The following is a 56,622-nucleotide window of genomic DNA, read 5'->3' on the forward strand; positions in this document are numbered from 1 at the left end:
GACGGCGATCAGCGCCATCCAGCGGCGGTGGTGCAGCGCCCAGGCGATCACGCGGCCGTAGCGGTCGGACTGGTGGTCGAACCAGACGTTGAACCTCGCCAGGTATTTTTCGATGCCGCGCTTCGGCGCATGGTGGTGGCCCGGCGGGTCGCCCCAGTAGGCCGACAGCATCGGGTCGAGCGTGAACGAGATGCCCAGCGAGACGATCACCGAGCACGCGACGGTCAGCGCGAACGGCCGGAACCATTCACCGGAAATGCCCGGCATGAATGCGACCGGGATGAACACGGCCATGATCGAGAACGTCGTCGAGGCGACGGCCATGCCGATCTCGGCCGTGCCCTCGAGCGCGGCGGTACGGCGGTCGGAACCCATCTCCATGTGGCGCACGATGTTTTCGCGCACCACGATGGCGTCGTCGATCAGCACGCCGATCGCCAGCGACAGGCCGAGCAGCGTCATGAAGTTCAGCGTGAAGCCGCACAGCCACACGGCGATGAACGCGGCCAGCACCGACGTCGGCAGCGACAGCGCCGTGATCAGCGTGGAACGCCAGGAATTCAGGAACGCGTACACGACGAAGATGGTCAGGATGGCGCCGAACACGAGCGATTCGATCACGTTGTTCAGGCTGCGCTGGGCATCGTCGCCGCCGTCGCGCGTCACTTCCAGCTTGGTGCCTTTCGGCAGCTCCTTGTTGATCTCCTCGACCATCGCGCGCACCCTCTTCGCGATGCCCACCGTCGACGCTTCGCGCGAACGGATGATCGAGATGCCGACGTTGGACCTGCCGCTGCGCATCGAATAGCTGTCGATGTCGGCGAAGCCGTCCTTCACGTCGGCGACCTGGTTCAGGCGCACGATCGTGTCGCCGTTGCGCTTGACGACGATCTGCGAAAAGTCTTCCGGATGCTCGATACGGCCGACGAGGCGGATGCCCTTCTCGTCCAGCTCGCTACGCACCTTGCCCACCGGCGCGTTCGTGTTCTGGCGCGACAGCGCGTTCGTCACGTCGCTGACCGACACGTTGTACTCGCGCAGCTTTTGCGCGTGCAGCAGCACGGACAGCTGGCGCTTGAGCGAGCCGTTCACGGTCACGTTGGCGACGCCGTCGATGGCGCGCAGGCGGTCCGCCAGCTGGTCCTCGGCCAGGCGCGAGATCTCGGCGTGCGTCTGGGTGCTGGACGACAGCGCCAGGTTCATGATCGGCTGGGCCGACGGGTCCACGCGCTGCAGGATGGGTTCGCGCATCTCGACCGGCAGCTTGTAGCGCACCGACGCGATGGCGTTGCGCACGTCGTCCGACGCTTCGATCAGGTTGCGCTTGAAGTCGAACTGCAGCACGATCGTCGCGCTGCCTTCGTTCGCATACGAATTGATCTCGGTGACGCCGGTGATCGCCTGCATCGGCTTCTCGAGGCGCTCGAGCAGTTCGCGCTCGCTCGTCTCGGGGGACGCGCCCGGATACGGGATATTGACCACGATGATCGGGATATCGACGTCCGGGTTCTGGTTCACGCGCAGCTTGCTGAGCGCGAGCAGGCCCATGCACATCATGCCGATCACCAGCACGAGCGTGGCAATCGGCTTCTTGACACTGAAATTGGAAAGGAACATTGCGGATTCCCCGGTTTATTTGGCCGGCGCCGGGTTGCTGGCGGCGCTGGCCACCCTGGCGGTCGACAGCTCGACCTTCTGGCCGTCCTTCAGGCTGGAGTTCGGGTGGCGCAGCACGGTGTCGCCGGCGGCCAGGCCGTTCTTGACCTCGAAGCCGCCGGTGCGCGGGTCGCGCGGGCCGATCGCGAGGTTGGCCCTGGACAGGGCATTGCCCTTGACCTTCCATGCATACGTCTTGTCGCCGTCACGCACGAGGGCGGACTCCGGCAGCATCAGCGCATCGGTCAGCTCGGCGTCGATATGACCTTCCGCATACAGTCCGGCCACGCGCGGGCGCGTCTCGTTGGCGAAGCCGACGAGCACCTCGACCTGGCGCGTGACGTCGTCCGCGCTCGGGTCGATGCGCTTGACGACGCCGGCGAATTTTTGATCGCCATAACCGTTTACGCGGAACATGACGGGCTGGCCGACCTTGACGGCCGCGATCTTGTCGGACGACACCTGGCCCTCGAAGCGCATGCTGGTCGGATCGATCACCTTCAGCAATTCCTTGCCGATGGCGGCCGTGTCGCCCGGCGATACCTTGCGATCCGACACGATGCCGTCAAACGGCGCGCGCACGACCGTGCGGGTCACCTGCTGCTGGGCGGCGACGAGGCGCGCGCGCGCGGCCGAGACGTCGCTCTGGGCATTGTTGCGGCGCACTTCGGCGTCATCCAGGGCCTGGGCGGACGTCATGCCGGACTGGCGCAGCGTCTTCAGGCGCTCGAGGGCGCGCTGCGACTGGTCGAACGCCTGGGACGAGGCGCGCAGGGCTTCCTGGGCCGACATCAGGCTGTCGCGGATCGAGGTCTCGTCGAGCTTGACGAGGACGTCGCCGCGCTTGACCGGATCGCCATTCTCTTTCAGCACTTGCAGCACGATGGCGGACACTTCCGCGCGCAGATCGGCCTTGCGTTCCGGCTGGATCGAGCCCGTGATCACGGGGCCGTTCGCGAGCGCGCTGCTTTGAACGGTCAACATATCCTCGGGCGCGACGAGCAGCTGGACGGCCTTGCCATCCTTCTGCTTGCCGTCCGCCTGCGCGGTGGCGGCGCCGGCCTTGGCAGGGTCCTTGTCATGTTTGCCGCACGCACTGAGTGCGGAAGCAATAGCAAGGAAGATTATAGTTTTGCGCAACATTTCTTGGTTCCCCCGAGATGGACTCGTTACCTGTATAAAAATTAGAATGGCAAAGGCCAGCGGGCAGTATCAATGAGGCCGCCATCACCGTCAATTGACGGTTCGGCAAAGCGCGGATTTGATGGGATGAACTGCAGATAGGCGGGATGAAATGCGTTTGGCCGAGTATGAATCGTACGACAAAACGGACGGGCGGACGTCCGGGTGGACGGTGGTAAGTGTACAACTTGGGCTCCCGCCTGCGCGGGAGCGACGGTACTTCACTTGGGCCCCTGCCTGCGCGGGAGCGACGGTACTTCACTTGGGCCCCTGCCTGCGCGGGAGCGACGGTGCTTGATGATGCGGATAAACGTAGATCCGTCGTCCCCGCGCAGGCGGGGACCCAATTTCCGCTGTTATTTAGCGAACAGGTGATACACCAGGTTGCCCATCAGGACCCCGGTGACGATCCCGCCGCCGATCTCGACCAGCGTATGCCCCATCCGCTCGCGCAATGTCTTGTGTTCGCCGGCCCCCGCCGCCAGCCGGTTGATCGCAGCGGCCTGGCGGCCGACGTGCTGGCGCAGGCTGTTGGCGTCGATCATCACGATGAAGCACAGGGTGACGGCCACGCCGAACGCCGGGTGGCCGATGCCCTCGCGCAGCGCGATCAGGGTCGCCATGCTCGTGACGGTGGCGCTATGGTTGCTGGGAAACCCGCCATTGCCCACCAGGTTGAACGCCCAGCGCCGCTGGCGCGCGCTGTTGATGAGGAATTTGATCGGACCGACCACCAGCCAGGTCAGCACCGGGGTGACCAGATAAGAAAAATCCATGCGAGATCCATTCAGACTGAAATACGGGGAGGCATGACGCCGGGCCGCATTATGGCAGATGCAATGTCGCGTGAGCAATTCGACGCTTCGTTCCTCTGCTTGTCAAGACGACATCCGATGCGCCCGTCAGAGTGGGAACCGGAGTAATATGCGCGCTGTGGTATTTCAGTCAATGTGCTTCCAAAGGAGTCGTGCATGCAACATTTCAGGTTGTCGTTCGTGGTCGCCGCCGTCCTGCTCGCGCTGGCCGGCTGGTGGGGCTTTTCCCACGGCGGCACCGCCGGGCTGCTGCAAGGCCTGTGGATCGCAGCGGTGCTGGGCGTGCTCGAGATCTCGCTCTCCTTCGACAACGCGGTCGTCAACGCCTCCGTCCTGCGCAACTGGAACGCGTTCTGGCAAAAGCTGTTCCTCACGGTCGGCATCGTCGTCGCCGTGTTCGGCATGCGCCTGCTGTTTCCCCTGCTGATCGTGTCGGTGGCGACGGGCCTGGGCCTCATCGACGTGTGGCATATGGCGGTCAACAGCCCGGCCGAGTACGCCCGCAACCTGACGTCGCGCCACGCCGAAGTGGCCGCGTTCGGCGGCGCCTTCCTGCTGCTGGTCTTCCTCAACTTCCTGTTCGACGAAGAAAAGGAACTCCACTGGCTGGGCTGGATCGAAGAAAAAGTCGGCAAATACGGCTCGGAAGGCTTCGCTGTCCTGCTCACCCTGCTGGCCGCGTTCGGTTGCATGAGCCTCGTGCCGCAGGAGCGCAAGCTGTCCGTGCTGATCGCGGGCGTCGTCGGCGTGCTCGTGTATGTGGGCGTAAACTGGTTCAGCGGACTGCTGGAGGAAGAAGAATCCGATCCGGCAGTCGGCAAGCTGATCTCGGCGGGCAGCATCGGCGGGTTCATCTACCTGGAAGTGCTGGACGCGTCGTTCAGCTTCGACGGCGTGATCGGCGCATTCGCGATCACGAACGACGTCGTCGTGATCATGCTCGGCCTCGCCATCGGCGCGATGTTCGTACGGTCGTTGACCGTGTTCCTCGTGCACAAGGGCACGCTGGAAGAATTCGTGTTCCTCGAGCACGGCGCGCACTACGCGATCGGCATCCTGGCCCTGATCATGTTCGCCAGCGTCGAGTACGAGATTCCCGAATGGTTCACCGGCCTGTCCGGCGTGGCCTTCATCCTGGTATCGCTGTGGTCGTCGATCCGCTACAAGAAGCGCGAAGCGCTGGAGTCGGCGACCTGATAACCGTAGTTCACATCAACAGAAAGGAAACAAGATGGCGATCAGTTTGCAGAAAGGCGGCAACGTCAACCTGTCCAAGGAGGATCCGAACCTCAAAAAGGTCATCATCGGCCTCGGCTGGGACCCGCGCGCGACCGACGGCGCCACCTTCGACCTCGACGGCAGCGCCTTCCTGCTGCGCGGCGACGGCAAGGTGCGCGGCGATACCGACTTCATCTTCTACAACAACCTCCTGTCCAGCGACGGTGCCGTCAAGCACACGGGCGACAACCGTACCGGCCAGGGCGAAGGCGACGACGAGCGCATCCTCGTCGACCTCACGCGGGTGCCGCCGGAGATCGAAAAGATCGCGTTCTCCGTCACCATCCACGAGGCCGACCAGCGCCACCAGAACTTCGGCCAGGTCGCGCGCGCCTTCATCCGCTGCCTGAACGCGGACGGCGAGCGCGAGATCGCCCGCTACGACCTGTCGGAAGACAGCTCGACGGAGACCGCGATGATCTTCGGCGAACTGTACCGCTACGGCAACGAGTGGAAATTCCGCGCCGTCGGCCAGGGTTACAACGGCGGCCTCGGCCCCCTCGCCCGTTCGTTCGGGGTGAACGCCTGAGTCTGGCCCTAAGTCTGGACTAATTGACAATCCACGCGCTCGTGTCAGAATGGGCGCGCTTCGTTGCGTCCGTTATTCAACCACCGCCTACCACCATGCCCAAGACCCTGCCGCGCCGCGCCATCGCCATCCTCGCCTCCGTCGTCATCGCCGCCGTCGCCCTGTTCGCCGTGTACACGTGGGTCGTGCTGCACTGGTCGTATTCGGAAGGCGAACGGGCCGGCTACCTGCAAAAGCTGTCGCGCAAGGGCTGGCTGTGCAAGACGTGGGAAGGCGAGATCCTGCTGTCGAGCATGCCGGGCGCGATTCCCGAGCGCTTCAACTTTACCGTGCGTGACGAGAACGTCGTGCGCCAGTTGCAGGCCGCCATGGGGCAGCGCGTACAGCTGACGTACGAGCAGCACATCGGCGTACCGACCTCGTGCTTCGGCGAGACGGAATATTTCGTCGACAAGGCCATCATCGGCGGTGCCAATCCGGTGGTGCCCAGCAATATGTGAAGTAGCGCAACAGAAATGTTATACGCAAACATTTCTGTTGCCGCTCCGCCCGCCGTGTCCTACACTCCTGTGAACGAGACAGGAGACAGACCATGCAACCAAACGCCATCCGCAAGATCGTGATCGTGGGAGGCGGCACCGCCGGCTGGATGGCCGCGGCCCCGCTGGCCCAGCGGCTCGGCAAGCGCTGCGAGATCGTGCTGGTGGAATCGCCCGACATCGGCACGATCGGCGTCGGCGAAGCGACCTTGCCCACGATCCGCTTCTACAACAGCGCCCTCGGGCTGGACAACGCCGACTTCATCAAGAAGACCCAGGCGACCTTCAAACTCGGCATCGACTTCCGGGACTGGGGCCACGTCGGCAACCGCTTCTTCCACGGCTTCGGCGACTTCGGCCCGCCCCTCAACGGGGTCGCGCCGCACCACCACTGGCTGCGCCTCGCGCGCACCTTCGACCACATGCCCGCCATGGAAAACTGGTCGATGGCCTCGGTCATGGCGCGCGAGAACAAATTCACGATGCCGGCCGACGCGCAGCCGGGCGTCACGGACGCCTTTTCGTTCGGCTACCAGTTCGACGCGGGCCTGTACGCCGCCTACCTGCGCGATTACGCGATGGCGCGCGGCGCGACACGCGTCGAAGGCACGATCACCGGCGTCGACCAGCATCCGGAGACGGGTTTCGTCACGGCCGTGCGCCTGGCCGACGGCCGCGCCATCGACGGCGACCTGTTCATCGACTGCTCGGGCTTCCGCGGCCTGCTGATCGAAGGCACGCTGAAGGCCGGCTACGACGACTGGAGCGAGCACCTGCCCTGCAACAGCGCCCTCGCCGTCCCATGCGCGCGCGTCGAACCGCTGACGCCCTATACCCGTTCGACGGCCAAGGGCGCGGGCTGGATCTGGCGCATCCCGCTGCAGCACCGCACCGGCAACGGCCACGTGTACAGCAACGCGTTCACGACCGACGAAAAGGCGCGCCAGGACCTGCTCGACGGCCTCGACGGCGCGGCGCTGGACGAGCCGCGCCAGCTGCGCTTCGCCACCGGCAAGCGCAAGAAATCGTGGGTCAAGAACGTCGTGGCGATCGGGCTGTCGGCCGGCTTCGTCGAACCGCTGGAATCGACCAGCATCAGCCTGATCGAAACGGCCGTCGGCACCCTGATCGAACTGTGGCCGGACCGCGATTTCCGTCCCGAGCTGGCGGCCGAATTCAACCGCCTGATCGGCAGCCGCTACGAGTCGATCCGCGACTTCATCATCATGCACTACAAGCTGACGAAGCGTGACGATACCGAATTCTGGCGCTACTGCGCACACATGACCATTCCCGATTCGCTCGCGCACCAGATCGAATTGTTCCGCGAGACGGGCCGCGTCACGATCCTCGACCGCGACAGCTTCGGCGCCCCCTCGTTCATCTCGATGCTGATGGGCCTGGGCGTCGTGCCGGCGCGCTACGATCCGTTCGTGGACGACGTCGACATGCGCCAGCTGCACGGCCACTTCGCCGGGCTGCGCGACCTCATCGCGCAGACGGTGGCGAAGATGCCGGGGCATGGGGCGTATCTGGAGAAGAACGCGAAGGCGTAACCGGTAGCCGCATGAATCGACGTGTTGCGTCGGGGGCGACGTGTTGCTTCGACCGACGTGTTGAAGTAGCGGTTATTTACTCGTGATCGCGGTCGGCCCGTTGCTTGGCCACCGCATCCGCCAGCCGTATCGCCGCCTGCACCTTCGACGGCTGCTGCGCGAACCTGCCCAGCACCTCGCGTGCCATGTCTTCCGATTCGGCGCGCTGCTTGGCCTCGGCCTGGCGCGCCTCGATCTGTTCGCGCAGCGCGGCCAGTTCCGCCACCTGGTCTTCCTGGCGCGCGGATTCCAGTTCCACCAGACGCTTCTTCGCGTCCAGCATTTCCTGCGTGGCGAGCGCCGTCTTGCGCTGCATCTCGGCCGCCAGCTGGGCGTTGGCCAGCAGCGCGCGCTGGGCGTCGCGCTTGTCGAGCGCGGCCTGGGACGCGGCCTGCTCGGCCGCTTCGCGCATCCTGGCCAGCTGCGCGCGTTCCGCTTCGGCGGCGGCGCGGGCCTCGGCGGCGGCAACCGCGGCCCGTTCGGACGCCATGCGCGCCGCGGCCGCTTCGTTGGCGCGCACGTCGGCCGCCGTCTGCTGCTGTTGCGACGACAGCTTTTGCTCCAGCAGCAGCAAGGCGTCGTGGGCGGCGTCCGCGGCGGCACGTTCGGCCGCCAGCAATTCTTCCGTCAGTTGCTGCTGGCGCCGTTCGTGGGTGGCGCGGTCGGCCTGGGCCTCGGCCAGTTCCGCCGCGCGGGCCGCCTGGACGCGCTGGGCGTCGGCGATCGCCTGTTCGTGTTCGGCCTGGCGCGCCGCATGTTCCGCGATGGCGCGCTGCGCATCGATGACGGCCTGGCGCTCGGCGGCCGCACGCGCCTCGTGTCCTGCCTGCGCGGCCAGCAGCGCCGCGTGTTCCTGTTCCGCCGCGGCGCGGCGCGCGTCGAATTCGGCCTGCTGCTGGGCGAGCGCTTCGCGGTGGGCCTGCAGCAGCGCCGCATGTTCCTGTTCCGCGGCGGCGCGGCGCGCGTCGAATTCGGCTTGCTGCTGGGCGAGCGCTTCGCGGTGGGCCTGCAGCAGCGCCGCATGTTCTTGTTCCGCGGCGGCGCGGCGCGCGTCGAATGCGGCCTGCTGTTCGGCCAGCGCATCGCCGTGGGCCTGCAGTTGCGCGGCATGCTCCTGCTCGAAGGTGGCGCGGCGTGCTTCGATGTCGGCGTGCTGGCCGGACAGCAGCTCGCGCTGGGCCTGCAGCCGCGCGGCATGCTGTTCCTCCGCGGCCGCGAAGCGCGCCGCCGTTTCGGCCTGCAGCGCCGCGAGCTCGCGCGCCTGGGCTTCGAGCCGTTCGGCCAGTTGCGCGGCCTGATCCTGTTCGGCCGCGGCACGGGCCTCGGCCGCCGCGGTAAGGGCGTGCTCGGCCTCGATGCGCGCCTGCTGGCGCGCCAGCGCATCCTGCTCGGCCTGCACGCGCGCCTGTTCGGCCTGCGCCAGTTCCTGCGCCTGCGCGGCGCGCTGCTCCGCCAGGCGGGCGGCTTCCTGCTCGTGTCCGGCCTGCGCGGCCTGCGCCGCCAGTTCGCCCTCGAGCGCCGCATTCTGCGCGGCGCGCGCGGCGGCGGCGGTCGCGCTCAGGGCCGCGCGTTCGTCGACCAGTTGGCGCTCGCGCTGCTGGGCCTCGGCATCGCGCTGTGCCGCCTCCTGCGCCATGCGGTCGGCCTCCGCGCGCAGGTTCGCCTGTTCCGCCGCCTCGCGCTCCGCGTCCAGGCGGGCGCGGCTCTGTTCCGCCTCGGCCTCTTCCGCCGCCGCGCGCGCCATCGCCACGTCGCGCAACTTGCGGTCGGCCTCGATGCGGGCTTCCGTCGCGGCCAGGATGCGGGTCTCCGCTTCGCGCCGCGCGGCGGCGGCATCGAGCGACATCTGCTCCATTCGCTCGCGGTGGATGGCCGCGTCGCGCAATTCCTTTTCGGTCTGCATGCGCATGCGCAGCGATTGCGCGGCCGTCCGCTCCGATTCCACCTGGGCCTGCGCGATGGCTTCGCGTTCCTGTTCGATGTGCGCGAGGGCCCGCGCTTCCTCGAGCGCGCGCGCTTCCGCGGACGCGCGCGCGAACGCGGACGCCAGCGCCACCTGGTCCGCCCGTTCGCGCTGCTGCGCCAGTTCCAGCGCTTCGCTTTCCGCCTGCGCCAGCTTCTCGGCCGTCTGGCGCGCGGCACGCTCGGCCCGTTCGCGTTCGCGCGCGAGGATCGCCACGCGGGCGTCGGCGCTGGCGCTGTGGTGCACTTCTTCGCGCGCCGCGTGCACGGCGGCCACGCGCTCGGCCGCCTGCAGGCGCGCCTGCTCGGACTGGATGGCCAGGTCGTCGGCGTCGCGCTGGGCGCGGGCCGCGATCTCGGCGTCGACCTTCGCCTGCTCGGCCGCGCGCTTGCGGGCGTCTTCCTCGGCGCGGACGCGCGCTTCGGACGCGAGGCGGATCTGGGTGTCGGATTCGACGCGCGCGCGCAGCCCGGCCGTCTCCTGGCGGACCGCTTCCAGGCGCTCGGCGGCGGCCTTGGCGGCGGCGCGCAGGGTTTCGATGCGGTCGCGGTTCGCCTCGATCGCTTCTTCCGACGCCTGCGCGTTCGCGAGCGCGGCGGCGGCCGCTTCGGCGTCCATGGCGGCCCGTTCCTCGGCCAGGCTGCGCGCCCGCGCCTCGGCGTGGGCGCGGTTCTCGGCCGCCACCGCCGCCTTCGCCTCCGCCTCGACGCGCGCGATGCCTTCCTTGATCGCACGGTGCTCCAGATGCTCGCGCTGCGGCTCGACCTGCGGCGCCGCGTGATCCTGGGCGGCGGGCATCAGGTCGATCGTGAAATCGGCGTCGTCGTGCTTGGCGGAGGAATCGGTCGGGTCGGCGCGGTCGGTCATGAATGGCTCGCTGGATGGCATGCGGGCCCGGACGAGCCCGCGCTTCGATTATGCGGCATGGCTGCGCGTCGTGTCACGCCGAGCTGAATCGTAAAACGTCGGCAATTCCGGCTTTAGACCGGCCACAACGGCGGCTCGTCCATCAGCGCGACCTGCTCGCGCAGCTCGAGGATGCGGTCTTGCCAGTAGCGCTGGGTATTAAACCAGGGAAAGGCCGCCGGGAACGCGGGATCGTCCCAGCGCATCGCCAGCCACGCCGAGTAATGGATCAGCCGCAGCGTGCGCAGCGCCTCGACGAGGTACAGCTGGCGCGGATCGAATTCGCAGAAATCCTCGTAGCCGGCCAGCACGTCGGAGAGCTGGCGCACCATCTCGTCGCGCTCGCCCGACAGCAGCATCCACAAGTCCTGCACGGCGGGGCCCATGCGGCTGTCGTCGAAGTCGACGAAGTGCGGACCGTCGTCCGTCCACAGCACGTTACCCGTGTGACAGTCGCCGTGCAGGCGCAGCAGCGGGAGCGCGCCGGCCCGGTCGTAGCAGCGCGCGACGCCGTCCAGTGCCTGGTCGAGGACGCTCGTGTACGCGGTCAGCAGTTCGGGCGGAATGAAGCCGTGGCCGATGAGCCAGGCGCGCGGTTCGCGGCCGAACGTGTCGAGGTCCAGCCGCGGGCGTTCGGCGAACGGCCGCGCGGCGCCGAGCGCGTGGATGCGGCCGATGAAGCGGCCGATCCATTCCAGGGTCGCCGGATCGGACAACTCCGGCGCCCTGCCGCCGCGGCTGGGGAAGACGGCGAAGCGGAAGCCGCCGTGCTCGTGCAGGGTGCGGCCGTCGAGGACGTCCGCCGGCACGACGGGCACTTCCTGGTCCGCCAGTTCCTGCACGAACGCATGTTCCTCGAGGATGGCGGCATCGCTCCAGCGGCCGGGCCGGTAGAACTTGACGACGACGGGCGGGCCCTCTTCGCGGCCGACGCGGTACACGCGGTTTTCGTAGCTGTTCAGCGCGAGCAGGCGGCCATCGCCGTACAGCCCGACGCTGTCGACGGCGTCCAGCACCATCAGCGGATCGAGCCGGGAAAACGGATGACTGCGGGGGTTGTCAGACTGATTATCCATCCCGCCATTGTAAGGCGGCCGGCCGGCACGCGCTTTTTTTCGCCGGCCGCGGCGCGGGAGGCGTTACACTGGCGGCTTCAACGCAAGGAAAACGCAACAATGCAACTCGACCAGCCCCTCTCCGAAAAAGAATTCGACGATCTCGACAACTTCCTCCTGTCCGACCGCTGTCCCGACGACGCGATGACGATGGACACGCTGCACGGCTACCTGACCGCCATCGCGATCGGCCCGGAAACCATCATGCCGGCCGAATGGCTGCCGCGCGTGTGGGGCGAGGAAGACGCCGCGCCCAAGTGGAAGAATCCGAAGGAAGAAGAGCGCATCGTCAACCTGATCATGCGCTTCATGAACGAGGTGCTCGTCACGTTCGAGGTCGCGCCCAAGGAATTCGAACCGCTGTACGTCGAGCACGACATCGGCGGAGAGACGCTGATCGACGCCGAGGCCTGGTGCTGGGGTTTCTGGGAAGGCATGGAACTGCGTCCCGGTTCGTGGGGCGAGATCTGGGATTCGGAAGCGGCCCCGCTGATGCGCCCGATCTACCTGCTGGGCGCGGACGAGATCGAGGAAAGCGAGCTGGCGGAAGTCGAGGACCCGAAGAAGGCACACAAGCTGGCGCTGGACATCGAAGCCAACCTGCCGGGCATCCACCGCTTCTGGCTGCCGCGCCGCAAGGCCGCCGTCGAAACGGTGCGCCGCGACGAACCCAAGGTCGGCCGCAACGACGACTGCCCTTGCGGCAGCGGCAAGAAATACAAAAAGTGCTGCGGGGCCAACGAGGCCTGACACCGGGGTCAGAGCCCGAATTTTGGCAATGGCCCAACTGCATGCTCCAACAACCCGACAATTCGGGGTCAGAGCCCGGTTTGGGTTAATGGCTTATCAACAACCCATGAAATCCCGCCGGGTGTCCTGCTTGGCCACGCAATAAATTAATTTCCCAAAATCGGGCTCTGACCCCGGTTCGGCTGTCAGGCCGCTTCGGCCAGGCGGCTTTCGAACAGCGCCGCCAGCAGGTCCGACTGGCTGATCACGCCCAGGAACACGGCGCGCTCGTCCACCACGGGGATGTGGTGGAAGCCCACATTGCTCATCAGCGGCACGAGCGTGGCGATCGGTTCGGCCGCCTCGACCACGGCGACCTTCGTCGACATCAATTCGCCCACCGTCGCCGCCCGCTCCGGGCGCACGCCCAGCACGTGGGCGAACAGGCCGCGCAGGCGCTCGCCCACCGTCTGGTAATCGTCCAGGCCGGCGTGATGCAGGAAATCGCTCTGGCCGATGATGCCGGCCACGCGGCGCGCTTCGTCCAGCACCGGCAGCGCGTGCAGGTTGTGATGGCGCAGCAGGCGCCAGGCTTCGTCGAGCGGCATGGTCGGCGTGGCCGTCACGACGTCCTTCGACATGATCGCGCCGCAATTCACGGTGCCGAAGCGGCGCGCGTAGGCGCGTTGTTCCGTTTGCAGCAGGATCTCTTCCAGGTCGTCGCGGCTGACGTCCAGCACCTGGCCGTAGCGCGCCAGCACGGCGTCCAGGTCCTCGGCCGTGAAGCCCAGGCGCGCCATCGGCGGCAGGTCGCGCGTCGCGTGCGCGGCCTGCTGCGCGGTGCGCAGCGCCGATTTCTGCGTGTGCGGATAGCGCCGCCCGGTCAGGTTGTTGAAGACGAGCGCGGCCAGCACGATCAGGGTCGAATTCAGGCCCACGGGCAGGAACGCGAACCCGAAGCCGGCGGCGTGGATGGCCGGTCCGCCGAGGACCGCCGTCAGCGCCACGGCGCCGCTGGGCGGGTGCAGGCAGCGCAGCACGAACATCACGAAGATCGCGCAGGCGCCGGCCAGCGGCGCCGCCAGCGCCGGATTGGCGACGGCCTTGGCGCAGATGATGCCGACGAGCGCCGAAATCGTATTCCCCCCGATCACCGACCACGGCTGGGCCAGCGGACTGGCCGGCACGCAAAACAACAGCACGGCCGACGCCCCCATCGGCGCGACCAGGGCCAGCGGCCCGATGCCGGAATGCGCCGTCAGCATGTCGCTGAGGATCGCCGTCACGAACAGCCCCACGAGGGCCCCTGCCACCGCGCGCATGCGTTCGCCGCGCGGCACCGTATTCGGTTGTGGTACGAACGACCGCATCCATTCCAGACTCTTATCCAGCATCATTCCCATCGATTACAAAAAACCGCAACGCTTGGCGCTGCCAAAAAATATCACGTTATGATATATTATTTGATTCCCGAAGCCAACGCCCCGATCGCATAACCCCAGTGAAAGACGAGTTACCCCCGCTGTCCAAGACGGATTTCGCCGCATTGTCGGAATTCCGCCACCAGATGCGGCGCTACGAGCGCTTCTCCGAAAATGCCGTGCAGGCGGCCGGCATCACGCCGCTGCAATACCTGCTCCTCCTGCACATCAAGGGGTTTTCCGGACGCGAATGGGCCACCGTCGGCGAGTTGGCCGAGCGCCTGCAGGCCAAGCAGCACGGCGTCGTCGCCCTGGTGACGCGCTGTGAAGCGGGTGCGCTCGTCGTGCGCCGCACGAACGCGGCGGACCGGCGCCGCGTCGAAGTGCACCTGTTGCCGAAAGGCGAAGCACTGCTGACGCAGCTCGCCGCCGTCCACCGCGCCGAACTGCGCGCCCTGCAAGGCGTCTTTACCGTTCCTAATCTTGTATAACAATATGAAACCTGCCACGCATCCTTCCCCCCCGCGGCGCGATTTTTCAGGCGATGCCAACCTGCTGCGCATGACCGTCCTCGCCGCCCTCATCGGCGCACTCAGCACGGGCGCGGCGCATGTCCTGCTGGGACTGATCCGCTTTTTCACCGACCTGTTCTTCTACGGTAAGTTCTCGATCGCCGACATGTCGCCGGCCAACAACACGCTGGGCCTGTGGGTGATCGCCATTCCCGTGATCGGCGGCGTGATCATCGGCCTGATCGCCCGCTACGGCAGCGAGGCCATCCGTGGCCACGGCATTCCCGAAGCGATCGAGGCGATCCTGTTCAAGCGCAGCGCCATGTCGCCCAAGGTCGCCATCCTGAAACCGCTGTCGTCCGGCATCGCGATCGGCAGCGGCGGCCCGTTCGGCGCCGAGGGCCCGATCATCATGACGGGCGGCGCGATCGGCTCGCTGATCGCCCAGCACTTCCACCTGACGGGCGGCGAGCGCAAGTCGCTGCTCGTGGCCGGCGCCGTGGCCGGCATGACGGCCGTGTTCGGCACGCCGGTGGCGGCCGTGCTGATGGCCGTCGAATTGCTGCTGTTCGAACTGCGTCCGCGCAGCCTGCTGCCGGTGGCGACGGCGTGCGCCGTGGCCGGCTTCCTGCGTCCGCTCGTGATCGGCTCCGGCGCGCTGTTCCCGCTGCAGACCGCGGCCGTGAGTCCCGTCGCCCTCGGCTCCTGCCTGGTGGCCGGCCTCGCGTGCGGCGCGCTGGCCTGGCTCATGTCGACGGCGCTGTACCGCGTCGAGGACGGCTTCCACCGCCTCCCGATCCACTGGATGTGGTGGCCGGCGCTGGGCGGCCTCGTCGTCGGCATCGGCGGCTACTTCCAGCCGCGCGCGCTGGGCGTCGGCTACGACGTCATCGGCGACCTGCTGCACAATCACCTGGCAGCGAGCGTCATCGTCGGCCTGCTGGCCGTGAAACTCGTCATCTGGCTGATCGCGCTCGGCTCCGGCACGTCCGGCGGCGTGCTGGCCCCGCTGCTGATGCTGGGCGCCGGCCTCGGCGCCGTGCTCGGCCCCTACCTGCCGGGCGCCGATCCCGCGCTGTGGCCGCTCGTGTTCATGGCCGCGACCCTGGGCGGCATGATGCGTGCGCCCGTGATGGCCGTGGTGTTCGCGTTCGAGCTCACGCACGATGCCAACGCCGTGCTGCCGCTGCTGGCCGCGTCCGCCGTCGCCTACGGCTTCACGGTGCTGACGATGGGCCGCTCGATCCTGACCGAAAAGATCGCCCGCCGCGGCCACCACATCTACCGCGAATACGGCATCGACCCGCTCGAACGCCACAGCGTGGCCGAGGTGATGAGCGCGGAAGTCCACCACATCGACGCCAACGCCACCATCGGCGACGTGCTGGCCACGCACTTCGGTCCGGCCCAGAAGCACCGCGGCTATCCGGTCACGCGCGGCGGCCTCGTCGTCGGCATGGTCGAACGCGACACGCTGGACGGCCATGCGCCGTCGATGCTCGTCGGCGACCTGTTCGGCGTCAATCCGCCGCTCGTCGCGCTGCCAGGCGAGACCTGCCGCGCCGTCGCCACCCGCCTTGCCGTGCACGGCATCGAGCGCCTGCCGGTCGTGGCGCAGGCCGGCCACGCGCAGCTGCTGGGCGTCGTCAGCCGCAGCGACCTGATCAAGGCGACGGCCACGCTGCACGAGGAAGAACACAACCGCAGCGTCCTGCGCACCCTGCCGCTGACGCGCCGCGGCAGCGCGCAGAACGAAACAGCGGACTGAGCAAAGGCAAACCGGAGGCGCGGAGGGCAGGCAGGGCCGAGCGAGATACTGAACAATCATGTACGATAAGCAACCCGCGTTCGCGCGTTTATCGAGGATAAGAACATGATCAAACCGCTCAAGCACACCCTGCTCGCCGCCGCCCTCGCCGCGGCCGCCTTTTCTGCCCAGGCCGCCGCACCGATGGTCAAGACCCCGGCACCCGGCTTCTACCGCGTGATGGTGGGCGACATCGAAGTCACGCCGATCAGCGACGGCACCTTCGACCTGCCGATGGACCAGTACATGCGCGAGAAGCCCGAGGTGACGCGCGCCGTGCTGGCCAAGAACTTCCTCAAGTTGCCGGTGGAAACCTCCGACAACGCCTTCCTGATCAACACCGGCAGCAAGCTGGTGCTGGTCGACACGGGCGCGGGCACCCTGTTCGGCCCGACCGTCGGCAAGTTCGTCAACAATCTCAAGGCGGCCGGCTACAAGCCGGAGCAGATCGACGAGATCTACATCACCCACATGCACGGCGACCACGTCGGCGGCCTCGTCAGCAACGGCCAGCGCGTGTTCCCGAACGCGACCGTGCGCGCAGGCAAGCCCGACGCCGACTACTGGCTGAGCGAAGCCAACATGAACAAGGCTCCGGCCGACAAGAAAGACTTCTTCAAGGGCGCGATGGCCTCGATCAATCCGTACATCAAGGCCGGCAAGTTCAAGGCCATCGAAGCGGACGGCGAACTGGTCCCGGGCGTCTCCGCCATGGCCGAACACGGCCATACGCCGGGTCACACGGCCTATGCGGTGGAAAGCCACGGCCAGAAACTCGTGCTGATCGGCGACCTGATCCACCTGGCGGCCGTCCAGTTCGACAATCCGCAGGTGACCATCGCGTTCGACAGCGACGAGAAGGCGGCCTATGCATCGCGCAAGAAAGTGTTCGACGAGGCCGCGAAGAATGGCTGGATGATCGGCGGCGCGCACCTGCAGTTCCCGGGGCTCGGGCACCTGGCCACGCAGGGTAAGGGGTATCGCTGGATTCCCGTCAACTACACCCAGATGCGTTAACACCCGGATGCGTTAAAAAACCGATCGTCGTTCCCGCGGAGGCGGGAACCCAATGGTGTTCGCGTCACCGCGAACTTGGGCCCCCGCCTGCGCGGGGGCGACGGCTAAGGCGCAGGGGCGACGGCTAAAGCGCGGGGGCGACGGCTACTCTCGCTCGGCCTCGATCCCCGCCAGCAACGCCGCCAGCTCGTCCATGTCGACGGGCTTCACGAGGTGATGGTCGAACCCGGCCTCGAATGCCGCGCGGCGGTCCTGTTCCTGGCCGTAGCCCGTGACGGCCACCAGCACGATGGCGCCGGTCTGGGCGTCGGCGCGCAGGCGGCGCGCGAGTTCGTTGCCGTCCATGTCCGGCAGGCCGATGTCGAGCAGCGCCACATCCGGCCGTTGCTGGCGCGCCCGCTCGAGCGCGCGGTGCGACTCGTGTTCGACGTCGACCAGGTAGCCGCACGCTTCCAGCAGCATGCCCAGCGTGGCCGCGGCGTCGACGTTGTCGTCGACGACGAGCAGGCGCAGCGGACGCCGCGCCTCCCCCGTCCCCGCTTGCGCGCCGGGCGCGGCGGTGGCCGGCGCGGAGCGCGTCGCCGGTGCCATCAGCGGCAACGCCACCTCGAAGGTGCTGCCCAGCCCCAGGCCCGGACTCGTGCACGCGACGCTGCCGCCGTGCAGCTCGACGAGGTTCTTGACGAGGGCCAGGCCGAGGCCCAGGCCGCCCTGGGCGCGATCGACGGAACGCTGCGCCTGCGTGAACAGGTCGAACACATGCCCCGTCAGTTCCGGCTCCATGCCGATGCCCTCGTCGCGCACCGTCAGCAGCAGCCGGCCGCGGGCGCCGGCGACGACCGCCGCCACCTCGATGCGGCGGCCTTCCGGCGTGTACTTGGCCGCGTTGTTGAGCAGGTTGGCCAGCACCTGCACGAGGCGCGCCTTGTCGCCCAGCACGGTCGCATCCGGATCGGCGATGTCGACGGCGAGGTGCTGGCGGCGCGTCTCGAACATGGGCCGCACCTGCTCGATCGCCTCGTCGACGATGGTGCGCGCGGCGACGGGCGCGCGCGCCAGCGTCACGAGCCCGCGCGTGACGCGCGAGACGTCGAGCAGGTCGTCCACGAGGCTCGTCATGTGGCGCACCTGGCGGCCGATGATGGCGCTGCTCTGGCGCACCCGGTTCTCGTCCAGCCGGCCGATGCGCAGCAGGTCGGCCGCGGCGCTGATCGGCGCCAGCGGATTGCGCAGTTCGTGCGCCAGCATCGCGAGGAATTCGTCCTTGCGGCGGTCGGCCGCGCGCAGCTTGTCCTCCGCCGCCTTGCGTTCCGTGACGTCGCGGAAGAACGAGACGAGCCCGCCGTCGGCCGTCGGATAGGCGCGCACCTCGCACCAGATCTCGACGCCGTCCGCCGTGCGCTGGCGGTACTCCGCGGTGCCGGCCACGCGGTCGCGCATCACGCGGCGGTACATGCGCCCGGCCTCGCTGTCGATCGCTTCCGGCCAGACGTCCCAATGGTTGCGCCCGATGATCGCGCCGGCGTCCATGCGGGCGATGCGCAGGCCGGCCGGATTCATCTGCAGGACGGTCCAGTCGCGGTCGAGCAGCAGGAAGCCTTCCGCGATCGTGTCGAGGATCGTGCGGCCGCGGTCGCGCTCTTCGCGCAGCGTCGTCTGCACGCGCGCCAGGTCGACGGCCGCCCGGATGCGCTCGGCCGTGCCGCGCGCCAGCGCCACCTCGGCGTCGGTCCAGGCATGCGGCCGGTCCAGGCCCAGCACGAGGAAGGCCTGCAGGCGCCCGTCCCTGCGCAGCGGCACGGCCAGGCAGGCGTGGATGTCCAGCGCGAGATACGTACCCTGGCGCGCGGCCGCGCGCGGGTCGGTGCGGACGTCGGTCAACAGCACGGTCTCGCCGGTGCGGCCGGCGCGGCCGAGCTCGGGGCCGAACGCGTCGAGGGCAAACGTGTGGCCGCTCACGGACGCGAGGCCGGGACGGTGCCAGTCGCGCGCCACGGACAGCGTGTCCAGGCCGTCGCCGACCTCGCCGTACAGCACGCGCGCCATGCCGAGCTCCAGTCCCAGCAGGACGCAGCCCGTGCGGATGGCGTCGTCGCCGGAGGCGAGCGGACGCAGCGCGTCCGCCACCGTCAGTTCAAACGCGGCGCGGCGCTCGGCCTGCACGCGGCCGGTCGTCTCGATGACGGTGCAATACAGGCCGGCCACGCGGCCGCTGCCGTCGTGCAGCGGGGAGTACGAAAACGTGAACCAGGTCTGCTCGCGAAAGCCCTTGCGCTCCATCGTGAGCGGCAGGTCTTCAAAATACGCGGATTTGTTGGACAGCGCGCGGTCGACGATCGGCACGAGGTCGGGCCAGATCTCGGACCAGGCCTGCTGGAACGGCGCGTCGAACGCGGCCGGGTGCTTGTCGCCGAGGATGGGAACGTAGGCGTCGTTGTACAGGAAGCGCAGGTCGGGTCCCCAGGCGACGAACATCGGGAACGCGGAGCTGACGGCCATCGACACGGCGGTGGCCAGTTCGGGCGGCCAGCCTTCCGGCGGGCCGAGCGGCGACGTGGTCCAGTCGTGCTCCCGCAGGAGACGCCGGACTTCGCTCTCTCCGCCAAGGCCGGCGGTGGTACGCAGAATGTCAGCCATGGGCAATTCTCGCATACCTTGCGGCGGAACCCATGCACGATTGCAACTTCGTGTCGAAGCCCGCCGAACCGCTTTACAGTTTGATGAAATGCTCGCGGTAGTAGCGCAGTTCCTCGATGGATTCGATGATGTCGGCCAGCGCCGTGTGCTTCTGCGCCTTCTTGAAACCCGAGGCCAGCTCCGGCTTCCAGCGGCGGCACAATTCCTTGAGCGTCGAGACGTCCAGGTTGCGGTAGTGGAAGAAGGCTTCCAGCTTCGGCATGCCGCGCGCCATGAAGCGGCGGTCCTGGCAGATCGAGTTGCCGCACATCGGCGATTTCTTCGCCGGCACCCACTGCCTCAAGAAGGCGATCAATTGCTCCTCGGCCTGGGCTTCGGTGATCGTCGACGCCTTGACGCGGTCGATCAGGCCCGAGCGGCCGTGCGTGCCCTTGTTCCAGGCATCCATCTTGTCCAGCGTCGTATCGCTCTGGTGGACGGCGATCACGGGACCTTCGGCCAGCACGTTCAGGTTGGCGTCCGTGACGACGGCGGCCACTTCGATGATGCGGTCGTTGTCAGGATCGAGGCCGGTCATTTCCATGTCGATCCAGACGAGGTTGAATTCGTTCGGGCGCGGGGTCGCTGCTTCGGTAGGGGTGGCTTGTGACATAATTCTCTCTTTGCTTAATCGCTTTTAATCAGCGGGGTCAGAGTTTAATTTGGCGAGGTCAGAGCACAACCGTGAAAACCGTGCGCTGACCCCGCTGATCAAAATTCGTGCTCTGACCCCGAAAAATAGGATTTTCTCACAGGCACCGCATGCTTTCATCCGCGTTTTCGGTTTTGTTCGTCGTCTTTCTCCTGCTGACCCTCGGCCTGCGCTACTGGCTGGCCCGCCGGCACATCCGTCACGTGCTGCGGCACCGCAGCCAGGTGCCGGCCGAATTCGCCGCAAGGATTCCCCTGTCCGCGCACCAGAAGGCGGCCGACTACACGATCGCCAAGACGCGCTTCGGCCTCGTCGGCGCCATCTGGAACACGCTCGTGCTGACCGGCTTCACCTTGCTGGGCGGGCTGCAGGCCCTGTCGACGGCGCTGCTGCACGCGCTTGGCCCCGGCATGGCGCACCAGGTCCTGCTGATCGTCGCATTCGCCGTGGTCTCCGGCGCGCTCGACCTGCCGTTCTCGTATTACCGCCAGTTCGTGCTCGAGGAACGCTTCGGCTTCAACAAGATGACGCTCAAGCTGTGGATCGCCGACGCCGTCAAGGGCGCGCTGGTGGGCGCCGTCATCGGCCTGCCGCTGCTGTGGGTGGTCCTGACCCTGATGGACAGGACGGGCGCCCTGTGGTGGCTGTACGCCTGGCTCGTGTGGAGCGGCTTCCAGCTGTTGATGATGGTGTTGTACCCGACCGTCATCGCGCCGCTGTTCAACAAGTTCACGCCGCTCACGGACGACAAGCTGAAGGACCGCATCGAGGGCCTGATGACGCGCGTCGGCTTCGCCGCGAAGGGCCTGTTCGTGATGGACGGCAGCAAGCGCTCCGCCCACGGCAACGCCTATTTTTCCGGCTTCGGTGCAAATAAACGCATCGTCTTCTTCGACACGCTGCTGGCGCGCCTGGCACCGGAAGAGATCGAGGCCGTGCTGGCGCACGAACTGGGCCACTTCAAGCTGAAGCACATCGTCAAGCGCATCGCCGTGCTGTTCGCGCTGTCGCTCGCCTTCCTCGCCCTGCTGGGCTGGCTGAAGACGCAGGTGTGGTTCTACACGGGCCTGGGCGTGATGCCGCTGCTGGGCCAGCCGAACGACGCGATGGCCCTGCTGCTGTTCGCGCTCGTGCTTCCGGTGTTCACCTTCCCCTTCTCGCCGCTGACGTCGATCACGTCGCGCAAGCACGAGTTCGAAGCGGACGCCTTCGCCGCGAGCCACAGCGATGCGCGCGACCTCGTCTCCGCCCTCGTCAAGATGTACGAGGACAATGCGTCGACCCTGACGCCGGACCCGATCCACTCCGCGTTCTACGATTCGCACCCGCCGGCCTCGGTGCGCATCCGCCAGCTGCGCCTGGCGGGGGCGCCATGAAGCTCGCCGACCGCCACTGCGCGCACGACGCGCCTGCCCTGGATGATGCCGCCCTCCCCGCGCTGCTGGCCGACGTGCCGGATTGGCGCGTGAACAGGGCCGGTGCCGATGTGCGCATCGAGCGCGAATTCGTGTTCCGCGATTTTCACGCGACGATGGAATTCGTGAACGCCCTCGCCTTCATGATCCACCGCGAAGATCATCACCCTGACCTCACCGTCGGCTACCGCCGCTGCACCGCGGCGTGGACGACGCATTCGGCCGGCAACCGCCTGTCCGACAACGATTTTATCTGCGCGGCCAAGGCCGACGCACTGTACGCGGAACGGGCTGGCGCATGACGAAACCGAATAAGGCAAATGAGTTGACGGGCACGATCGTCGCCGCCCACGGCCGGCATTACCTGGCCGACGTCGACGGCGAATTCCTCCAGTGCGTCACGCGCGGCAAGAAGACCAACATCGCGGTGGGCGATGTCGTGCACCTGAAGCGGACCTCCGCCGACCAGGCCGTGATCGAAAAGATCGCCGAGCGCACGACCTTGCTGTACCGCTCCGACCAGTACAAGTCCAAGCTGCTGGCGGCGAACATCACCCGGCTGTTCATCGTCATCGCGACGGAACCCGGCTTTGCCGACGACCTCATCTCGCGCGCCCTCGTCGCCTGCGAGGCGGCGGGCGTGGACGCCCACCTCATCCTGAACAAGGTCGACCTCGAACCGAACCTCGCCCGCGCGCGCGAACGCGCGAGCCTGTACACGAACCTCGGCTATCCGCTGCACGAGGTGTCGGCCAAGACGCATCCCGAGGACGCCGTCGCGACGCTCACGCCGCTGCTGCAGGGCCAGTCGTCGATCCTGATCGGGCAGTCGGGCATGGGCAAGTCGTCGATCGTGAACCTGCTGGTGCCGGATGCCGACATCGCCGTGCGCGAAATCTCGGAAGCGCTGGACACCGGCAAGCACACGACGACCTTCACGCGCCTGTACAAGCTGCCGGCCGGCGGCACGCTGATCGACTCGCCGGGTTTCCAGGAATTCGGCCTGTACCACCTGACGGAAGGCATGCTGGAACGGGCGTTCGTCGAGTTCAAGCCCTACCTCGGCGGCTGCAAGTACTACAACTGCCGCCACCTGGCCGAACCGCAGTGCGCCGTGCTGCAAGCCGTCGCGGACGGCAAGATCGCGCCGCTGCGCCACGCGCTGTATGCCCAGTTGCTGCACGAGTCGGCGCAGACGTTGTACTGACAACTTTTCCGAACCTTATTTCCCGGAAAACAAGCAAAAACGCTTATAATCCAAGAGATTATCGTATCTCAGGCACAAAAATGGCTGGCACGACTCCCACCAACATCAAGCACTTCCTGCAGTTCTCCGACTTCACCCGCGACGAATTCGAGTACCTGATCGAGCGCGCGACCGTCATCAAGCGCAAGTTCAAGAACTACGAGATCTACCACCCGCTCGTCGACCGCACGCTGGTCATGGTGTTCGAAAAAAATTCCACGCGCACGCGCCTCTCCTTCGAAGCCGGCATGCACCAGCTGGGCGGCGCCGCCATCTACCTGAACACGCGCGACAGCCAGCTGGGACGCGGCGAGCCCGTCGAGGACGCCGGCCAGGTCATGTCGCGCATGTGCGACATCATCATGGTGCGCACGTTCGGCCAGGACATCATCGAGCGCTTCGCCGCACACTCGCGCGTGCCGGTGATCAACGGCCTGACCAACGAGCACCACCCTTGCCAGGTGCTGGCCGACATCTTCACGTACTACGAGCACCGCGGCTCCATCGTCGGCAAGACCGTGGCCTGGATCGGCGACGCCAACAACATGCTGTATTCCTGGCTGCAGGCGGCGGAAGTGTTCGGCTTCCACCTGAACGTGTCGACGCCGAAGGGCTACGACATCGATCCGGCGCTGGTCGCCACGACGAACTACACCTTCTTCGAGAACCCCTCCGACGCCTGCGCCGGCGCGCACCTCGTGAACACGGACGTGTGGACGAGCATGGGCTACGAAAAGGAAAACGCCGAGCGCCTGAAAGCGTTCGACGGCTTCATCGTCGACGAAGCGAAGATGGCGCGCGCCAGCGGCGACGCCCTGTTCATGCACTGCCTGCCCGCGCACCGCGGCGAGGAAGTGGCGGCCGGCGTCATCGACGGTCCGCAATCCGTCGTCTGGGACGAGGCCGAGAACCGCCTGCACGTGCAGAAGGCGCTGATCGAATACCTGCTGCTGGGCCGCATCGAAGATCAATAACCGCACAACCATCGAGTCTGATCGTCGGCCCGGGCCGGGCCGGCTGACCATCACCCCCTCCACATCTGACACCACTGGAACTTCCATGAGCGACATTAAAAAAGTAGTCCTCGCCTATTCGGGCGGCCTCGACACCTCCGTCATCCTCAAATGGCTGCAGGATAACTACCAATGCGAAATCGTCACCTTCACCGCCGACCTGGGCCAGGGTGAAGAGCTGGAGCCGGCGCGCGCCAAGGCGCTGAAGTTCGGCATCAAGCCGGACAACATCTACATCGACGACGTGCGCGAGGAATTCGTGCGCGACTTCGTGTTCCCGATGTTCCGCGCCAACACCGTGTACGAAGGCGAATACCTGCTGGGCACGTCGATCGCGCGTCCGCTGATCGCCAAGCGCCTGATCGAGATCGCCAACGAGACCGGCGCCGACGCCGTGTCGCACGGCGCGACCGGCAAGGGCAACGACCAGGTCCGCTTCGAGCTGGGCGCCTATGCGCTGAAGCCGGACGTCAAGATCATCGCCCCGTGGCGCGAGTGGGACCTGCTGTCGCGCGAAAAACTGCTGAAGTACGCGGAAGACGCCGGCATCGACATCGACATGAAGCACAAGAACGGCGGCGCACCGTACTCGATGGACGCCAACCTGCTGCACATCTCGTTCGAAGGCCGCCACCTGGAAAACCCGAGCGCGGAAGCCGAGGAATCGATGTGGCGCTGGACCGTGTCGCCGGAAGCGGCACCGGACGACGCCGAGTACCTCGACATCGAATTCCAGCACGGCGACATCGTCGCCCTGAACGGCAAGCCGATGACACCGGCCGCCGTGCTGACGGAGCTGAACCGCCTCGGCGGCAAGCACGGCATCGGCCGCCTGGACCTGGTGGAAAACCGCTACGTCGGCATGAAGTCGCGCGGCTGCTACGAAACCCCGGGCGGCACGATCATGCTGCGCGCGCACCGCGCCATCGAATCGATCACGCTGGACCGCGAAGTCGCGCACCTGAAGGACGACCTGATGCCGCGCTACGCCTCGCTGATCTATAACGGCTACTGGTGGGCGCCGGAACGCGTCGCGCTGCAGACGCTGATCGACCACACGCAGAAGAGCGTGAACGGCTGGGTGCGCGTCAAGCTGTACAAGGGCAACGTGATCGTCGTCGCGCGCGACTCGAAGACGGATTCGCTGTTCGACCAGACCATCGCCACGTTCGACGAAGACGGCGGCGCGTACAACCAGGCGGATGCGGGCGGCTTCATCAAGCTGAACGCGCTGCGCATGCGTATCGCGGCGAACGCGCGCAAGAAGCGCGGCCAGTAAAGCCTGAACGGCCATGCAAGGCCGCCGGTCCGAAAGGCCCGGCGGCTTTTTTTGCGCATAAAAAGGCCGTCCTCCCGCTCACGCGAAAGGACGGCAAGGGAGGCGCGCCACCCGGTCTCCGCCACACCCCGCATTGCCCCCACGGCTGCGGCGAACGGCGGACACCGTGCATCGGCGGCTGGCGCCGGCTCACAACTCAAAAGTGAACGTTAGCGGTCAGGCTGGCCCAGCGCGGCGCTCCCGGCGTGTAACGGTAGCCGCTCTTGTTGATCGCCGCGACGTAATCCTTGTCGAACAGGTTGTAGACGTTCAGGCGCAGGTCCAGCCAGCGATTGACCTTGTAGTCCGCCACGGCATCCGCGACCCAGTAGGCGTCCGCATACGCCGGCGTGCCGACGGCGCCGTCCCTGCCGCGCAGCAGCTTGCCCTGGTAGCGCACGCCGCCGCCGATCGTGAAGCCATGCGGCAGCCGGTACGTCGTCCAGCTGGTGAAGGCCTGCTTCGGCGTGTACGACAGTGCATTGGCGCCGCTCGCCGTGACGGCCTTGCCCGCCTCGATGCTCGTGTCCATATACGTGTAGCCGGCATTGACGGACCAGGCGCGCGTGATCTCGCCCGTCACGGCCAGTTCGATCCCCTGCACGCGTTTCTTGCCGGTCTGGTAGTACTTCAGGTCGACCGGATCCTGCTCGACCTCGTTCTTCACGTCGGTGCGGTACAGCGCGGCGTTCAGTGCGAGGCGGCGATCGAGCACCTCCCATTTCGCGCCGACTTCCGTCGTCGTGCTGGCCTGCGGTTCGTAGATCGGATTCGCCGCGCTGTTCGCATTGCCGCTCAGCGCCAGGTTCGAGCCGGGCGGGTTCTTCGAATCGGCCCACAGCGCGTACACGCTGCTCGTGGCCGTCGGCTTGTACAGCGCGGACACCTTGCCGCTCGCGAGGTTGTCCGACAGCTCGATGTGCGTCGGCATGGGCGTCCCCACCGGCAGCGCCGGATTGGACGTCGCCGTCGACAGCGCGATCGCGTCGTACGTCGTGTCGAAGTGGTCGAGGCGCGCGGACGCGTTGAAGATCCATCGATCTCCGAACTTGATCGTGTCGAGCAGGTAGCCGGATGCCGTCGCCGACTCGCCCTGCGTGCGGGCGCCGCTGCGCTGCAGGTCCAGGCCCGTCACCGGTGACCCCGGGTCCGGGTGGTACAGGTTCGCGGGCAGCAGCGTGCCGCCGCCGACGTAGCTCCGGTTCGACTGCTTCTCGTTCGACAGGTCGAGGCCGGCGACGAGCGTGTGGCGCAGCGCGCCCGTGTCGAAGCCGGTCGTCAGCGTCGTCTGGTTGGCGAGCACGGTATTTTCCTGGTCCTTGATGGTGCGCGTCGTGCGGGCCAGCGACCACGTGGACGGGTCGGCCGCGGACGGGGTGACGATGTTGGCCGACGTGCCCATGAAGGCGCTGAGCAGGTAGAACTGCTTCGTCTTGCCATAGCGGCTCGTGTTCTTGAGCCGCATGCCGTTGCGGAATTCATGCTCGATGATGGCGGTGGCCATGTCGGCCGTCACGCGGTCGAAGTCGGACAGCGCGCCGTAGAACCCCCGCGGATCGACGGGCGCGGCGCCGCCGAGGAAGGCGCGCGTCGCGTCCGGGCTCGTGTAGCCGGGCAGGCCGATGGTCGGCACGCCGCCGTCCGGGCGGTTGTCCTGCCTGACGTGCAGGTAGTCGAGGTAGACGTGGGTCGGGCCGCGCAGGCCGAACGCGAGCGACGGCGCGACGGCCCAGCGTTTCTCGCGTACGTCGTCGCGCGCCGCGTTGCCGCCGCCCTGGTCCAGCACGTTCAGGCGGAACGCCGTGCCGCCGGTGCGGTCGATGACGCGGTTGATGTCCGCCGTGGCGCGCACGCGGTCCGCGCTGCCGGCCGTCAGGCTGGCGGCGCCGACGTTCTTGAGCCGGGGCTGCTTCGTGTCCAGGTTGATGGAGCCGGTCGGCGCGCCGCGGCCCGTGTCCGTGCCGGCCGGGCCCTTCAGCACGTCGATCTGTTCGATGTTGAAGACGTCGCGCGAGACGGAGCCGATGTCGCGGATGCCGTCGACGAACAGGCTGCCCGACGTGTCGAAGCCGCGCATGTAGACGGCGTCGCCCGTGTTCGTACTGCCGTTCTCGCCGAGGAAGAACGTGCCCACGCCGGGCGTGTTGCGCAGCGCTTCGGTCAACGTCGTGGCGCCCTGCTGCTCGAACAATTCCTTCTTGATGGCGATGACGGTCTGCGCCGTGTCGACCAGCTGTTCCGTGTACTTGGCCGATTGCGCCTGGTCGGCCTTGTAGTCGTTGTCGCGCGCGCCGGTGACATGGACGCGGTGCGGACGGTCGCCGCCGTCGGCATCCGCGTCGGCCGCGTGGCCGGCAAGCGGCAGCATGAGCATGGCCAGGGCGGCGCCGGCGCGGCGCGGCGTGAAGGGATGTTTGCGGCTGGTGATCGTCGTTCTCATCGTGGTCCGTTCGTGTCGTTATTGGGTGCTTGTCGAAACGCCACGACTGTACCAAAATTCCGCGCATAAGTAAACGCGAATCATTCTCATTATCGTTATTAAATAAACCCGTGCGCTGTCCCGGGAACGAGATATGCCGGCCGGCGCACGCGCGCCACGGATTGCCGGCGTTGCGCCGGCTGCACTGTCAGACCAGCACGGGCTCCGGTTCCAGCCGCACGCCGAAACGGGCCTCGACGTCGTCCTGGATGGCGCGCGCGAGCGCCACGATCTCGGCCCCGGTCGCGCCGCCGTTGTTGACGAGCACGAGCGCCTGTTTCGGATAGACGCCCGCGCGTCCGAGGTTCTTGCCCTTCCACCCGCAGCGGTCGATCAGCCAGCCGGCGGCCAGCTTTTCGCTGCCGTCCGGCTGCACGTGGTGCACGAGGTCCGGCCATGTGGCGAGCAGGCGCGCGCAATGGTCGCGCGCGACGACCGGGTTCTTGAAGAAGCTGCCGGCGTTGCCAATCTCGGCCGGATCGGGCAGCTTGCGGCGGCGGATCGCGATGACGGCATCGGCCACCTGGCGCGGCGTCGGCGCGTCGACGCCCTGCACGGCCTGCGCCAGTTCCGCGTAGCGCACGTTGGGCGTCCACGCGCGCGGGAGCGCGAAGGTCACGTCCAGCACGACGAGCGCGCTGCCTTCCGGATGCTTGAACACGCTGTCGCGGTAGCCGAAGCGGCAGGCGGCCGCGTCCATCGTGCGCGTCGTGCCGGCGGCGAAATCGAAGACGGTCAGCGAATGAAAGCTGTCCTTGACTTCGGCCCCGTACGCGCCGATGTTCTGGATGGGCGAGGCGCCGACCGTCCCCGGGATCAGCGCCATGTTCTCCAGGCCGCCGAGGCCTTGCTCCAGCGTCCATTCCACGAAGCCATGCCAGTTCTCGCCCGCGCGGGCACGCACGAGGATGGCATCATCGGTCGTGCCGACGATCTCCTTGCCGGCCAGCGCCATGTGCAGCACGAGGGCGTCGACCTCGTCGTGCGCGATCAGCAGGTTGCTGCCGCCGCCGAGCACGAGGCGCGGCAGCGCGGCCAGTGCGGGGTCGGCTGCGACGAGGGCCAGCTGGGCCGGATCCGTCACGCGCAGGTAGCGCCTGGCGCGCGCGGGAATGCGGAACGTGTTGAAGGCGTCGAGGGGGACGTCGAACGATAAAGGCAGGTCGGCTGGCATGGCTGAGGCGGGAAGTGTTTGGCGCATTATAGTGGCGCGCGCGTTGTTGGTTACAATATCGCTATTCATCACTGTGCAAGACAAAGGAAAAAACACAATGCCATCGTTTGATGTGGTCTGCGAAGCAGACATGGTCGAAGTCAAGAACGCCATCGAGCAATCCAACAAGGAAATCGGCACTCGCTTCGATTTCAAGGGCAGCTCGGCCAAGGTCGAGCAGAAGGAGCGCGAGATCACCGTGTTCGGCGACTCCGACTTCCAGCTCGGCCAGGTGCGCGACGTGCTGTTGAACAAGATGACGAAGCGCAAGGTCGACGTGCGCTTCCTCGACGAAGGCAAGATCGAGAAGATCGGCGGCGACAAGGTCAAGCAGGTGCTCAAGGTGCGCAACGGCATCGAGACGGAAGACGCGAAGAAGATCACCAAGCTCATCAAGGAAAGCAAGATGAAGGTGCAGGCGTCGATCCAGGGCGAGACCGTGCGCGTGACGGGCAAGGACCGCGACACGCTGCAGGAAGCCATCGCCCTGCTGCGCAAGGACGTCAAGGACCTGCCGCTGGAATTCAACAACTTCCGCGACTGACCACCGCTTCCCCAGGGCCGCACGACCGTGCGGCAAATGGTGCTCTCGGGCGACCCCGCGTGGGGTAGAATGCGGGGTGCGCGAACACGCCGTCCGCGGCGTTGCCATATAAACAAAGATAACAAGATCGTCCAGGGTCGAGGCCCCCGGTAGTTTAAGGATAGCAATGAAACGTGTTGATGATTTCCGCCTGCGTTTGGGCAGCAAGGAATACGTGCCCATCATGATCGGCGGAATGGGCGTGGACATTTCCACGTCGGAATTGGCGCTGGAAGCTGCGCGGCTGGGCGGTATCGGCCACATTTCCGATGCGATGGTGCCGGACGTGTCGGACCGCAAGTTCGACACCAGCTTCGTCAAGGAAAAGACCAAGCTCTACAAGTTCAACATCAACAATATGGACAAGTCGGTCGTCCAGTTCGACCTCGAACGGCTGGCCGAGGCGACCCGCCTGCACGTGGGCGCGACGATGGCGGCCAAGAAGGGCGATGGCCTGATCTTCGTGAACTGCATGGAAAAGCTGACGATGAATGCGCCGAAGGAAACGCTGCGTACGCGTCTGTCGGCGGCGCTCGACGCGGGCATCGACGGCATCACGATGTCGGCCGGCCTGCACCTGGGCTCGTTCGAACTCATCAAGGACCATCCGCGCTTCCGCGACGCCAAGCTGGGCATCATCGTCTCGTCCGTCCGCGCGCTGCAACTGTTCCTCCGCAAGGTCTCGCGCCTGAACCGCAACCCGGACTACATCATCGTCGAAGGCCCGCTGGCCGGCGGCCACCTCGGCTTCGGCATGGAAGACTGGAAGGACTACGACCTGCACACGATCATGGACGAGATCCATGCCTACCTGAAGGCCGAGCAGCTCGACATTCCCCTGATCGCGGCCGGCGGCATCTTCACGGGCAGCGACGCCGTGTCGTTCCTGGAAAAAGGCGCGGGCGGCGTGCAGGTGGCGACGCGCTTCACGGTGACCCACGAATGCGGCCTGCCGGACACGGTCAAGCAGGAATACTTCCGCGCCAGCGAGGAAGACATCATCGTCAACGGCGTCTCGCCGACGGGCTATCCGATGCGCATGCTCAAGCAGACGCCGGCGATCGGCTCGGGCATCCGCCCCGGCTGCGAATCGTACGGCTACCTGCTGGACGCAACGGGCAATTGCGCCTACATCAATTCGTACAATCGCGAAGTGCAGGCGAATCCCGGCCAGAAGAACATCCAGGTATTCGACAAGACCTGCCTGTGCACGCACATGCGCAACTTCAATTGCTGGACGTGCGGCTCGACGACGTACCGCCTGAAGGACACGACGCACAAGCTGTCCGACGGCACGTACCAGATCCTGTCCGCCGAACACGTGTTCAAGGATTACCAGTTCAGCGTGGACAACCAGGTCGCACTGCCGCCGCGCCAGGAAGCGGCGGCCTGACGGGCTGACACGACCCAAACGAACGGCGTGCCTCGGCGCGCCGTTTTCATATCAAGAGCCCGCACGGAACGGAAGCCCGTCCGCACTGTCCAACGGATACCAATCACGAGACAGAGGGTGGCATGTCCGATCCCGAACCGCCCAGCCGCTGCGTCTTCCTCACCGACGGGACCGGCACCATCCAGGCCTGGAACGATGCCTGCGTAGCGCTGTTCGGCGTCCCGGCCGGCCAGATCCTCGGCCGTCCCATCACGACCTTGTTCACGCCGGCCGGGCGCGACGTCTGGAGCGCGGGCTGGAGCGCCGTCGCGGGCCACGCCGAAGGCGCCGAACTGCACGTCGACCTCCACTGCGCGAACGGCCGCGTGCTGGAAGGCACGCTGACCCTGGCACCCCAGTTCGACGGCGACGGCAAGCCGCACGGCTGCGCCGTCGCCGTCGCCACCGGCCGCGAACGGGGCGGGACGGAAGCGGACCGCGTGGCGCGCACACCGCTGTCCGCCATCGTCGACATGTTCCCCGGCACGTTTTACGCGATCAACCGCGACGGCCGTTTCGTGCTCTGGAACCATAACCTCGAGCGCGTCACCGAGCTGTCCCCCGACGAGCTGGGCGCCACGCGCGCGCTGGACCTGATCGACATGGGGGAACGCGCGACCGTGTCCGCAGCCATCGACCAGATCTTTGCGACCGGTGACGAAGCCAGGCTCGAGGTGGACTACGTCTCCAGGAGCGGACGCGACATTCCCATGGTGCTGTGCGGCACGCGGGTGCGCTGCGACGGCGGCGAATACCTGCTCGGCATGGGCGTGGACATCACCGAACGGCGCGCGCGCGAACAGCAGTTGCGCCTGCGCGAGCGCGCCCTGCACGCGGCCAGCAACGGCATCGTGATCACCCGGCTGGACAGCGGCCAGAGCGTCATCGAATATGTGAATCCAGCCTTCGAGCGCATCACGGGCTACCCCGCGGCGGAGATCATGGGCACGGACCCGCGCTTCATGGCCGCGCCCGGCATGGACCTCGGCGAACGCGCCCAATTGCGCGAAGCGATCGCGGCGCGCGTGGGCGCGAAGGTCGTGCTGCGCAACCTGCGCAAGAACGGCGAAGTGTTCTGGAACGAGCTGAGCATCACACCCGTGCAGGACGACCACAGCACCGTCACCCACTACATCGGCGTCATCACGGACGTCACCGCGACCATGCTGCGCACGGCGCACCTGGAACACGAGGTCAACCACGATGCGCTGACGGGCCTGGCCAATCGCAACCTGCTGTGGGACCGGCTGGAACAGGCGCTGCACCTGGCCCAGCGCCACAAGTCGCTGGTGGCCACGGTGCTGATCGACCTCGACAGCTTCAAGGCCATCAACGACACGTTCGGCCACGAGGCGGGCGACGTCGTGCTCAAGGTCGTGGCGCGCCGCCTGCAGGCGTCGGTGCGCGACAGCGACACCGTGGCGCGCATGTCCGGCGACGAGTTCGTGCTGATCCTCGCCAACCAGCCGTCGCTGCGCTTCACCCTGCGCATGGTCGACCGCCTGCGCCAGAGCTTCGCGATTCCCGTCGCGTTCAACAACCGCGAAATCCCCGTCGGCGCCAGCGTCGGCGTGTCGCTGTATCCGCACGACGGCAACACCGCGGCGGAGCTCGTGCGCGCGGCCGACCTCGCCATGTACCACGGCAAGGGCAGCGGCCACAACGATGTCCATTTCTTCTCGGCCGACATGAAATCGACCACCGAGGCCAGGCACCGCATCGAACTGGCCCTGCGCGACGCGCTCGACAACGACGAGCTGTTCCTGCTGTACCAGCCGCGCGTCACCGTGAACGGCAACCGGGTCGCGGGCTTCGAGGCGCTGCTGCGCTGGCGCCATCCCGACCAGGGCGTGCTGCCCCCTGCCCGCTTTCTCGCCGAAGCCGAGGAAAGCGGCGTGATCGTCCCCATCGGCCAGCGCGTGCTCGACCATGCCTGCGCCTTCGCCGCCAAGCTGCGCGCGGCGGGATTCGAGGACGTGCCCGTCACCATCAACGTCTCGCACCGCGAGTACTGCCAACCCGGCTTCCTCGCCTGCCTGGCCGACCGCCTGACGCGCCACCGGCTGCCGCCGCACAGCCTGCAGCTCGACCTGCGCATCGACGGGCTGATCCGCAATCCCACCCTGGGGCGAGAGTTGGCCGACCAATTGCACACGCTGGGCGTGGGCCTGTCCGTCGACGGCTTCGGTGCCGGCCTCTGCGACCTCGGCTACCTGCAGCAGCTGGCGGCCAGCCAGGTCAAGCTGGCGTCGGGCACGATCCAGGCGCTGATGAACGGCGGCCAGGCCGTCGCCAAGAGCCTGATCGACATCGGGCACAACCTGAACATGGCGGTGGTGGCCGAGGCCGTGGAAACACGGCCCCAGCTGGAATTCCTGGAATCGCATGGCTGCGACCAGTTCCAGGGCACCTGGTTCAGCGGGCCGCTGGCGGCGGAAGCGGCGCAGCGGATGCTGGAGGAACAGCTGCCGGCATGACGTCCGCGTGGGCACGGGGTGCCCACCATGTGGGTCCGCAGCCTTATCCCTCGCTCGAGATCCGCTTGATCAATGCGCCGAGCACATCCTCCGCCATGTCGTTCGACACCTGGCAGGTGCCCGCATTCTCGTGCCCGCCGCCGCCGTATTCCAGCATCAGGGCGCCGATATTCGTCTTCGACGTGCGGTTGAGAATCGACTTGCCCGTCGCGAACACGGTGTTCTGGTTCTTGAGGCCCCACAGCACGTGGATCGAGATGTTCGTCTCCGGGAACAGCGCATAGATGATGAACCGGTTGCCCGCATAGATCACGGGCTCGCCGCGCAAGTCGAGGACGACGAGGTTGCCGTGGACGCGGGCGCAGCGCCGGATCTGCGCCTTGCACTGCTCGCTGTGCTCGAAGTACAGCCGGGTGCGCTCCTGCACGTCCGGCAGCTGCATGATCTGGTCGATGCCGTGGTTGCGGCAGTAATCGATCAAGTCCATCATCAGCTGGTAGTTCGAGATGCGGAAGTCGTGGAAGCGGCCCAGTCCCGTGCGCGCATCCATCAGGAAATTCAGCAGGTTCCAGCCCGTCGGATCGAGCACTTCCTCGCGCGTGAAACGGGCCGCGTCGCCCTTGTCGACGGCGTCCATCATGTCGCGCCAGGCGGCCGGGAAGGCGCGCGTGGCGCCGTAGTAGTCGTACACGACCCGCGCGGCCGACGGCGCCTTGGGATCGATCACGTGGTTGTCGCGCTGGCCCGTGTTGCGGATCGTTTCCGACAGGTGATGATCGAACGCCAGGTGCGCTCCGGCAACGTAAGGCAGATTCGTCGTGATGTCGCGCGTGCTGATGGCGATTTTGCCATCCTGCATGTCTTTCGGGTGGACGAACAGGATCTCGTCGATCAGGTCCAGGTGCTTGAGGAGAACGGCGCAGACGAGGCCGTCGAAATCGCTGCGGGTAACGAGACGGTAACGCTGAAGAACGGCAGACATCGGCAAACCCCTTTCATGTCGCAAATGACGGATGGGCTGGCGCAGCCAGGACGTCGTCCATCATACCGCGCAATATTGCGATTTAACAGTTTTTCTATACGTCATCACGGTGTCATGAACCTGTGCATTCCAGGACCCGAAACGTGCAGGCTGTCGCAAACAGGTGGCAGCGCGCGCGGCCAACAACTAAAGTTGCAACATCCCAACAGTGGTCGCCCACTGTGCCAGCGGTTACACTCGGCGCACCCTTTGATAAAGATCAGCTTCATGCAAACACGGCGTTCTACTCAGCAAGCCTTCTCGAACACCCTGTCGGTGCTGTACCGTGTCTTCGATGCGGTCGCCACGTGGGTGACGCAACTCTCGTGGTGGAAATTTTTCCTGTTCGCCGCGCTGATGCTGGTCTCAGGCAAGATTCTGCAGGACGAATTGTTCTCCGGCAGCGAAGAAGAGATCGCGCTCACGAACCACAAGCAACGCCCGCCCGAGCCGACCGTGACGATCGACGACAGCGGCATCCACATCAATCCCGGCAAGAACAGCCGGCGCGGCACGATCACGATCAATCCGGAAGTCGAAGCCGCCAAGGCGGACGCGGCGGCGAAGGCGGCGGCCGCCGCCCGTGCCGCGGCCGCCGGCAAGAGCGACGAGGCGCAAGCCAGGGCCGATGAAGCAACTGCCGCCGCGGAAAAAGCGGCGGATGCGGCGGACCGGGCGGCCGACAGCGTCGAGCCGGTGGAGCCCGCCGTACCCGCGCCGCCGGCGCCCCCCGCCCCGCCCGCCCCCGCCGCGGGCAAGGCCGGCCACCCGGTCGCGAAGACCGTCCGCGGCGCGAACGGCGAGGAAGTCCACATCGACCTGCCGCCGCAGATCGGCGAGGAATTGTCGAATGCCATCGAGGCGGCGGTCGACGACGCGGCCGAGGCCAAGGCGCGCAGCTACCACAAGCAGGCGTCGACGTGGTTCACGAGCTTCGTCTGGCTCCTGATCCTCGCCCTGTTCGGCACCAAGGCGCTCGTGGGCGGCAAGAAGCGCGCGGAGGCCGAGATGCAGTCCGCGACGGCGGCCGCCGAGCGCGAGTCGATGCAGCGCCAGCTGTCCGAGGCCAAGATGCAGGCCATGCAGGCGCAAGTCGAGCCGCACTTCCTGTTCAACACGCTGGCGTCCGTCGAACACCTGATCGAAACCAATCCGCCGCGCGCTTCCGCCATGCAGCGCACCCTGATCCAATACCTGCGCGCGGTGCTGCCGCAGATGCGCGACAACAACCTCGTCACGAACCTGGGGCGCGAAGTCGACATGGTCAAGTCCTACCTCGACCTGCTCAAGATGCGCATGGAAGAGCGCCTGACGGTCGAGCTGCGCGTACCGGAGGGCCTGCGCAGCGCCGCGTTTCCGCCGATGATGCTGCAATCGATGGTCGAGAACGCGATCAAGCACGGCCTCGAATGCAAGCCCGAGGGCGGCCGCCTGGCCGTCTCGGCGGAAGTGGTCGACAGCAGGTTGCGCGTGACGGTCGCGGACGACGGCGTCGGCTTCGGCGTCGTGCCCAGCAAGGGTACTGGCCTGGGCCTGTCGAACATCCGCGAACGCCTGAAACTGCTGCATGGCGACGGCGGCCAGCTCCACATCGCGGCCAACAGCCCGAGCGGCGTGATCGCGACCATCGACGTACCTTACCAGCTTGCACCCAAGTAATCATTCCGGGTATTGCTTGTACCGACAATTCGTTGAATAATCGACACTCCGACACTGCCCCGATCCAACCATGCCTACCGCAATCATTGCCGATGACGAAAGACTGATGCGCGACCTGCTGCGTACCCGATTGTCCCAGGTGTGGCCGGACCTGCAAATCGTCGGCGAGGCGAAGAACGGCGACGAGGCCGTGCAACTGGTCGACGAGCTGCATCCCGACCTGACCTTCCTCGACATCCGCATGCCGGGCAAGACGGGCATGGAAGCGGCGCGCGACATCGGCGACGCCAGCCAGGTCGTGTTCGTCACCGCGTACGACCAGTACGCCGTGGAAGCGTTCGAGCGCGGCGCCATCGACTACGTGCTGAAACCGCCCGAGCCGGAGCGCCTCAAGATCACCGTGGAGCGCCTCAAGGAACGGCTGGCGACGCCGGCGCGGGCCGCCAGCGCGTCCGTCGACGTCAGCGACACGGTCACGGCCATGCTGTCCCAGCTGGCCGAAAAGATCGCGGCGCCGAAACCGAAATACCTGCAATGGATCCAGGCCAGCATCGGCCAGGACCTGCGCATGATTCCCGTCGAGGAAATCCTGTTCTTCCGTTCGGACGAAAAATATACCTGCGTCCAGACCGAGAAATTCGAGGCCTTGATCCGCAAGCCCGTGCGCGACCTGGCCGACGAGCTCGATCCGGCGCTGTTCTGGCAGATCCACCGCGCCACGCTCGTCAACGTCAACGCCATCGAAGGCGTCACGCGCGACATCCGCGGCCGCCATCTGGTGCTGATCAAGGGCCGTTCCGACAAGCTCGAGGTCAGCCGCAGCTTCCTGCACCTCTTCAAGCAGATGTAGGCACGCCGGCCCGATTGTCGGGCATCAAGCCGGACGTTTGCATGGCGGGTAAGGTAGATGCCGGACCCGCCCAGCGGGTCGTTTTCTATCCAGCATTCTCGAATGAAACGACCGCGCCGCCCCCGCGTTTCCGGCAGGTCCGCGGCCTGGTTCCTGACCGGGCTCGCGGCCGGCCGCTGGCCGGGAAGGCGCGCTCATGGGGAGCCCGACACCGTGCCGGCCAGCAGTCAGATCGTCAACCACGTCAGCGAAGCCATCATTTCCGCCGACCAGTCGAACACCATCGTCATGGCCAACCCGGCCGCGGCCGCGCTGTTCGGCACCAGCGTCGAGCGGATGGTGGGCAGCCCGCTGGGCCACTACATCGAAGGCCCCACCCAGGCGGCGGGCGCCACCACCGAACCCGTCGATTTTTTCCGTCCCGGCAGCGGCCGCGCCGGCCGCCGCGCCACCGATTACGCCGTCACGGGCGTGCGCGGCGACGGCGAGCGCTTCCCGATCGAGGGCTCGATCTCGCGCGCCAACGCCGGCGCGCCGTTTTATACGGTGGTCATGCGCGACGTCAGCGAACGCCGCCGCGTGCAGGAAAAACTGAGCCGCTCGAACGACCAGCTGCGCCAGCTGTCCGCCGCCCTGCAGACCATCCGCGAAGAAGAGCGCACCCACATCGCGCGCGAACTGCACGACGACCTCGGCCAGTTGCTTGCCTCGCTGCGCATGGACCTCACCCTGCTGCAACAGGCCGACGGCACGCCGGGCGACAGCCTGCGCCTGATGCGCGGCATGGAAGACAACCTGCTCACCGCCATCACCTCGCTGCGCCGCATCGCCACCAACCTGCGCCCGCGCGCGCTCGACGAAGGCGGCCTGTATTTCGCCCTGCAAGGCCTGCGCGACGATTTCGTCGAGCGCTACGCCATCCCCACCACCCTGCTGGCGGACGAGGCCGAGCTGCGGCTGGACGACGCGGCCAGCACGGCGATCTTCCGCATCGTGCAGGAGGCGCTGACGAACATCGCGCGGCATGCGGAAGCGACGCGCGTCATGATGAACCTGTTCCGGCTGAACAGCGACCTGCTCATCACGATCCGCGACGATGGCCGCGGGATCCGCCCGGAAGACATGGAAAAGGCGGAATCTCTGGGCCTGATCGGCATGCGCGAGCGGGTCTGGGCCATGAAGGGCGAGATCACGATCGGCGCCGACGAACCGCAGGGGACCCGCGTCGACATCGTGCTGCCGCTGCACGACCATCTCGTGTAACGACGTGGTCACATCTTGATGACATCGCAAGTGTGGTAACACTACAACATTTCACCGTGTCATCAAATCGACATATCGCTTCGATAAGATTCGTGCCGATCAAGCAAGTGATAACGACATCGCTTGAGTCGAACGACATCTTATTGGAGAAACCTGAATGCAAGTCAAACGCCTGGCCGCCGCCTCGGTTGCTACCCTGATCGCCGCTGCCCCGCTGTTCGCAAAAGCCCAGACTAACGTGACGCTGTACGGCGTCGTCGACGCCGCCGTCGAGTCCGCCGACACCGGTGGTCCGGAAGGCCGCCAGACCCGCGTCCAGTCGGGCGACCTGTCGGGCAGCCGTTTCGGCTTCCGCGGCACGGAAGACCTGGGCAACGGCCTCAAGGCCATCTTCAACCTGGAGGCGGGCGTGGCCGTCGACACCGGCGCGCAAGACTCGGCCGGCCTGTTCCAGCGCCGCGCTGTCGTCGGCCTGGAAGGCGCGTTCGGCACCGTGACGCTGGGCCGCGAATACTCGCCGATCGCCGCCGTCGGCGGCGCGACCGACGAATTCGGCCAGGGCTTCTACGGCAGCAACCTGTCGGGCTTCGGTTCGGGCCGCGTGACCCGCCGCCTGGCCAACTCGGTCAACTACAAGAGCGCCTCGTTCAATGGCTTCGACCTGCTGGCCGCCTACTCGGCCGGCGAAAAGAGCACCGGTCCGTCGGGCGACCTGAAGGGTATCGGCGCCGAATTCAAGCAGGGCGACCTGTACCTGGGCGCCGCCTACCAGACGTACAAGCGCGTGTCGTCGGGCGACGACAAGGAATACGGCGCCGGCGTCGCGTACAAGTTCGCGGAAGCCGGCGGCCTGGAGATCAAGGCCAACTACCTGTCGGCCGATCCGGACGGCGCGAACAACAAGTTCAAGCAGTACAACCTGGGCGCCGGCTACCCGTTCGGCCCGAGCAAGGTCTACGTGAACGTGCAGCAGAACAAGCTGGAAAACGGCGCCAAGGGCAATGCCTGGGCACTGGCCTACAGCTACTCGCTGTCCAAGCGTACGAACCTGTACGCGTCGTACGCCAGCCTGAACAACAACGGCCTGGCCACCTTCGGCCTGAACTCGGGTTCGAACAGCCTCGCGCCGGCCGCGACGTCGCTGGGCGCGGATCCGTCGGTGTTCACCGTGGGCATGCGTCACACGTTCTAAGCACGTCGCCATCCGCGTGGGCACGTTGCGTTTGAGGCCCCCGGCCTCAAACGCAACGCTGCGGCAGCATCGAATCGTAGGGTGGGCACCCCGTGCCCACGCATACGTTTGCAGCCGGCAAACGTCATTTGAGCCGGCAGGTCAGCATCCAGTAATAGGTCAACCGCTCGATCCGGATCTCGCGCACCGCGCCGCCGAGCCGCTTGCGCAGCGCGCTGTCGGCCGGGTAACTCTTCGGCAGTTCGAACCGCTCGCCATCCGGCGCCGCGACGATTTCATACGTATTGCCCTGCGCATCCGTGCGCGCGACCGTCGTGCTGCTGCCCTCGACATACACGTCGTCCAGCAGGATCAGCGTGACGTCGTGGCCGAGGCGCGCGCGCAGTTGCGCCAGCAGCGCATCCTGCTCGTCGCGCTTGAGGTGCGACCACCAGAAACCGATGAAGACGCAGGAAAACGTTCCCAGGTCGTCCGGCAGGTCGAGGCCGTCGACGCGCCGGAACGCGACCTTGCCCTCCGGGAAGGGGCGGCGCCGCGCCCGGTCCAGCATCTCGTCGAGGATGTCGGTGGCCAGCACCTTGTCCGCCGTCGCGGCGATCACTTCGGTCCAGTAGCCGGTGCCGCAGGCCAGTTCCAGCACGGTCTGCCCGCGCACCAGGGGGGCGATGCGTTCGCGCACCTGGGACAGGTCATTGGCGCGTTCCGCCCGCGAAAGCGCGGCGTCGGCGGCCTGCGTGCTGCTCGCGTAGTAGCGCGCGACCGGATCATTCTTGCGATTCATATCAGAGCTCGTAATTGTCGCTGGTGCCGCGCATGGCCGATTCGACCATCTTGCGGTTGAGCGTGGGCGCCAGCAGTTCGATGAAGGTATAGATGTAGCTGCGCAGGTAGGCGCCTTGCTTGACGGCCACGCGCGAGACGTTCATGCCCAACAGATGGCCGACGGGAATCGCGCGCAGGCTGCGGTCGCGCTCCGGGTCGAACGCCATGCCGGCGATGATGCCGATGCCCATGCCCAGTTCCACATAGGTCTTGATGACGTCGGCGTCGATGGCTTCCAGCAGTACGTCCGGCTTGAGGTTGCGCAGTTCGAACGCGTGGTCGATCTTGCTGCGGCCGGCGAACGCGGCGTCGTACGTGATCAGCGGGTAGCCCGCGATCTCTTCCAGCGAAATCGCCTTCGATTTCGTCAGCGGATGGTCGGGCGGCACGATGAGGACGTGTTCCCACTGGTAACACGGCAACGTGATCAGGCCGTCGACGGCCGCGATGGATTCCGTCGCGATGGCGAGGTCGGCCTGGTCGTTCTTGACCATCTCGGCGATCTGGCGCGGATTACCTTGCAATAAAGACAATCTGACCTTCGGATAGCGTTGCATGAAGGCCTGCACGACCTTCGGCAACGTGTAGCGCGCCTGCGTGTGCGTGGTGGCGATGGTGAAGCTGCCGCTGTCCTGGGCCGCGTATTCCTTGCCGATGCGCTTGAGGCTGTCGATCTCCTGCATGACCAGCTCGACCGACTCCAGGACGAGGCGGCCGGGCTCCGTCAGGCCGCGGATGCGCTTGCCATGGCGGGTAAAGATGTCGACGCCAAGCTCTTCCTCCAGCTCGATGATGGCTTTCGATACCCCGGGTTGCGACGTGAACAACGCCTTGGCGGCGTCGGTCAAATTGAAATTCTGGCGGACCGCTTCGCGCACGAAACGTAGTTGGTGTAGGTTCATTGCCCTTATCTTGTCAATCCGATCCCGCATTTTACAAGCTTGCTTATACCGCAGGCTCATATAAGCAAATAAATTCTCCGTCGTTTGGAATATAGCTGGATTTTATTAATATTCGGGATAGTTTACCGAGCTTGAAACCGTCGCGAGCGGCAGCAGTTCTGGCTGAGAAGCGCAGCTGTACTTCAGTACAACGCGCATCGCAGGGCGAGGCGCCCCCACCGGAACTGCAACGCGCAGCAGGTTTCCCCAGAGAAGGGTCAGCATTGGCCCGCTCCTAAGGATCTTGAACATGTACCGTTACGACCAATACGACCACCTCATCGTGCGTGAACGCATCGCCCAGTACCGCGACCAGGTACGGCGCCGTCTCGCCGATGAGCTGACCGAAGAAGAATTCCTGCCGCTGCGCCTGCAGAACGGCCTGTACATGCAGCGCCATGCCTACATGCTGCGCATCGCCGTCCCGTACGGCCTGCTGTCGACGGCGCAGATGCGCATGTTCGCGCACATCGCGCGCAAGTACGACCGCGGCTATGGCCACTTCACGACGCGCCAGAACATCCAGTTCAACTGGATCGAGCTGGAGCAGACGCCGGACATCCTGGCGGACCTCGCCTCGGTCGAGATGCACGCGATCCAGACGTCGGGCAATTGCATTCGTAACACCACGACGGACGAATTCGCCGGCGTCGCGGCCGACGAGCTCGTTGATGCGCGCCCGTACGCCGAGATCATCCGCCAGTGGAGCACGTTCCACCCCGAATTCATCGCCCTGCCCCGCAAGTTCAAGATCGCGATCAATGGCGCCGTGGAAGACCGCGCCGCCATCGCCGTCCACGACATCGGCCTGACGGCCGTGCGCAACGACGCGGGCGAAGTCGGCTTCAAGTTCATGGTCGGTGGCGGCCTGGGCCGTACGCCTATCCTGGGCAGCGTGATCAACGACTTCGTGCCCTGGCAGCACCTGCTGACGTACACGGAAGCGATCATGCGCGTGTACAACCAGTTCGGCCGCCGCGACAACAAGTACAAGGCCCGCATCAAGATCCTCGTGAAAGCCGTGGGCGCCGAGGAATTCGCGCGCATGGTCGAGGCCGAATTCGCCGACCTCAAGGACGGTCCGGAAACGCTGACCCACGAGGAAGTCGAGCGCGTGGCCCAGTGGTTCAATCCGAAGCCCTACCTGACCCTGCCGAACATCGATCCGCGCACGGAACACGCCGGCGATAAAGCGTTCGCCAACTGGCTGCAGCGCAACGTCAAGCCGCACAAGGTGCCGGGCTATGCGTCCGTCGTGCTGTCGCTCAAGAAGACCGGCGTGCCGCCGGGCGACGCGACCGCGGAGCAGATCGATTTCGTGGCCGACCTGGCCGACAAGTACAGCTTCAACGAACTGCGCGTGACGCACGAGCAGAACCTCGTGCTGGCCGACGTCGAGCAATCGAAGCTGTTCGAAGTCTGGCAGCAGGCCAAGGCCCGCGGCCTCGCGACGCCGAACATCGGCCTGCTGACCGACATGATCTCGTGCCCGGGCGGCGACTATTGCTCGCTGGCGAACGCGAAATCGATCCCGATCGCGGCCGCCATCGCCGAGCGTTTCGACAACCTCGACTTCCAGCACGACATCGGCGACATCGAACTGAACATCTCCGGCTGCATCAACGCCTGCGGCCACCACCACGTGGGCCATATCGGCGTGCTGGGCGTGGACAAGGACGGTTCCGAGTGGTACCAGGTGTCGATCGGCGGCGCCCAGGGCAACGAATCGGCCATCGGCAAGATCATCGGCCCGTCGTTCTCGGCAACGCAGATGCCGGAAGTCGTCGGCCGCCTGCTGGAGGTGTACGTGAAGAACCGCGTCGACGGCGAACGCTTCGTCGACGTGGCGCAGCGCCTCGGTATCGCGCCGTTCAAGGAACATGTGTATGCCACGCCGATCCCGGCCGGCGAACTGGTTGGGGAAGACGAATATGCCTAATTTCGAATTGCACTCGCACAAGCAGATCATCAAGCACCGCGAAGTGGTCGACGACGACTGGAGCGTCCTGAAACTCGTCGACGACGCGGCGCCCGAGAGCGTCGACGTCCCGGCCGGCAAGATCATCGTCCCGCTGAAAGTCTGGCTGGCCCAGCGCGCGCAACTGGCTGCCCGCGCGGCGCGCAAGGAAATCGGCATCTGGTTCGCCTCCGACGAGCTGGCGCACACGGTCAAGGACGACCTCGACCAGTTCGCCGTCATCGCCGTCGACTTCCCGAAGTTCTCCGACGGGCGCGGCTATTCGATCGCCTACAACCTGCGCAAGCGCCTCGGCTACCAGGGCGAACTGCGCGCGATCGGCGACGTGCTGCGCGACCAGCTGTTCCAGATGGTCCGCTGCGGCTTCAACGCCTACGCGACGCGCCAGGACCGCAACATCCACGACGCACTGAAGGGCCTGACGGTCTTTTCCGAGACCTACCAGGCATCCGTCGACAACGCACTGCCGCTGTTCCGCCGCCACCCGCGCGGCGCACTGCCCGAGCACAGCGACGTCGGCGCCGGCATCTGACGAGCAAACAAGGAAACCCATGAGCGACCTGAACGCGCGGGTGAACGAGACCCGCGGCATCCTGGAGCGCATTGCGCGCGAATTTTCGCCCGCCGTGTTCGCTTCCAGCCTGGCGGCCGAGGACATGGTCTTGACCGACCTGATCTTGAAGGCCGGCCTGCCGATCACCATCTTCTCGCTGGAGACCGGCCGCCTGCACAAGGAAACGCTGGCCATGATCGACAAGGTCAAGGCCCATTACGGCTACGACATCCAGGTGATGCGTCCGAAACAGGAACTGGTCGACGAGTACGTGACCAAGAACGGCCTGAACGCGTTCTACGACAGCGTCGAGATGCGCAAGGGCTGCTGCTACGTGCGCAAGGTCGAGCCGCTCGGCCGCGCCCTCGCCGGCAACAAGGCGTGGATCACGGGCCAGCGCCGCGCGCAGTCGACGACCCGTCTCGACCTGCCCGTGCAGGAAGACGACGCGGCGCACGGCATGGCCAAGTTCAATCCGCTGGCCGACTGGAGCGAAGAGGACGTGTGGGGTTACATCCGCGGCAATAACGTGCCGTACAACGACCTGCACGACCGCGGCTATCCGTCGATCGGCTGCGAACCCTGCACCCGCGCGATCCAGCCGGGCGAGGACGTGCGCGCCGGCCGCTGGTGGTGGGAAAACGCCGACTCCAAGGAATGCGGCCTGCACCTCGTGGACGGCAAGCTCATCCGAATCAAATCCGTGGCCGCGTGAGCGGGCCCAACAAGACATCGACAGGCACAGTAAACATGACGACTTTTTCCGATACGCCGCTCGCACTCAGTGATGTGAATGCGCGCCACCTCGACGCCCTCGAATCCGAAGCCATCCACATCCTGCGCGAAGTCGCCGCGGAATGCTCGAATCCCGCGCTGCTGTTCTCGGGCGGTAAGGACTCCGTGGTGCTGCTGCGCCTGGCCGAAAAGGCTTTCCGCCCGGGTAAATTCCCGTTCCCGCTGGTCCACATCGACACGGGCCACAACTTCGACGAAGTGATCGCCTTCCGCGATGCGCGCGTGGCCGAGCTGGGCGAACGCCTGATCGTCGGCTCCGTCGAGGACTCGATCAAGAAAGGCACGGTCCGCCTGCGCAACCCGCAGACGGATTCGCGCAACGCCGCCCAGGCCGTCACCTTGCTGGAAACGATCGCCGAATACGGCTTCGACGCCTGCATCGGCGGCGCCCGTCGCGACGAAGAAAAGGCGCGCGCGAAAGAGCGCATCTTCTCGTTCCGCGACGAATTCGGCCAGTGGGATCCGAAGGCCCAGCGCCCGGAACTGTGGGACCTGTATAACACCCGCGTGCACCCGGGCGAGAACATGCGTGTGTTCCCGATCTCGAACTGGACCGAGCTCGACGTCTGGCAATACATCGCCCGCGAACAGCTGGCCCTGCCGCCGATCTATTTCGCGCACGAGCGCCAGGTGATCCCGCGCAACGGCCTGCTCGTGCCGCTGACGCCGCTGACCCCGCCCCGCGACGGCGAGGAAGTCGAGACGCGCGTCGTGCGCTTCCGCACCGTCGGCGACATCTCGTGCACGTGCCCGGTCGCATCCGACGCATCGACCGTCGACGCGATCATCGCCGAGACGGCGATCACCCAGATCACCGAACGCGGCGCGACCCGCATGGACGACCAGACCTCGGAAGCCTCGATGGAAAAGCGCAAGAAACAAGGATATTTCTGATGAACGCGATGACTGAAAAATTGGACCACAACAAAGACCAGAGCGGCCAGGCCGGCCTGCTGCGCTTCATCACCGCCGGCTCCGTCGACGACGGCAAGAGCACGCTGATCGGCCGCCTGCTGTTCGACAGCAAGGGCATCTTCGCCGACCAGCTGGCCGCCGTGTCGCGCTCCAAGCACAAGCGTACCGTGGGCGACACGATCGACCTGTCGCTGCTGACGGACGGCCTGGAAGCCGAACGCGAACAAGGCATCACGATCGACGTCGCGTACCGTTATTTCGCCACGCCGAAGCGCAAGTTCATCATCGCCGACACGCCGGGCCACGAGCAGTACACCCGCAACATGGTGACGGGCGCGTCGACCGCGGACGCGGTCATCATCCTCGTCGACGTGTCGAAGGTGAAGCTGGGTGACGACGGCAGCGTGGAACTGCTGGTGCAGACCAAGCGCCACTCGACCCTCGCCAAGCTGCTGCAGATCGAGCACGTGATCGTCGCCGTCAACAAGATGGACCTCGTGAACTACGACCGCACCGTGTACGACCGCATCGTCGCCGAGTACCGCAAGTTCGCCGACACGCTGGGCCTGAAGGACATCACGGCGATCCCGCTGTCGGCATTGGCCGGCGACAACGTCGTCGAGCAGGGCGACAACATGCCGTGGTACGAAGGCCCGACCCTGATCGAGCTGCTCGAGGGCCTGTCGGTGTACGACGAGACCCACGCCGCGCCGTTCCGCTTCCCCGTGCAGCTGGTGGCGCGCCACAACGGCCACGAAGCCAACGACTTCCGCGGCTATATGGGACGCGTCGAATCGGGCAAGGTGGCGGTGGGCGACAAGATCCTCGTGCAGCCGTCCGGCCAGGCCGCGACCGTCAAGGAAATCCTCACGTTCGACGGTCCGCTGCAGCAGGCCGTCGCCGGCCAGTCGATCACGCTGACCCTCAACGAACACGTGGACATCTCGCGCGGCGACGTGCTGGCGCCCAGCGAGCAACCGGCCACGCTGCTCAAGCAGGTGAAGGCCGAGGTGTGCTGGATGGCCGATGAACCGCTGGACGTGCGCCGCAAGTACTGGATCAAGCACGGCACCCGCCAGACCATGGCGAAGGTGAAGGCCATCGAATCCATCCTCGACGTCAACACGCAGACGCGCCATGCCGTGGACAACCCGTCCGAAGGCCTGAAGCTGAACGATATCGCGCTGATCGAGCTGGCCGTGCAGCAGCCGCTGGCCGCCGACGCCTACGACGCCATCCGCGCGACGGGCGCCTTCATCCTGATCGATGAAGTCACCCATCAAACGGTCGCCGCAGGTATGATCCGCATTTAAGTGGTGGGGCCTCGATCAACCTGCTGCGCTACGGTTTCCCGAGGCCCTGATACGCTGTAAAAGTCTTGTAACACTTTGTCGACAAGGGATGGCATGGCAGTACTGGGGAAGGTTTATCTGATTGGAGCCGGTCCCGGCGCCGCTGATCTCATTACCGTGCGCGGGGCACGCCTGCTCGGGGAAGCCGAGGTCGTGCTGTACGACGCCCTCGTCACCCCGGAAATGCTCGCGCTGTGCCCGCAGGCCGAGCTGATCCCCGTCGGCAAGCGCTCCGGCCAGCGGTCGACGGCGCAAACCGTCATCAACGACAAACTCGTCGACTGCGCCCGGCGCTACCGGCACGTCGTGCGCCTGAAGGGCGGCGACCCGATGCTGTTCGGCCGCGCCGACGAAGAACTGCGCGCGCTGGAAGAAGCCGGCGTCGAGGTCGACGTGGTCCCCGGCATCACGACGGCCGTCGCCGCAGCAGCAGCGACCCGGCAGCCGCTGACGAAGCGCGGCGTGGCGCGCAGCGTCGCCTTCTTCACGTCCAGCACGGCGCCCGACCAGCCGGACCATCCGGCCCTGCCGGAAACGGACACCCTCGTCCAGTACATGGGCGGCCGCGAAGCCGCCGCCACCGCCGAACGCCTGCTGGCCGAAGGGCGCCGTCCGGACCTGCCCGTCGTCGTCGTGGAAAACTGCAGCCGGGGCGACCAGCGCGTGCGCCGGCTCACGTTGTCCGACCTGGCGCATGGCCTCGACGTGGCCCACGGTCCCGTGCTCGTCATGATCGGCGAGGCCATGGCCCACCGGCCGCACCAGACCCTCTGAAGCCTTGGTGGGTGTCCTCCGCCCACCAAACGTATGTGTCGCGGTAACGCAAGGTGGGCACGTTTCATTTGAGGCCCCCGGCCTCAAATGCCCCTACCGCGCCCGCGCCCGCGCCTCCAGCTCGGTCTCGAGCCTGAGCGCGGCCGCATGCGTATCCACCGCGATCCGGTTCAGGCGCGCCAGCGCCGCCGCGAGCCGCGCGCCGCTCTCTCCCCCGCATTCGCGCACATGCCAGAGCGCGAGGTCGCACCGCATCCGCGCCAATTCCGCACGCAGGCCAGCCAGCATGCGACGCAGGCTGCCGTCGGCATCGGATGGGGGACTGGCCGGCGCGTCGTTGCCGGCCAGGTGGTCCTGCATGACCGCGATGCGCGCGTGCATGCGCTGCAGGCGCCGCGCCAGGCGGTCGAGGCGGCGCGCGCAGCGCAGCTCCACCCAGGCACGCGGTGCCGGCAGCAGGTTGAGCGGATGCAGGGCCGTGCGGAGACGGACGAACAGGGAGACGAGCTTGCTGGGCATGGCCGGATCGACGCGGTAACGGACATCGGAGCAGTCTCGATGCTCCGGCCGCCGGCGGGCATGATGCGCAGCAAACTTCCGTCGTATCAGCCCCAGTGCAGGTAATCGATGCCGTTCTGGATGGTGCCGATGACCTGGGCCTGGTTCTCGGTGCTCTCGCTGAAGTTGGCCAGCACGTCGGCGCGCGTCACGGACGATGCCAGCGCATGCATCCAGAAATCGGCACCGGCACTGTCGCCGGCGCGGTGCAGCACATTCTGGTACAGCGCCTGCACGAATTGCGTATCGCTCGCGTGCGCGCCGTAGAGGTTCGCGAATTCGGCGCTGCCGGTAAAACCGGCCGCCGCCTGCGTCAGGCTCATGCCCTTGTCCATCGCGGCGATCCAATAACCGAGGCCCGCCTTGTCCGGCGTGCGGTCGAAGGCAGCCTGGTACAGGCGATAGGCCTCGCCCGCCGTGCCGTGCACGTCCAGCGCGACCATGCCGTCGCTGAATGCGATGCGCTCGACGTTCGACAGGATCGCGTGGTTGCCCGCCGCATCCGTCACCGAGACGCTGCCGCCGTCGTCGACGATGGTCGCGCCGGCGCGCGCGCTCGCGTACACGAGCGTATCGAGGCCGCCCTGTCCCGCCACCTTGCTCTCGCCCGCCACGGCGGCCAGCGCATGCGTGGCGCCGCTGAACGCGAGGCTCGTGACGGCCGCCGGCGCGGGCGCGCTGTCCACCGACGTGCCGGTCGCGGACGTGCCGGTCGCGGACGTGCCGGTTGCGGACGTGCCGGTCGAGGACGTCCCGGTCGCGGATGTTCCGGTCGAGGACGTGCCGGTCGCGGACGTGCCGGTCGCGGACGTGCCAATCGAGGACGTGCCGGTCGCGGACGTGCCGGTCACGGGCGCGCTGGCGACGGGACTGCTGGCCGCCGGCGTACTGGTCACGGGATGCGACGCGGGCGCCGTGGCGACGTCGCCCGCGCCCGCCGTCTGCGTGCCGCCCTGGATCGTCGTCATGGTGCCGGTCGTGCCGGTCGTGCCGGTCGTGCCCGACAGCGTACGCATCTCGATGGCGACGCCGGATGCCGACGTGTCCACCCAGGCGCCGGCGAAGCCGCCACCCGCCAGCGCCGTCACGTCCGGGCTGGCCTGGTCGCCGCTGCGCAGCTGGCTGATGGCGAATTCCTGCGTATCGATGGCGGTGCCGTCCGCGCCGAAGCGGCGGCCGAAAATGCCGTTGCCGTCGCCGTCGGCGCCCTGCCAGGCGACGAGGAACGTACCGTCCGCCAGCGCCGCGACGTCGGCATCGTCATGGCCGCCGCCCGAGTCGACGTTCGCCTGCGTGACGGCGCCGGCCTTGTTGCCGCTCCCGTCGAAGCGCTGGAAGAAGATGTCGCTGTTCGACAACCCCAGCTGGTCGTTCGCATAGCTGTCCCACGCGACGACGAAGCCGCCGTCGGCCAGCGCCGTCACGTGCGGCAGCGGCGCGGCCGTCGCGATGCTGGCCGCGTAGCCGTCGCCGCTCGCCACGAACACGGCGGACGGCGCGCGGCTCGATGCGGCGTAGACGTTGCCGTCGTTGATCTCGCCCCACGAGACGACGTAGCCGCCGTCCTTGAGGCCGGCCACGGCCGGGCTGTAGGCCGAACCGAGCGCGCCGTAGACCTGCTGCGCGCCGATGAGGCTGCCGTCCGCCGCGGCCTGCTGCACGTGCACGGCGGCGCCGCTGCGCCAGCCGACGGCGAACGATCCGTCGGCGAGCGTGGCCACGGTCGGCATCGACGCGTCGCCGCTGGCGCCCGCATCGAGCACATGCCCGGCGCCGGCGCTGCCGTTCGCGTCGACGACGCGGTAGGCGATCTCGTTCGCGCCGCCGTCGTTCAGCGTGTAGGCGACGACGAAGCGGCCGCCGGCCAGCGCGCTCACGGCCGGCTGGCCTTCCACGCTGGCGTCGCCGTCCGGCGTCAGTGCGAACGCGGCGCCGAGCGCATTGCCGCCCGCGTCGCGCAACTGGGCCCACAACCCGCTGCCCGCGCCGCCGGCGGCCGTGTCCGGGCCGTGCCACACGGCGACGAAGCCCCCGCCCGAGAGCGTCGCGAGCGCCGGGGAGGAACCGTAGGCGTCCAGCGCGGCGCCGGCCTTCGATTCGTTGCCGAAGCCGGGCAGGTCGCTCGTCGTGCCGTTTTCGATCGAATAGGTCAGGGTCTGCGTGACGCCCGACTGCGCGATCGGATTGCCGTTGGTGTCGAGCTGGTAGCGGTCGTAGAAATGCACGGTCACCGCGGCCGCCTGCCCGTCGGCCGGCAGCAGGCCCGCGTCGGCCACGACCAGCCGCGCGCTCGTGTCGACGGCCGGGTTGTAGTCGATGGCGAACAGTCCCGGCTGCGACTGGCCGTCGATCACCCAGCGGCCTCCCGTCTGGTCGCCGGTGTCGATCGGCTGGAGGACGTCGACGACGTCGCCCGCATGCGCCGTCGTGAACACGATGTCGTTGCTGCCGACGGCGCCCACGGGCTGGCTGTCCGGGAAGACGGTGTCCACCGCCGTGACGACGCTGCCGTCCGCCATCTTGTAATGGACGTTGAACGTTTCCGGCGCCGCCGCGTCGCTGCCCAGGCTGTCCTGGAAGCGCCACATGGTGCCCGCCGCCGCCACGTAGGCGCCCTGGGCGTCGACCGGCATCGTGTAGGCGATCCAGGTGTGGCCGCCGTCCTGGCTGTACTGCATGGCGCCGCGCGCGAACGTCTGGCCCAGCGCGGTCGACATGTCGAAGGCGACGGCGGTGACGCCGGCGTAGCTCCAGGCCGAGCTGGCCCAGCCCGGGCGGACGTAGAGGGAAGTCGTGGGAGTGGTCATGGCGTCGGTGTCGGGTAACAACCCTGAACGCATATGATTCCTCACGGCAAATTAAAATGCAATGAAGAATTATTTTCCCGGCGTTCCCTGCGCCAAAAACCAACGAATCCTTGTCGCCGAATCAATCAAATTGACATGAATGGATGCATCGGCGACAACACAGATAACGAACGACTCAACTTGGTATTTCTGCCACACCCGCGCAATAGGCGGCCATGGCGGCGAGCACGCCAGGGTCCTCGCCGACGGCCGGCACCGTGCGGAACGTCGCCTGCGGATGGCTGGCGCGCAACTGGTCGAGCAGCAGCGGCAGGTCGCGCAGCAGATGGCCGCCCTGCCCCAGGAAGATCGGGACGATGGTGATGTCGCGCGCGCCCAGCGCCACGAGGGCGCGTACTTCGTCGGGCAGGGTCGGCGTCATCAGCTCGAGGAAGGCCAGCGAGACGGCGCAATCCGGACGGCGCGCGGCGGTCAGGTCGCGCAGGCGCTGGAACGGCGCGGCCCAAGTGGCGGCACGGGCGCCGTGGGCGAACAATACGAGTGCTTTTTCCATCAATGTCTCTCCACCCAGCGCAGCGCGCCGATCGCCAGCAGCAGGAACAGCAGGCTGGGCGCGGCCGCCGTCACGAAGGCCGGCCAGGTCGACAACATGCCCAAGTGCGAAAACAACGAGTTAATCAAAAGGAAGCTCACGCCGATCATGATGCCGATGAAGATCTTGAGGCTCACGCCGCCGCTGCGGCTGTGCAGGTAGCCGAACGGCAGCGCGAGCGCCATCAGCACGAAGATCGAGAGCGGATCGAACAGCTTTTTCCAGAACGCGATCTTGAAGCGCTCCGTCTCCTGGCGGTTCTCGGCCAGGTGGCGCGTGTACACGGCCAGCTCGTTGGCCGACATCTGCGCCGGATCGGAGCGCGACACGGACAGGATCTTGGGCGTGATCTCGGACACGAGGTCGAGGCTGGCGACCTTGCGCGTGGAGACGGATGCCGTGTCCTGGCCGAACCGGCTCTGGATGGTCTGGCCGGCCGCGACGGGCGTGTCCGGCGCCGGCAGTTCGCGGCTGTTGGCGAACAGCGTCTCCGTGACGTCGTTCAGGCGCCACGTGCTGTTGCCGCTGAACGTGGCGCTGGCGGCCGTGATCAGCGAGCGCATGCGCATGCCGTTGTCGAACTCGTACAGGCGCACGTCGACCAGCCGGCCGTCCGGGCGGATCTGGCGCGCGTTGAAGAAGCGCGAGCCCGTCACGGGGCCTTTCACGCCGTCCGCGTGGATCGTGTCCTTGGTCCACATGCCGGAGCGGAATTCGGCCGACACGGTCGCGCCCTTCGCGGACAGGCGCACGCGTTCCGCGATCGGCGCCGTGCGCGGCGTGATCACTTCGCCGAAGAGGAAGGTGACGGCGACGAACACGACGCCGATCTTGGCGAGGATGACGCCGGCCTGCTGCGTCGACATCGACGACGCGCGCATGATCGTGAATTCCGACGTCTGGGCGAACTGCGCCATCGTGTAGATCGTGCCGATCAGCGCGGCCACGGGCATCGTTTCGTACACGTGGCCGGGAAGGAGCAGCAGCACGTACAGGACCGCGTGCTGGATCATGTAGCCGCCCTTGCCGACCGCCGGCAGTTCCTGGGTCAGGTCCATGAACGCGATCAGGCCGAGGAAGGCCACGAGCACGAAGGCGACGGCTTGCGCGATGTTGACGAAGAAGTAGCGCTGCAGGATCTTCATGGCGCGCCTTCCTGCGCGGCGCCGGCGTTGCGCGCATCGCGCAGCAGGCGGCGGCGCTTGAAGGCGCCCAGCAGCGCGAGCGGATGCCAGCGGTGGTTGACGTTCAGGCGCCACGCGAACAGCGCGGCCACGACGAGGATCGCAAACACGTGCAGCGGCCACCACGCCAGGCCGAAGCTCATCTTGCCCTGCTTGACGCTGGCCTCGAACAGTTTCGACAGATTACTGTACGTGAAAAAGATCAGCAGCGCGAGGATCAGGTTCGCGGAGCTGCCGGCGCGCGGGTTGACGAAGCCGAGCGGGATTGCCAGCAGCAGCAGCACCAGGCACGTGATCGGCGCCGAGATGCGATACAGCAGTTCGGCGTTCGTGAAGCGGTTGTCCGGCAGCGCCAGCAGCGCGGGCGTGGACAGCGCGTCGGCCGGCGTCTCGGTGCCCATCACGGGCACCTGGCTGGACACGCGCATGCGGTAGCGCTCGAATTCCATCGACTGGAAATCGGCCCGACCCGGATGGCCCAGGTAGCGCCGGCCGTTCTTGAGCACGAGGTACTGGCCGCCCTTGCCGTCCGGCTCGATCACGCCTTCCTTGGCGACGACGATCGAACTGCCGCTGTCGTCGACGGAATTCACGAACACGTTCTGCACGACGGTCGACCCGCGCGTGCTGCCTTCGACGAAGAACACGCGGTTGGTCGACGTCGATTCGCGGAACTGGCCGGGCGAGACGCGCTTGAGGTCTTCGCGCTTCTCGAAGCGCTCGACGAACTCCGCACTCTTCATCTTGGCCCACGGCGTCGCGACGAACGACAGCGCGGCCACCAGCGCCACGAGCGGCAGGCCGAAGACGAGCACCGGCCACACCCAGCGCATCAGCGACTGGCCGGACGCGAACCACACGACCATCTCGGAGTCGCGGTAGCCGCGCGTGACGGTGAAGATGACCGCGATAAAGCTGGTAAGAATGAGGATAGTTGGCAGATAATTCAGCACCGAAAAGCCGATCAGCGCCAGCACGTCGCTCGAGGCGACCTTGCCGCCCGCGGCCTTGCCGAGGATGGAGATCAGGGTCCAGGTGACGAAGATCGTAAACAGGACCGTGAAGGTGGCACCGGCCACGCTGGCCAATTCACGCTGTAGGGCGCGTTGGAAAATCATTCGATAGTTATAATTGCTGGTTTGAAGGAACCCCGGGGAACCGTCACGAGCGGGCGCCATCACGAGGGTTCCTTGGACAGCACGCGCGTCAAAAACTCGAAACGGAGAATCAAATGGACTTTAGCATAAAAGCATTCGACACAAAAAACACGCTGGCCGCAGCCAAATCGGGCTGTGTGGCAGTCGCGGTGTTCGAAAACAAGAAATTGTCGGAGGCGGCCAAAGCCCTCGATCTGAACGGCGCCATCAGCGCTGCCGTCAAGTCGGGTGACATCTCCGGCAAGCCCGGCTCCACCCTGCTGCTGCGCGGCGTCCCCGGCGTGAGCGCTGCCCGCGTGCTGCTGGTCGGCATGGGTGCCGACGAAGCCGTCAGCGAGAAAAGCTTTGCCGGTGCCGTGTCCGCTGCCCTGAAAACCTTCGCTTCGCTGGGCGCGCAGGATGCCATTATCGCATTCCCGCTCGATAATGTGAAAGCGCGCGACCTGAACTGGGCCCTGCGCAGCATCGTCGTCGCCGCCAACGACCTCGAATTCCGCAGCGACGCGCAAAAGAGCAAGAAAGAGCTGGCCCCCGCGGGCGTGCGCAAGGTGGCCGTCGCCGTCCCGCAGACGACGCCCGCGCTGAAGGCCGCGCTGGCGCAGGCGCAGGCTATCGCGGGCGGCATGAACCTCACCAAGGAACTGGGCAACCTGTCGCCGAACGTCTGCACGCCGACCTACCTCGCGAACACGGCGAAGAAGCTGGCTGGCGACTACGGCTTCGACGTCGAAGTCCTGGACCGCAAGCAGCTGGAAGCCCTCAAGATGGGCAGCTTCCTGTCCGTGACCCGCGGCAGCGAAGAGCCGCCGAAGTTCATCGTCCTCAAGCACAACGGCGGCAAGAAGAACGACGCTCCGGTCGTCCTCGTCGGCAAGGGCATCACGTTCGACACGGGCGGCATCTCGCTGAAGCCGGGTCCGAACATGGACGAGATGAAGTACGACATGTGCGGCGCCGGCTCGGTGCTGGGCACCTTCCGCGCGATCGGCGAGATGGGCCTCAAGCTGAACGTGGTCGGCATCGTCGCCGCCTGCGAGAACATGCCGTCCGGCCGCGCCACCAAGCCGGGCGACATCGTCACGGCGATGAACGGCACCACCATCGAGATCCTGAATACGGACGCCGAGGGCCGCCTGATCCTGGCCGACGCCCTGACCTATGCCGAGCGCTTCAAGCCGGCCGCCGTCATCGACATCGCCACGCTGACGGGCGCCTGCATCGTCGCCCTGGGCCACCACACGTCGGGCCTGTTCACCCGCCACGACGACGCCCACGACGCCCTCGCCCAGGAACTGCTGGACGCCGGCACGCAGGCGAGCGACGCCGCCTGGCGCTTCCCCATCGGCGAGAACTACAACGAGCAGCTCAAGTCGAACTTCGCCGACCTGGCCAATATCGGCACGCCGGGCGGCGCGTCGATCACGGCCGCGTGCTTCCTGGAGAACTTCACGCGCAATTACACGTGGGCGCACCTGGACATCGCCGGCACGGCGTGGAAATCGGGTGCGGCCAAGGGTGCGACCGGCCGTCCGGTGCCGCTGCTGACCACGTTCCTGCTGAACCGCGTGTAAGCGGCGCCGTAGGCGACGTCACGACGGACGCTGCGGCGTCCGTTGTTCATTGCGCGGTCAGAAGACGACGTTGCCGGCGTCGGCGGGCGCATCCGCCGCGCCGGACTGGGTCACCGCCGGGTGCATGAGCACGGTCAGGGTCGACTCGTAAGCGACGCCCGAGCCGTCGTAGGGATCCGCATGGGTGCCGCGGATGCGCACGATGATGCTGCCGATCAGCCGGCCGGTGTCGAACAGCGAGGTGTTGCGGGCCTGCGTCACCTCGAGCGCACTGCCCGCGCCCGCACGCGCGCAATCGATCGTCAGCGGACTGCGGCTGCGCTCGACCGTGACCCGGCCCGGCGCCACGACGAACCAGCGCCCCGCCGCGTTGGACAGCACGCAGCCGACGCCCGTCACCTCGCGGTGGTCGAGGATGGCGTGGACTTCCAGCTGCTGCGCCGATGTCTCGGCCGGGGCCGTCACACAGCCGCCGAGGACGGCGGACAGCGCCAGCGCGCAAGCGGTACGGAAATAAAGATGGGACATGTCTTCACCGGGAATGCATACCTGTCCGTTTACGGCGGCAATCGGGAAGACATGAGGCGAAGCGCATCCCGGGGTCGCCGGGATGGCGTGGTCAGGCGGCGGCGACCGGCGTAAAGCGCGGCAAGCGCTCGCCGTCCACGTCGACCGATCCATAGAAGGCGTCGCGCGGGCGAACCCAGGTCTTGCCGTCCTGCCCGCGATACACGACCACGGCCGTGTGGTCGGCCTCGAGGATGGCCTCGCAGACCACCTCGTACACCCCGCCCTTGTAGTGGCGGAAACGCATCAGGCCTTTTCTTCGATCGCGGCGCGGCTCTTCTTCTTGAGGCTCTGGATGACCTTGACGATGCCTTCGACACCGGCGTTGTCGTCGAGCTCGCTGAAAGCGTCCAGCACCTCGTTGAGCACGCGATTGCGTACGCTCGCCTCGTCAGCCTGCATCTTCTGCGGCGCGTTCTCGGACGGTGCGAATTTCTGCGGCGCCTCGGCCGCAGCCTTCTGCCCGTGTGCCAGCGCGGCTTGCCAGATCAGCCAGCGGCGTT

General features: G+C 66.6%; 49 protein-coding genes (2 of these 49 running past the window's edge). 27 read left to right on the forward strand and 22 right to left on the reverse strand.

The genetic code is table 11. The features are described 5' to 3' along the window. The 3 genes from U9J41_RS06950 to U9J41_RS06960 all read right to left on the reverse strand — a co-directional run. Positions 1 to 1,617, reverse strand: the 5' portion of a protein-coding gene (locus tag U9J41_RS06950) for an efflux RND transporter permease subunit (RefSeq protein ID WP_322401323.1). It extends 1,584 nt beyond the left edge of the window; only the first 1,617 of its 3,201 coding nucleotides appear in the window; the start codon lies at positions 1,615 to 1,617; its stop codon lies beyond the left edge, outside the window. Positions 1,618 to 1,632: 15 nt separating this feature from the next. Then, a complete protein-coding gene (locus U9J41_RS06955) occupies positions 1,633 to 2,799 on the reverse strand; it encodes an efflux RND transporter periplasmic adaptor subunit (RefSeq protein WP_322401325.1) in 1,167 nt (388 codons plus the stop codon). A 395-nt stretch (positions 2,800 to 3,194) separates the two neighbouring features. Next, positions 3,195 to 3,614, reverse strand: coding sequence for a divergent PAP2 family protein (locus U9J41_RS06960; protein WP_322401326.1), 420 nt, complete (start codon positions 3,612 to 3,614; stop codon positions 3,195 to 3,197). Between the two features lie 195 nt (positions 3,615 to 3,809). On the opposite strand from U9J41_RS06960, the gene U9J41_RS06965 reads away from it, so the two are divergent. The 4 genes from U9J41_RS06965 (at position 3,810) to U9J41_RS06980 (ending at position 7,555) form a co-directional block, all read left to right on the forward strand. Continuing rightward, positions 3,810 to 4,850 carry a DUF475 domain-containing protein gene (locus tag U9J41_RS06965; protein WP_322401328.1) on the forward strand — a complete coding sequence of 347 codons (1,041 nt, stop codon included), beginning with the start codon at positions 3,810 to 3,812 and terminating at the stop codon, positions 4,848 to 4,850. 34 nt (positions 4,851 to 4,884) lie between these two features. Continuing rightward, positions 4,885 to 5,460, forward strand: a complete 576-nt coding sequence (locus U9J41_RS06970) for a TerD family protein (RefSeq protein ID WP_322401330.1) — start codon at positions 4,885 to 4,887, stop codon at positions 5,458 to 5,460. Positions 5,461 to 5,555: 95 nt separating this feature from the next. Next, complete coding sequence (locus U9J41_RS06975; RefSeq protein WP_322401331.1) at positions 5,556 to 5,960, forward strand: hypothetical protein; 405 nt, start codon at positions 5,556 to 5,558, stop codon at positions 5,958 to 5,960. Between the two features lie 92 nt (positions 5,961 to 6,052). Beyond that, positions 6,053 to 7,555, forward strand: coding sequence for a tryptophan halogenase family protein (locus tag U9J41_RS06980; RefSeq protein WP_322401333.1), 1,503 nt, complete (start codon positions 6,053 to 6,055; stop codon positions 7,553 to 7,555). 76 nt (positions 7,556 to 7,631) lie between these two features. Here U9J41_RS06980 and U9J41_RS06985 read toward each other — a convergent pair whose 3' ends face one another. Further along, entirely contained in the window at positions 7,632 to 10,424 is a 2,793-nt protein-coding gene (locus U9J41_RS06985; RefSeq protein ID WP_322401335.1) for a coiled-coil domain-containing protein, read from the reverse strand. Positions 10,425 to 10,537: 113 nt separating this feature from the next. Further along, positions 10,538 to 11,539 carry a serine/threonine protein kinase gene (locus U9J41_RS06990; protein WP_322401337.1) on the reverse strand — a complete coding sequence of 334 codons (1,002 nt, stop codon included), beginning with the start codon at positions 11,537 to 11,539 and terminating at the stop codon, positions 10,538 to 10,540. A 99-nt stretch (positions 11,540 to 11,638) separates the two neighbouring features. On the opposite strand from U9J41_RS06990, the gene U9J41_RS06995 reads away from it, so the two are divergent. Further along, positions 11,639 to 12,328, forward strand: coding sequence for a UPF0149 family protein (locus U9J41_RS06995; RefSeq protein WP_322401338.1), 690 nt, complete (start codon positions 11,639 to 11,641; stop codon positions 12,326 to 12,328). A 185-nt stretch (positions 12,329 to 12,513) separates the two neighbouring features. On the opposite strand, the gene U9J41_RS07000 is transcribed toward U9J41_RS06995, so the two are convergent. Further along, positions 12,514 to 13,701 (reverse strand): HPP family protein, encoded by a 1,188-nt coding sequence (locus U9J41_RS07000; RefSeq protein ID WP_322401340.1) that lies wholly within the window; start codon positions 13,699 to 13,701, stop codon positions 12,514 to 12,516. A 173-nt stretch (positions 13,702 to 13,874) separates the two neighbouring features. Here U9J41_RS07000 and U9J41_RS07005 point away from each other — a divergent pair, with 173 nt between their 5' ends. From U9J41_RS07005 to U9J41_RS07015, 3 genes are all read left to right on the forward strand, one after another. After that, positions 13,875 to 14,219, forward strand: coding sequence for a MarR family winged helix-turn-helix transcriptional regulator (locus U9J41_RS07005; protein WP_322401622.1), 345 nt, complete (start codon positions 13,875 to 13,877; stop codon positions 14,217 to 14,219). Between the two features lie 4 nt (positions 14,220 to 14,223). Further along, positions 14,224 to 16,008 (forward strand): chloride channel protein, encoded by a 1,785-nt coding sequence (locus U9J41_RS07010; RefSeq protein WP_322401341.1) that lies wholly within the window; start codon positions 14,224 to 14,226, stop codon positions 16,006 to 16,008. Between the two features lie 105 nt (positions 16,009 to 16,113). After that, complete coding sequence (locus U9J41_RS07015; protein ID WP_322401343.1) at positions 16,114 to 17,064, forward strand: MBL fold metallo-hydrolase; 951 nt, start codon at positions 16,114 to 16,116, stop codon at positions 17,062 to 17,064. A 144-nt stretch (positions 17,065 to 17,208) separates the two neighbouring features. Here the strand turns inward: U9J41_RS07015 and U9J41_RS07020 are convergent, their stop codons facing one another. Both U9J41_RS07020 and orn read right to left on the reverse strand, forming a co-directional pair. Beyond that, complete coding sequence (locus tag U9J41_RS07020) at positions 17,209 to 19,701, reverse strand: hybrid sensor histidine kinase/response regulator (RefSeq protein WP_322401345.1); 2,493 nt, start codon at positions 19,699 to 19,701, stop codon at positions 17,209 to 17,211. Between the two features lie 73 nt (positions 19,702 to 19,774). Next, on the reverse strand, positions 19,775 to 20,353 hold the full coding sequence (orn, locus tag U9J41_RS07025) for an oligoribonuclease (RefSeq protein WP_322401347.1): 579 nt from the start codon (positions 20,351 to 20,353) through the stop codon (positions 19,775 to 19,777). 149 nt (positions 20,354 to 20,502) lie between these two features. Here orn and U9J41_RS07030 point away from each other — a divergent pair, with 149 nt between their 5' ends. The 5 genes from U9J41_RS07030 (at position 20,503) to U9J41_RS07050 (ending at position 25,345) form a co-directional block, all read left to right on the forward strand. Then, positions 20,503 to 21,768 carry a M48 family metallopeptidase gene (locus U9J41_RS07030; RefSeq protein ID WP_322401349.1) on the forward strand — a complete coding sequence of 422 codons (1,266 nt, stop codon included), beginning with the start codon at positions 20,503 to 20,505 and terminating at the stop codon, positions 21,766 to 21,768. After that, entirely contained in the window at positions 21,765 to 22,109 is a 345-nt protein-coding gene (locus tag U9J41_RS07035) for a 4a-hydroxytetrahydrobiopterin dehydratase (RefSeq protein ID WP_322401350.1), read from the forward strand. The genes U9J41_RS07030 and U9J41_RS07035 overlap by 4 nt, the downstream gene beginning before the upstream one ends. Continuing rightward, positions 22,106 to 23,014 (forward strand): ribosome small subunit-dependent GTPase A, encoded by a 909-nt coding sequence (gene rsgA / locus U9J41_RS07040; protein ID WP_322401352.1) that lies wholly within the window; start codon positions 22,106 to 22,108, stop codon positions 23,012 to 23,014. The genes U9J41_RS07035 and rsgA overlap by 4 nt, the downstream gene beginning before the upstream one ends. Before the next feature lie 80 nt (positions 23,015 to 23,094). After that, positions 23,095 to 24,027 (forward strand): ornithine carbamoyltransferase, encoded by a 933-nt coding sequence (gene argF / locus U9J41_RS07045; RefSeq protein ID WP_322401354.1) that lies wholly within the window; start codon positions 23,095 to 23,097, stop codon positions 24,025 to 24,027. An 85-nt stretch (positions 24,028 to 24,112) separates the two neighbouring features. Then, positions 24,113 to 25,345: an argininosuccinate synthase gene (locus tag U9J41_RS07050; RefSeq protein WP_322401355.1), complete on the forward strand. Its 1,233-nt coding sequence runs from the start codon at positions 24,113 to 24,115 to the stop codon at positions 25,343 to 25,345. Between the two features lie 196 nt (positions 25,346 to 25,541). Here the strand turns inward: U9J41_RS07050 and U9J41_RS07055 are convergent, their stop codons facing one another. Both U9J41_RS07055 and murB read right to left on the reverse strand, forming a co-directional pair. Continuing rightward, positions 25,542 to 27,824: a catecholate siderophore receptor Fiu gene (locus U9J41_RS07055; RefSeq protein ID WP_322401357.1), complete on the reverse strand. Its 2,283-nt coding sequence runs from the start codon at positions 27,822 to 27,824 to the stop codon at positions 25,542 to 25,544. Between the two features lie 187 nt (positions 27,825 to 28,011). Next, a complete protein-coding gene (gene murB, locus U9J41_RS07060) occupies positions 28,012 to 29,037 on the reverse strand; it encodes a UDP-N-acetylmuramate dehydrogenase (protein WP_322401359.1) in 1,026 nt (341 codons plus the stop codon). Positions 29,038 to 29,134: 97 nt separating this feature from the next. Here murB and U9J41_RS07065 point away from each other — a divergent pair, with 97 nt between their 5' ends. The 3 genes from U9J41_RS07065 (at position 29,135) to U9J41_RS07075 (ending at position 33,568) form a co-directional block, all read left to right on the forward strand. Beyond that, positions 29,135 to 29,620 (forward strand): YajQ family cyclic di-GMP-binding protein, encoded by a 486-nt coding sequence (locus U9J41_RS07065; RefSeq protein WP_056447454.1) that lies wholly within the window; start codon positions 29,135 to 29,137, stop codon positions 29,618 to 29,620. 166 nt (positions 29,621 to 29,786) lie between these two features. Then, positions 29,787 to 31,052 (forward strand): nitronate monooxygenase, encoded by a 1,266-nt coding sequence (locus tag U9J41_RS07070; protein ID WP_322401360.1) that lies wholly within the window; start codon positions 29,787 to 29,789, stop codon positions 31,050 to 31,052. 122 nt (positions 31,053 to 31,174) lie between these two features. Continuing rightward, positions 31,175 to 33,568, forward strand: coding sequence for a sensor domain-containing protein (locus U9J41_RS07075; RefSeq protein ID WP_322401362.1), 2,394 nt, complete (start codon positions 31,175 to 31,177; stop codon positions 33,566 to 33,568). 43 nt (positions 33,569 to 33,611) lie between these two features. Here U9J41_RS07075 and U9J41_RS07080 read toward each other — a convergent pair whose 3' ends face one another. After that, the gene (locus U9J41_RS07080) at positions 33,612 to 34,550 is read right to left on the reverse strand and encodes an exopolyphosphatase (RefSeq protein ID WP_322401363.1); all 939 of its coding nucleotides are present in this window, start codon (positions 34,548 to 34,550) and stop codon (positions 33,612 to 33,614) included. Between the two features lie 267 nt (positions 34,551 to 34,817). On the opposite strand from U9J41_RS07080, the gene U9J41_RS07085 reads away from it, so the two are divergent. The 4 genes from U9J41_RS07085 to U9J41_RS07100 all read left to right on the forward strand — a co-directional run bounded on the left by U9J41_RS07085 (position 34,818) and on the right by U9J41_RS07100 (position 39,553). Beyond that, the gene (locus tag U9J41_RS07085; RefSeq protein WP_322401365.1) at positions 34,818 to 36,248 is read left to right on the forward strand and encodes a sensor histidine kinase; all 1,431 of its coding nucleotides are present in this window, start codon (positions 34,818 to 34,820) and stop codon (positions 36,246 to 36,248) included. Between the two features lie 70 nt (positions 36,249 to 36,318). Beyond that, the gene (locus U9J41_RS07090) at positions 36,319 to 37,098 is read left to right on the forward strand and encodes a LytR/AlgR family response regulator transcription factor (protein ID WP_322401367.1); all 780 of its coding nucleotides are present in this window, start codon (positions 36,319 to 36,321) and stop codon (positions 37,096 to 37,098) included. Between the two features lie 102 nt (positions 37,099 to 37,200). Then, on the forward strand, positions 37,201 to 38,361 hold the full coding sequence (locus U9J41_RS07095; RefSeq protein ID WP_322401369.1) for a PAS domain-containing sensor histidine kinase: 1,161 nt from the start codon (positions 37,201 to 37,203) through the stop codon (positions 38,359 to 38,361). A gap of 157 nt (positions 38,362 to 38,518) precedes the next feature. Next, the gene (locus U9J41_RS07100) at positions 38,519 to 39,553 is read left to right on the forward strand and encodes a porin (RefSeq protein ID WP_322401371.1); all 1,035 of its coding nucleotides are present in this window, start codon (positions 38,519 to 38,521) and stop codon (positions 39,551 to 39,553) included. Between the two features lie 124 nt (positions 39,554 to 39,677). Here the strand turns inward: U9J41_RS07100 and U9J41_RS07105 are convergent, their stop codons facing one another. The 3 genes from U9J41_RS07105 to U9J41_RS07115 form a co-directional block, all read right to left on the reverse strand. Next, complete coding sequence (locus U9J41_RS07105; protein WP_322401372.1) at positions 39,678 to 40,334, reverse strand: class I SAM-dependent methyltransferase; 657 nt, start codon at positions 40,332 to 40,334, stop codon at positions 39,678 to 39,680. Between the two features lies 1 nt (position 40,335). Beyond that, positions 40,336 to 41,277, reverse strand: coding sequence for a CysB family HTH-type transcriptional regulator (locus tag U9J41_RS07110; protein ID WP_322401373.1), 942 nt, complete (start codon positions 41,275 to 41,277; stop codon positions 40,336 to 40,338). Positions 41,278 to 41,382: 105 nt separating this feature from the next. Beyond that, positions 41,383 to 41,541: a hypothetical protein gene (locus U9J41_RS07115; RefSeq protein WP_322401375.1), complete on the reverse strand. Its 159-nt coding sequence runs from the start codon at positions 41,539 to 41,541 to the stop codon at positions 41,383 to 41,385. Between the two features lie 25 nt (positions 41,542 to 41,566). Here U9J41_RS07115 and U9J41_RS07120 point away from each other — a divergent pair, with 25 nt between their 5' ends. The 6 genes from U9J41_RS07120 to cobA all read left to right on the forward strand — a co-directional run bounded on the left by U9J41_RS07120 (position 41,567) and on the right by cobA (position 47,683). Beyond that, a complete protein-coding gene (locus U9J41_RS07120; protein ID WP_322401376.1) occupies positions 41,567 to 43,255 on the forward strand; it encodes a nitrite/sulfite reductase in 1,689 nt (562 codons plus the stop codon). Further along, entirely contained in the window at positions 43,248 to 43,826 is a 579-nt protein-coding gene (locus U9J41_RS07125; protein ID WP_322401377.1) for a DUF934 domain-containing protein, read from the forward strand. The genes U9J41_RS07120 and U9J41_RS07125 overlap by 8 nt, the downstream gene beginning before the upstream one ends. 19 nt (positions 43,827 to 43,845) lie before the next feature. Continuing rightward, positions 43,846 to 44,562: a phosphoadenylyl-sulfate reductase gene (locus tag U9J41_RS07130; protein WP_322401379.1), complete on the forward strand. Its 717-nt coding sequence runs from the start codon at positions 43,846 to 43,848 to the stop codon at positions 44,560 to 44,562. 35 nt (positions 44,563 to 44,597) lie between these two features. Next, on the forward strand, positions 44,598 to 45,536 hold the full coding sequence (cysD, locus tag U9J41_RS07135; protein ID WP_322401381.1) for a sulfate adenylyltransferase subunit CysD: 939 nt from the start codon (positions 44,598 to 44,600) through the stop codon (positions 45,534 to 45,536). Further along, positions 45,536 to 46,870: a sulfate adenylyltransferase subunit 1 gene (locus tag U9J41_RS07140; RefSeq protein ID WP_322401383.1), complete on the forward strand. Its 1,335-nt coding sequence runs from the start codon at positions 45,536 to 45,538 to the stop codon at positions 46,868 to 46,870. Before cysD ends, U9J41_RS07140 begins: the two co-directional genes overlap by 1 nt. Before the next feature lie 93 nt (positions 46,871 to 46,963). Next, entirely contained in the window at positions 46,964 to 47,683 is a 720-nt protein-coding gene (cobA, locus tag U9J41_RS07145; RefSeq protein WP_322401385.1) for a uroporphyrinogen-III C-methyltransferase, read from the forward strand. Positions 47,684 to 47,776: 93 nt separating this feature from the next. On the opposite strand, the gene U9J41_RS07150 is transcribed toward cobA, so the two are convergent. The 5 genes from U9J41_RS07150 to lptF form a co-directional block, all read right to left on the reverse strand. Continuing rightward, entirely contained in the window at positions 47,777 to 48,202 is a 426-nt protein-coding gene (locus tag U9J41_RS07150; RefSeq protein ID WP_322401387.1) for a hypothetical protein, read from the reverse strand. 86 nt (positions 48,203 to 48,288) lie between these two features. Beyond that, complete coding sequence (locus U9J41_RS07155) at positions 48,289 to 51,048, reverse strand: DUF4214 domain-containing protein (RefSeq protein WP_322401388.1); 2,760 nt, start codon at positions 51,046 to 51,048, stop codon at positions 48,289 to 48,291. A 175-nt stretch (positions 51,049 to 51,223) separates the two neighbouring features. Beyond that, positions 51,224 to 51,601: a sirohydrochlorin chelatase gene (locus U9J41_RS07160; protein WP_322401390.1), complete on the reverse strand. Its 378-nt coding sequence runs from the start codon at positions 51,599 to 51,601 to the stop codon at positions 51,224 to 51,226. Continuing rightward, positions 51,601 to 52,785: an LPS export ABC transporter permease LptG gene (lptG, locus tag U9J41_RS07165; RefSeq protein WP_322401391.1), complete on the reverse strand. Its 1,185-nt coding sequence runs from the start codon at positions 52,783 to 52,785 to the stop codon at positions 51,601 to 51,603. The genes U9J41_RS07160 and lptG overlap by 1 nt, the downstream gene beginning before the upstream one ends. After that, positions 52,782 to 53,942 carry an LPS export ABC transporter permease LptF gene (gene lptF / locus U9J41_RS07170; protein WP_322401393.1) on the reverse strand — a complete coding sequence of 387 codons (1,161 nt, stop codon included), beginning with the start codon at positions 53,940 to 53,942 and terminating at the stop codon, positions 52,782 to 52,784. The genes lptG and lptF overlap by 4 nt, the downstream gene beginning before the upstream one ends. A gap of 113 nt (positions 53,943 to 54,055) precedes the next feature. Here lptF and U9J41_RS07175 point away from each other — a divergent pair, with 113 nt between their 5' ends. Beyond that, complete coding sequence (locus U9J41_RS07175) at positions 54,056 to 55,552, forward strand: leucyl aminopeptidase (protein ID WP_322401395.1); 1,497 nt, start codon at positions 54,056 to 54,058, stop codon at positions 55,550 to 55,552. A gap of 57 nt (positions 55,553 to 55,609) precedes the next feature. Here the strand turns inward: U9J41_RS07175 and U9J41_RS07180 are convergent, their stop codons facing one another. The 3 genes from U9J41_RS07180 to U9J41_RS07190 form a co-directional block, all read right to left on the reverse strand. Then, positions 55,610 to 56,080 carry a hypothetical protein gene (locus U9J41_RS07180; protein ID WP_322401396.1) on the reverse strand — a complete coding sequence of 157 codons (471 nt, stop codon included), beginning with the start codon at positions 56,078 to 56,080 and terminating at the stop codon, positions 55,610 to 55,612. Positions 56,081 to 56,171: 91 nt separating this feature from the next. Next, positions 56,172 to 56,366 (reverse strand): DUF1653 domain-containing protein, encoded by a 195-nt coding sequence (locus U9J41_RS07185; protein ID WP_322401397.1) that lies wholly within the window; start codon positions 56,364 to 56,366, stop codon positions 56,172 to 56,174. Further along, on the reverse strand, positions 56,366 to 56,622 hold the 3' portion of the coding sequence (locus U9J41_RS07190; RefSeq protein WP_322401399.1) for a phiTE_015 family protein. It continues 94 nt past the right edge of the window; only the last 257 of its 351 coding nucleotides appear in the window; its start codon lies off the right edge, out of view; its stop codon occupies positions 56,366 to 56,368. The genes U9J41_RS07185 and U9J41_RS07190 overlap by 1 nt, the downstream gene beginning before the upstream one ends.

This window comes from Massilia luteola (genome assembly GCF_034420155.1).
Taxonomy (GTDB): domain Bacteria; phylum Pseudomonadota; class Gammaproteobacteria; order Burkholderiales; family Burkholderiaceae_D; genus Telluria; species Telluria luteola.

Excerpts from the sequence above, each read along its gene's own strand:
- U9J41_RS07085 (WP_322401365.1), top strand. The coding sequence starts at position 34,818 with ATGCAAACACGGCGTTCTACTCAGCAAGCCTTCTCGAACACCCTGTCG.
- argF (WP_322401354.1), top strand. The coding sequence starts at position 23,095 with ATGGCTGGCACGACTCCCACCAACATCAAGCACTTCCTGCAGTTCTCC.
- U9J41_RS07110 (WP_322401373.1), bottom strand. The coding sequence starts at position 41,277 with ATGAACCTACACCAACTACGTTTCGTGCGCGAAGCGGTCCGCCAGAAT.
- murB (WP_322401359.1), bottom strand. The coding sequence starts at position 29,037 with ATGCCAGCCGACCTGCCTTTATCGTTCGACGTCCCCCTCGACGCCTTC.
- U9J41_RS07080 (WP_322401363.1), bottom strand. The coding sequence starts at position 34,550 with ATGTCTGCCGTTCTTCAGCGTTACCGTCTCGTTACCCGCAGCGATTTC.
- lptG (WP_322401391.1), bottom strand. The coding sequence starts at position 52,785 with ATGAAGATCCTGCAGCGCTACTTCTTCGTCAACATCGCGCAAGCCGTC.
- rsgA (WP_322401352.1), top strand. The coding sequence starts at position 22,106 with ATGACGAAACCGAATAAGGCAAATGAGTTGACGGGCACGATCGTCGCC.
- U9J41_RS07050 (WP_322401355.1), top strand. The coding sequence starts at position 24,113 with ATGAGCGACATTAAAAAAGTAGTCCTCGCCTATTCGGGCGGCCTCGAC.
- U9J41_RS06985 (WP_322401335.1), bottom strand. The coding sequence starts at position 10,424 with ATGACCGACCGCGCCGACCCGACCGATTCCTCCGCCAAGCACGACGAC.
- U9J41_RS07090 (WP_322401367.1), top strand. The coding sequence starts at position 36,319 with ATGCCTACCGCAATCATTGCCGATGACGAAAGACTGATGCGCGACCTG.
- U9J41_RS06965 (WP_322401328.1), top strand. The coding sequence starts at position 3,810 with ATGCAACATTTCAGGTTGTCGTTCGTGGTCGCCGCCGTCCTGCTCGCG.
- U9J41_RS07175 (WP_322401395.1), top strand. The coding sequence starts at position 54,056 with ATGGACTTTAGCATAAAAGCATTCGACACAAAAAACACGCTGGCCGCA.
- U9J41_RS07020 (WP_322401345.1), bottom strand. The coding sequence starts at position 19,701 with ATGGCTGACATTCTGCGTACCACCGCCGGCCTTGGCGGAGAGAGCGAA.
- U9J41_RS07100 (WP_322401371.1), top strand. The coding sequence starts at position 38,519 with ATGCAAGTCAAACGCCTGGCCGCCGCCTCGGTTGCTACCCTGATCGCC.
- cobA (WP_322401385.1), top strand. The coding sequence starts at position 46,964 with ATGGCAGTACTGGGGAAGGTTTATCTGATTGGAGCCGGTCCCGGCGCC.
- U9J41_RS07180 (WP_322401396.1), bottom strand. The coding sequence starts at position 56,080 with ATGTCCCATCTTTATTTCCGTACCGCTTGCGCGCTGGCGCTGTCCGCC.
- U9J41_RS07140 (WP_322401383.1), top strand. The coding sequence starts at position 45,536 with ATGAACGCGATGACTGAAAAATTGGACCACAACAAAGACCAGAGCGGC.
- U9J41_RS06980 (WP_322401333.1), top strand. The coding sequence starts at position 6,053 with ATGCAACCAAACGCCATCCGCAAGATCGTGATCGTGGGAGGCGGCACC.
- U9J41_RS07030 (WP_322401349.1), top strand. The coding sequence starts at position 20,503 with ATGCTTTCATCCGCGTTTTCGGTTTTGTTCGTCGTCTTTCTCCTGCTG.
- U9J41_RS07150 (WP_322401387.1), bottom strand. The coding sequence starts at position 48,202 with ATGCCCAGCAAGCTCGTCTCCCTGTTCGTCCGTCTCCGCACGGCCCTG.
- U9J41_RS07055 (WP_322401357.1), bottom strand. The coding sequence starts at position 27,824 with ATGAGAACGACGATCACCAGCCGCAAACATCCCTTCACGCCGCGCCGC.
- U9J41_RS07185 (WP_322401397.1), bottom strand. The coding sequence starts at position 56,366 with ATGCGTTTCCGCCACTACAAGGGCGGGGTGTACGAGGTGGTCTGCGAG.
- U9J41_RS07155 (WP_322401388.1), bottom strand. The coding sequence starts at position 51,048 with ATGACCACTCCCACGACTTCCCTCTACGTCCGCCCGGGCTGGGCCAGC.
- U9J41_RS07005 (WP_322401622.1), top strand. The coding sequence starts at position 13,875 with ATGCGGCGCTACGAGCGCTTCTCCGAAAATGCCGTGCAGGCGGCCGGC.
- U9J41_RS06970 (WP_322401330.1), top strand. The coding sequence starts at position 4,885 with ATGGCGATCAGTTTGCAGAAAGGCGGCAACGTCAACCTGTCCAAGGAG.
- U9J41_RS07070 (WP_322401360.1), top strand. The coding sequence starts at position 29,787 with ATGAAACGTGTTGATGATTTCCGCCTGCGTTTGGGCAGCAAGGAATAC.
- U9J41_RS06990 (WP_322401337.1), bottom strand. The coding sequence starts at position 11,539 with ATGGATAATCAGTCTGACAACCCCCGCAGTCATCCGTTTTCCCGGCTC.
- U9J41_RS07160 (WP_322401390.1), bottom strand. The coding sequence starts at position 51,601 with ATGGAAAAAGCACTCGTATTGTTCGCCCACGGCGCCCGTGCCGCCACT.
- U9J41_RS07130 (WP_322401379.1), top strand. The coding sequence starts at position 43,846 with ATGAGCGACCTGAACGCGCGGGTGAACGAGACCCGCGGCATCCTGGAG.
- U9J41_RS07065 (WP_056447454.1), top strand. The coding sequence starts at position 29,135 with ATGCCATCGTTTGATGTGGTCTGCGAAGCAGACATGGTCGAAGTCAAG.
- U9J41_RS06975 (WP_322401331.1), top strand. The coding sequence starts at position 5,556 with ATGCCCAAGACCCTGCCGCGCCGCGCCATCGCCATCCTCGCCTCCGTC.
- U9J41_RS07000 (WP_322401340.1), bottom strand. The coding sequence starts at position 13,701 with ATGCTGGATAAGAGTCTGGAATGGATGCGGTCGTTCGTACCACAACCG.
- U9J41_RS06960 (WP_322401326.1), bottom strand. The coding sequence starts at position 3,614 with ATGGATTTTTCTTATCTGGTCACCCCGGTGCTGACCTGGCTGGTGGTC.
- U9J41_RS07105 (WP_322401372.1), bottom strand. The coding sequence starts at position 40,334 with ATGAATCGCAAGAATGATCCGGTCGCGCGCTACTACGCGAGCAGCACG.
- orn (WP_322401347.1), bottom strand. The coding sequence starts at position 20,353 with ATGTCACAAGCCACCCCTACCGAAGCAGCGACCCCGCGCCCGAACGAA.
- U9J41_RS06955 (WP_322401325.1), bottom strand. The coding sequence starts at position 2,799 with ATGTTGCGCAAAACTATAATCTTCCTTGCTATTGCTTCCGCACTCAGT.
- U9J41_RS07120 (WP_322401376.1), top strand. The coding sequence starts at position 41,567 with ATGTACCGTTACGACCAATACGACCACCTCATCGTGCGTGAACGCATC.
- lptF (WP_322401393.1), bottom strand. The coding sequence starts at position 53,942 with ATGATTTTCCAACGCGCCCTACAGCGTGAATTGGCCAGCGTGGCCGGT.
- U9J41_RS07095 (WP_322401369.1), top strand. The coding sequence starts at position 37,201 with ATGAAACGACCGCGCCGCCCCCGCGTTTCCGGCAGGTCCGCGGCCTGG.
- cysD (WP_322401381.1), top strand. The coding sequence starts at position 44,598 with ATGACGACTTTTTCCGATACGCCGCTCGCACTCAGTGATGTGAATGCG.
- U9J41_RS07010 (WP_322401341.1), top strand. The coding sequence starts at position 14,224 with ATGAAACCTGCCACGCATCCTTCCCCCCCGCGGCGCGATTTTTCAGGC.
- U9J41_RS06995 (WP_322401338.1), top strand. The coding sequence starts at position 11,639 with ATGCAACTCGACCAGCCCCTCTCCGAAAAAGAATTCGACGATCTCGAC.
- U9J41_RS07115 (WP_322401375.1), bottom strand. The coding sequence starts at position 41,541 with ATGCTGACCCTTCTCTGGGGAAACCTGCTGCGCGTTGCAGTTCCGGTG.
- U9J41_RS07075 (WP_322401362.1), top strand. The coding sequence starts at position 31,175 with ATGTCCGATCCCGAACCGCCCAGCCGCTGCGTCTTCCTCACCGACGGG.
- U9J41_RS07035 (WP_322401350.1), top strand. The coding sequence starts at position 21,765 with ATGAAGCTCGCCGACCGCCACTGCGCGCACGACGCGCCTGCCCTGGAT.
- U9J41_RS07125 (WP_322401377.1), top strand. The coding sequence starts at position 43,248 with ATGCCTAATTTCGAATTGCACTCGCACAAGCAGATCATCAAGCACCGC.
- U9J41_RS07015 (WP_322401343.1), top strand. The coding sequence starts at position 16,114 with ATGATCAAACCGCTCAAGCACACCCTGCTCGCCGCCGCCCTCGCCGCG.